This window comes from Bradyrhizobium sp. SZCCHNR1098, from assembly GCF_032489375.1.
GTDB lineage: Bacteria > Pseudomonadota > Alphaproteobacteria > Rhizobiales > Xanthobacteraceae > Bradyrhizobium.
Window position 1 is genome coordinate 56,383 of the sequence record NZ_JAUEXY010000013.1, and the last position, 57,399, is coordinate 113,781.

At 63.9% G+C, this 57,399-nt stretch carries 51 protein-coding genes (2 of these 51 cut by a window edge); 26 read left to right on the forward strand and 25 right to left on the reverse strand.

The window, feature by feature from the left end:
- Positions 1–103, forward strand: partial view of a bifunctional acetate--CoA ligase family protein/GNAT family N-acetyltransferase gene (locus QX135_RS25120; RefSeq protein WP_316180254.1) — the end only. 2,591 nt of this gene lie to the left of the window's left edge; 103 of the gene's 2,694 nt are visible here — the last part of the coding sequence; its start codon lies off the left edge, out of view; it ends in the stop codon at positions 101–103.
- A 43-nt stretch (positions 104–146) separates the two neighbouring features.
- On the opposite strand, the gene QX135_RS25125 is transcribed toward QX135_RS25120, so the two are convergent.
- Positions 147–650, reverse strand: coding sequence for a phage holin family protein (locus tag QX135_RS25125; RefSeq protein ID WP_315739039.1), 504 nt, complete (start codon positions 648–650; stop codon positions 147–149).
- A gap of 431 nt (positions 651–1,081) precedes the next feature.
- Here QX135_RS25125 and QX135_RS25130 point away from each other — a divergent pair, with 431 nt between their 5' ends.
- From QX135_RS25130 to QX135_RS25140, 3 genes are read left to right on the forward strand one after another with little or no spacing between them, the layout of a single operon-like run.
- Positions 1,082–2,218, forward strand: a complete 1,137-nt coding sequence (locus tag QX135_RS25130) for an MlaE family lipid ABC transporter permease subunit (RefSeq protein ID WP_316180257.1) — start codon at positions 1,082–1,084, stop codon at positions 2,216–2,218.
- Positions 2,219–2,220: 2 nt separating this feature from the next.
- Positions 2,221–3,000 (forward strand): ABC transporter ATP-binding protein, encoded by a 780-nt coding sequence (locus QX135_RS25135; RefSeq protein WP_315739035.1) that lies wholly within the window; start codon positions 2,221–2,223, stop codon positions 2,998–3,000.
- A 3-nt stretch (positions 3,001–3,003) separates the two neighbouring features.
- Positions 3,004–4,104 carry an ABC-type transport auxiliary lipoprotein family protein gene (locus tag QX135_RS25140; RefSeq protein WP_315739034.1) on the forward strand — a complete coding sequence of 367 codons (1,101 nt, stop codon included), beginning with the start codon at positions 3,004–3,006 and terminating at the stop codon, positions 4,102–4,104.
- Between the two features lie 10 nt (positions 4,105–4,114).
- Here QX135_RS25140 and QX135_RS25145 read toward each other — a convergent pair whose 3' ends face one another.
- Complete coding sequence (locus tag QX135_RS25145; protein WP_315739033.1) at positions 4,115–4,432, reverse strand: cytochrome c; 318 nt, start codon at positions 4,430–4,432, stop codon at positions 4,115–4,117.
- A gap of 141 nt (positions 4,433–4,573) precedes the next feature.
- On the opposite strand from QX135_RS25145, the gene QX135_RS25150 reads away from it, so the two are divergent.
- Positions 4,574–5,287 carry a helix-turn-helix domain-containing protein gene (locus QX135_RS25150; protein ID WP_315739032.1) on the forward strand — a complete coding sequence of 238 codons (714 nt, stop codon included), beginning with the start codon at positions 4,574–4,576 and terminating at the stop codon, positions 5,285–5,287.
- Positions 5,288–5,858: 571 nt separating this feature from the next.
- Entirely contained in the window at positions 5,859–6,590 is a 732-nt protein-coding gene (locus QX135_RS25155; RefSeq protein ID WP_315739031.1) for a Crp/Fnr family transcriptional regulator, read from the forward strand.
- 29 nt (positions 6,591–6,619) lie between these two features.
- Here the strand turns inward: QX135_RS25155 and QX135_RS25160 are convergent, their stop codons facing one another.
- Genes QX135_RS25160 through QX135_RS25170 form a run of 3 tightly spaced genes read right to left on the reverse strand, consistent with a single transcriptional unit; the run spans position 6,620 to position 8,699 of the window.
- Entirely contained in the window at positions 6,620–6,922 is a 303-nt protein-coding gene (locus tag QX135_RS25160; protein WP_316180260.1) for a hypothetical protein, read from the reverse strand.
- A gap of 36 nt (positions 6,923–6,958) precedes the next feature.
- Positions 6,959–7,957 (reverse strand): TRAP transporter substrate-binding protein, encoded by a 999-nt coding sequence (locus QX135_RS25165; RefSeq protein WP_315796565.1) that lies wholly within the window; start codon positions 7,955–7,957, stop codon positions 6,959–6,961.
- Between the two features lie 55 nt (positions 7,958–8,012).
- Positions 8,013–8,699: a GntR family transcriptional regulator gene (locus tag QX135_RS25170; protein WP_315756124.1), complete on the reverse strand. Its 687-nt coding sequence runs from the start codon at positions 8,697–8,699 to the stop codon at positions 8,013–8,015.
- A 377-nt stretch (positions 8,700–9,076) separates the two neighbouring features.
- Between QX135_RS25170 and QX135_RS25175 the strand changes: the two genes are divergently transcribed.
- Positions 9,077–11,164 carry a molybdopterin oxidoreductase family protein gene (locus QX135_RS25175; RefSeq protein ID WP_316180262.1) on the forward strand — a complete coding sequence of 696 codons (2,088 nt, stop codon included), beginning with the start codon at positions 9,077–9,079 and terminating at the stop codon, positions 11,162–11,164.
- A gap of 16 nt (positions 11,165–11,180) precedes the next feature.
- On the opposite strand, the gene QX135_RS25180 is transcribed toward QX135_RS25175, so the two are convergent.
- On the reverse strand, positions 11,181–11,666 hold the full coding sequence (locus tag QX135_RS25180; RefSeq protein WP_316180264.1) for a hypothetical protein: 486 nt from the start codon (positions 11,664–11,666) through the stop codon (positions 11,181–11,183).
- Positions 11,667–11,892: 226 nt separating this feature from the next.
- On the opposite strand from QX135_RS25180, the gene QX135_RS25185 reads away from it, so the two are divergent.
- The 3 genes from QX135_RS25185 (at position 11,893) to QX135_RS25195 (ending at position 16,907) form a co-directional block, all read left to right on the forward strand.
- The gene (locus QX135_RS25185; protein WP_316180266.1) at positions 11,893–15,318 is read left to right on the forward strand and encodes an acyl-[ACP]--phospholipid O-acyltransferase; all 3,426 of its coding nucleotides are present in this window, start codon (positions 11,893–11,895) and stop codon (positions 15,316–15,318) included.
- Positions 15,318–16,055, forward strand: a complete 738-nt coding sequence (locus tag QX135_RS25190) for an esterase/lipase family protein (RefSeq protein ID WP_315782895.1) — start codon at positions 15,318–15,320, stop codon at positions 16,053–16,055. Before QX135_RS25185 ends, QX135_RS25190 begins: the two co-directional genes overlap by 1 nt.
- 72 nt (positions 16,056–16,127) lie before the next feature.
- Positions 16,128–16,907 carry an enoyl-CoA hydratase/isomerase family protein gene (locus QX135_RS25195; protein WP_315777056.1) on the forward strand — a complete coding sequence of 260 codons (780 nt, stop codon included), beginning with the start codon at positions 16,128–16,130 and terminating at the stop codon, positions 16,905–16,907.
- 97 nt (positions 16,908–17,004) lie between these two features.
- On the opposite strand, the gene QX135_RS25200 is transcribed toward QX135_RS25195, so the two are convergent.
- A complete protein-coding gene (locus QX135_RS25200) occupies positions 17,005–18,213 on the reverse strand; it encodes a TIGR03032 family protein (RefSeq protein ID WP_316180268.1) in 1,209 nt (402 codons plus the stop codon).
- 185 nt (positions 18,214–18,398) lie between these two features.
- Between QX135_RS25200 and QX135_RS25205 the strand changes: the two genes are divergently transcribed.
- Positions 18,399–21,725, forward strand: a complete 3,327-nt coding sequence (locus QX135_RS25205) for an autotransporter domain-containing protein (RefSeq protein ID WP_315777058.1) — start codon at positions 18,399–18,401, stop codon at positions 21,723–21,725.
- Between the two features lie 258 nt (positions 21,726–21,983).
- Positions 21,984–22,859 carry a GNAT family N-acetyltransferase gene (locus QX135_RS25210; protein WP_315777059.1) on the forward strand — a complete coding sequence of 292 codons (876 nt, stop codon included), beginning with the start codon at positions 21,984–21,986 and terminating at the stop codon, positions 22,857–22,859.
- Position 22,860: 1 nt separating this feature from the next.
- On the opposite strand, the gene QX135_RS25215 is transcribed toward QX135_RS25210, so the two are convergent.
- The 5 genes from QX135_RS25215 to QX135_RS25235 form a co-directional block, all read right to left on the reverse strand.
- A complete protein-coding gene (locus QX135_RS25215) occupies positions 22,861–23,223 on the reverse strand; it encodes a VOC family protein (protein ID WP_315756116.1) in 363 nt (120 codons plus the stop codon).
- Between the two features lie 86 nt (positions 23,224–23,309).
- Entirely contained in the window at positions 23,310–24,314 is a 1,005-nt protein-coding gene (locus tag QX135_RS25220; RefSeq protein WP_316180271.1) for an SDR family oxidoreductase, read from the reverse strand.
- A gap of 208 nt (positions 24,315–24,522) precedes the next feature.
- Positions 24,523–24,951: a GlcG/HbpS family heme-binding protein gene (locus QX135_RS25225; RefSeq protein WP_315777060.1), complete on the reverse strand. Its 429-nt coding sequence runs from the start codon at positions 24,949–24,951 to the stop codon at positions 24,523–24,525.
- Between the two features lie 165 nt (positions 24,952–25,116).
- On the reverse strand, positions 25,117–28,071 hold the full coding sequence (locus QX135_RS25230; RefSeq protein ID WP_316180274.1) for an FAD-binding and (Fe-S)-binding domain-containing protein: 2,955 nt from the start codon (positions 28,069–28,071) through the stop codon (positions 25,117–25,119).
- Between the two features lie 113 nt (positions 28,072–28,184).
- Complete coding sequence (locus tag QX135_RS25235) at positions 28,185–28,943, reverse strand: GntR family transcriptional regulator (protein ID WP_315739015.1); 759 nt, start codon at positions 28,941–28,943, stop codon at positions 28,185–28,187.
- Positions 28,944–29,070: 127 nt separating this feature from the next.
- Here QX135_RS25235 and QX135_RS25240 point away from each other — a divergent pair, with 127 nt between their 5' ends.
- From QX135_RS25240 to QX135_RS25265, 6 genes are all read left to right on the forward strand, one after another.
- The gene (locus QX135_RS25240) at positions 29,071–30,276 is read left to right on the forward strand and encodes an alanine--glyoxylate aminotransferase family protein (RefSeq protein WP_316180276.1); all 1,206 of its coding nucleotides are present in this window, start codon (positions 29,071–29,073) and stop codon (positions 30,274–30,276) included.
- Positions 30,277–30,484: 208 nt separating this feature from the next.
- Positions 30,485–31,678, forward strand: coding sequence for a pyridoxal-phosphate-dependent aminotransferase family protein (locus QX135_RS25245; protein ID WP_315739013.1), 1,194 nt, complete (start codon positions 30,485–30,487; stop codon positions 31,676–31,678).
- Entirely contained in the window at positions 31,678–32,475 is a 798-nt protein-coding gene (locus QX135_RS25250; protein ID WP_315739012.1) for an enoyl-CoA hydratase/isomerase family protein, read from the forward strand. Before QX135_RS25245 ends, QX135_RS25250 begins: the two co-directional genes overlap by 1 nt.
- Positions 32,476–32,608: 133 nt before the next feature.
- Positions 32,609–33,595, forward strand: a complete 987-nt coding sequence (locus QX135_RS25255; RefSeq protein WP_315796572.1) for a tripartite tricarboxylate transporter substrate binding protein — start codon at positions 32,609–32,611, stop codon at positions 33,593–33,595.
- A gap of 33 nt (positions 33,596–33,628) precedes the next feature.
- Entirely contained in the window at positions 33,629–34,171 is a 543-nt protein-coding gene (locus QX135_RS25260; RefSeq protein ID WP_315782817.1) for a tripartite tricarboxylate transporter TctB family protein, read from the forward strand.
- A gap of 119 nt (positions 34,172–34,290) precedes the next feature.
- A complete protein-coding gene (locus QX135_RS25265; RefSeq protein WP_315739008.1) occupies positions 34,291–35,811 on the forward strand; it encodes a tripartite tricarboxylate transporter permease in 1,521 nt (506 codons plus the stop codon).
- Between the two features lie 67 nt (positions 35,812–35,878).
- Here QX135_RS25265 and QX135_RS25270 read toward each other — a convergent pair whose 3' ends face one another.
- The 10 genes from QX135_RS25270 to QX135_RS25315 form a co-directional block, all read right to left on the reverse strand.
- Complete coding sequence (locus tag QX135_RS25270; protein ID WP_316180280.1) at positions 35,879–36,283, reverse strand: autotransporter outer membrane beta-barrel domain-containing protein; 405 nt, start codon at positions 36,281–36,283, stop codon at positions 35,879–35,881.
- A gap of 681 nt (positions 36,284–36,964) precedes the next feature.
- Positions 36,965–37,126 carry a hypothetical protein gene (locus QX135_RS25275; protein ID WP_315739007.1) on the reverse strand — a complete coding sequence of 54 codons (162 nt, stop codon included), beginning with the start codon at positions 37,124–37,126 and terminating at the stop codon, positions 36,965–36,967.
- Between the two features lie 169 nt (positions 37,127–37,295).
- A complete protein-coding gene (locus tag QX135_RS25280; protein WP_315777064.1) occupies positions 37,296–38,486 on the reverse strand; it encodes a CoA transferase in 1,191 nt (396 codons plus the stop codon).
- Positions 38,487–38,622: 136 nt separating this feature from the next.
- A complete protein-coding gene (locus QX135_RS25285) occupies positions 38,623–39,843 on the reverse strand; it encodes a phenylacetate--CoA ligase family protein (RefSeq protein WP_315796574.1) in 1,221 nt (406 codons plus the stop codon).
- Between the two features lie 126 nt (positions 39,844–39,969).
- The gene (locus QX135_RS25290; protein ID WP_315759165.1) at positions 39,970–40,809 is read right to left on the reverse strand and encodes an ABC transporter ATP-binding protein; all 840 of its coding nucleotides are present in this window, start codon (positions 40,807–40,809) and stop codon (positions 39,970–39,972) included.
- A 142-nt stretch (positions 40,810–40,951) separates the two neighbouring features.
- The gene (locus tag QX135_RS25295; RefSeq protein WP_315759164.1) at positions 40,952–42,238 is read right to left on the reverse strand and encodes an ABC transporter substrate-binding protein; all 1,287 of its coding nucleotides are present in this window, start codon (positions 42,236–42,238) and stop codon (positions 40,952–40,954) included.
- Between the two features lie 58 nt (positions 42,239–42,296).
- A complete protein-coding gene (locus QX135_RS25300) occupies positions 42,297–43,370 on the reverse strand; it encodes a branched-chain amino acid ABC transporter permease (protein ID WP_316180282.1) in 1,074 nt (357 codons plus the stop codon).
- 109 nt (positions 43,371–43,479) lie between these two features.
- Complete coding sequence (locus tag QX135_RS25305) at positions 43,480–44,373, reverse strand: branched-chain amino acid ABC transporter permease (RefSeq protein ID WP_315777068.1); 894 nt, start codon at positions 44,371–44,373, stop codon at positions 43,480–43,482.
- 121 nt (positions 44,374–44,494) lie between these two features.
- Positions 44,495–46,426, reverse strand: a complete 1,932-nt coding sequence (locus QX135_RS25310; RefSeq protein WP_316234349.1) for a long-chain fatty acid--CoA ligase — start codon at positions 46,424–46,426, stop codon at positions 44,495–44,497.
- Entirely contained in the window at positions 46,423–47,244 is an 822-nt protein-coding gene (locus QX135_RS25315) for an ABC transporter ATP-binding protein (protein WP_316234350.1), read from the reverse strand. Before QX135_RS25315 ends, QX135_RS25310 begins: the two co-directional genes overlap by 4 nt.
- Before the next feature lie 329 nt (positions 47,245–47,573).
- Between QX135_RS25315 and QX135_RS25320 the strand changes: the two genes are divergently transcribed.
- The 3 genes from QX135_RS25320 (at position 47,574) to QX135_RS25330 (ending at position 50,400) form a co-directional block, all read left to right on the forward strand.
- A complete protein-coding gene (locus tag QX135_RS25320; protein WP_315738997.1) occupies positions 47,574–48,248 on the forward strand; it encodes a Crp/Fnr family transcriptional regulator in 675 nt (224 codons plus the stop codon).
- Positions 48,249–48,380: 132 nt separating this feature from the next.
- A complete protein-coding gene (gmd, locus tag QX135_RS25325) occupies positions 48,381–49,463 on the forward strand; it encodes a GDP-mannose 4,6-dehydratase (protein ID WP_316180285.1) in 1,083 nt (360 codons plus the stop codon).
- Positions 49,447–50,400 (forward strand): GDP-L-fucose synthase, encoded by a 954-nt coding sequence (locus QX135_RS25330; RefSeq protein ID WP_316180287.1) that lies wholly within the window; start codon positions 49,447–49,449, stop codon positions 50,398–50,400. The genes gmd and QX135_RS25330 overlap by 17 nt, the downstream gene beginning before the upstream one ends.
- A gap of 80 nt (positions 50,401–50,480) precedes the next feature.
- On the opposite strand, the gene QX135_RS25335 is transcribed toward QX135_RS25330, so the two are convergent.
- Positions 50,481–51,398 (reverse strand): AraC family transcriptional regulator, encoded by a 918-nt coding sequence (locus QX135_RS25335; protein ID WP_315777189.1) that lies wholly within the window; start codon positions 51,396–51,398, stop codon positions 50,481–50,483.
- 138 nt (positions 51,399–51,536) lie between these two features.
- Here QX135_RS25335 and QX135_RS25340 point away from each other — a divergent pair, with 138 nt between their 5' ends.
- A complete protein-coding gene (locus QX135_RS25340) occupies positions 51,537–52,292 on the forward strand; it encodes an SDR family NAD(P)-dependent oxidoreductase (RefSeq protein ID WP_315777073.1) in 756 nt (251 codons plus the stop codon).
- A 25-nt stretch (positions 52,293–52,317) separates the two neighbouring features.
- Positions 52,318–53,112, forward strand: a complete 795-nt coding sequence (locus QX135_RS25345) for an N-acyl homoserine lactonase family protein (protein WP_315796581.1) — start codon at positions 52,318–52,320, stop codon at positions 53,110–53,112.
- 12 nt (positions 53,113–53,124) lie between these two features.
- Here the strand turns inward: QX135_RS25345 and QX135_RS25350 are convergent, their stop codons facing one another.
- On the reverse strand, positions 53,125–53,967 hold the full coding sequence (locus tag QX135_RS25350; RefSeq protein WP_316180289.1) for a uroporphyrinogen-III synthase: 843 nt from the start codon (positions 53,965–53,967) through the stop codon (positions 53,125–53,127).
- Between the two features lie 156 nt (positions 53,968–54,123).
- On the opposite strand from QX135_RS25350, the gene purU reads away from it, so the two are divergent.
- Positions 54,124–54,987, forward strand: coding sequence for a formyltetrahydrofolate deformylase (purU, locus tag QX135_RS25355; RefSeq protein WP_315738990.1), 864 nt, complete (start codon positions 54,124–54,126; stop codon positions 54,985–54,987).
- A gap of 15 nt (positions 54,988–55,002) precedes the next feature.
- Here the strand turns inward: purU and QX135_RS25360 are convergent, their stop codons facing one another.
- Positions 55,003–55,302, reverse strand: a complete 300-nt coding sequence (locus QX135_RS25360; RefSeq protein WP_315782793.1) for a hypothetical protein — start codon at positions 55,300–55,302, stop codon at positions 55,003–55,005.
- 284 nt (positions 55,303–55,586) lie between these two features.
- Between QX135_RS25360 and QX135_RS25365 the strand changes: the two genes are divergently transcribed.
- Together QX135_RS25365 and QX135_RS25370 are read left to right on the forward strand one after the other, a co-directional pair.
- Complete coding sequence (locus QX135_RS25365) at positions 55,587–56,765, forward strand: ABC transporter substrate-binding protein (protein WP_315712906.1); 1,179 nt, start codon at positions 55,587–55,589, stop codon at positions 56,763–56,765.
- A gap of 238 nt (positions 56,766–57,003) precedes the next feature.
- A protein-coding gene (locus QX135_RS25370) for a branched-chain amino acid ABC transporter permease (protein ID WP_315738988.1) crosses the window boundary here: on the forward strand, positions 57,004–57,399 show its beginning. The gene runs 474 nt beyond the window's last position; the window shows 396 of its 870 coding nt (coding positions 1–396); it begins with the start codon at positions 57,004–57,006; its stop codon lies beyond the right edge, outside the window.

The window sequence follows — 57,399 nt, forward strand, 5'->3', positions numbered from 1 at the left end:
GCAGGAGAATGTCGTCATGCTGGAGATGTGCAGGAACCTCGGTTTCGAGGTCAAAACCGATCCGACCGAACGCGACCTCTGCAACGTCAAGCTCAGGCTTTGAGCTCAGGCTTCGATTGCCTCTCACCTGATTCAGCAGGATGGGTTCAAGTCGCACGGCGGTCGTTGGGCGGCGGGCTCGCCGCCTCGCCTTCGGAGCCGCCATGCGAGCGGAGAGTTCTGATGATCATCGTCGCAATGGGAACGATGAGCAGTGGAATGAGGCTGTTGAGCGGATGGTTGACCACGCTCGAGATCTGGGCTTGCAAAGCTCGTGCTTCCAACTGCAGCGAGTCCATGGACGAGGAGTGAATCTCGTTGGCTAGTTCGAGTTCCCTGCCGGACGGTGCACGGGATGCGATGATCAGCAGGATCGCCGCAATCGCGACATTGCAGGCTCCGAGTGCTGCGGCTGCCACCACCGCGGAGGTGATCTGGACCAATGCAAGATAGGCCGCCAGCTCGAACATCAGGAGGCCAAAGACGGCAATCAGCGCCGCAAAGGCCCGGAGGCCGAGCCCGACGAGCAGGTGCCGGAGCCTGATGTCGGCAATGACCCGGTCCGTCCGCCAGAGAAGGCGCAAATGTTTAACGACATTCTCGGTATCCACTTAAGTTCTCCGCAGTAGGAGGCCAACGGCAAGACCGAGGGCGAACGCCGAAGCTGTCGCCACGATCGGACGGTCCCTGATCATCCGCTCTACCTGAACGTCTGTCTCACTTAGACGCATGCCCAGCGCCTCGATCGCTGCAGCGAGCATTCCGGCGGCTGGTTGCGCGTCCGGGTTGTCGCGCGGCGCCCCCGCGCCCCGCAACAGCTGGCTTAGCTCACGCGTCAGGCTGTCCAACTCGGTCCTGAGCGTCGTCGGGTCGATAGCCATGTTTTGTCCTCGCGCCAAAATCACTGTAGAACGCAGTCCGGCGTGATGCTTGATTTCGCTCAACCCGTTGCGCTGACGGCATTGACGTAGATCAAGCGAGGCAGATCGGCCGGATTTAGGAACGGGTGTGCCTCGGCACGCCGACTGAGGGAGACATCCAATTGCGTGCTCATCCGGGACTGACGGCCGCGACGACGGAGGATGTGCTTGAGCTTCGTCCGAGCGGATCATGGGTGTCCCTCAACGTGGCGGAGCTCGAGAGTTTGACCAGCTCTGCCGGCACCAGGGTCAACAGCGCGAAAGCCGTGAAGCTTGATCTCGGTGCCGTGAGCGAGATTGATACCGTCGGTGCCTGGTTGCTCGAGAAGCTCAGCCGCCGTGCCGCCGCTGGCGGTCGTCGGGTCGAGATGACCGGGGTAGCAGAAAACTACATCGGCCTGGTCGAGGAGGTCCGGCAGGTCAATCGACGAGCGGTCGATCCGGCACCGAGACTGAATCCGGTCCTCGCCAAACTCACGGACCTCGGTCGTTCGAGTCTGGGGGCAGCCCAGGACGTCAAAGTGTTCCTGGACATGTTGGCCGCGCTGTCCTTTGCTCTGCTGCGGACGCTACGCCGGCCGCAATCTTTGCGCGTGACCTCCCTCGTCTATCAGATGTACCGCATCGGATGGCAGGCTATTCCAATCGTGGCGTTGATCACTTTCCTGATCGGCGCCATCATCGCCCAGCAGGGGATCTTCCATTTTCGACGTTTTGGTGCCGAATCCTACGTGGTCGATATGGTGGGAATTCTGGTCCTGCGCGAGCTTGGCGTTCTGATCGTCGCGATCATGGTGGCAGGGCGATCGGGAAGCGCCTACACGGCGGAACTTGGATCGATGAAGATGCGCGAGGAGATCGATGCGCTGGTGACGATGGGGCTGGATCCCGTCGAGGTGCTGATCCTGCCTCGCATCGTTGCGTTGATCTTGACCTTGCCAATTCTCGCCTTCATCGGCTCGATGGCTGGCCTGTATGGGGGAGGGCTGGTGGCCCAGCTCTATGGTGGCATGGGACCGGCAATCTTCATCGCCCGGCTACACGATGCCATCTCGGTCACCCATTTCGAAGTGGGAATATTGAAGGCCCCGTTCATGGCCTTGGTGATCGGCATTGTTGCCTGCAGTGAAGGACTTCGTGTGAAAGGTAGTGCCGAATCGCTGGGGCAACAAACCACGACATCCGTGGTGAAATCCATTTTCCTGGTCATCGTGCTCGATGGTCTGTTCGCCGTGTTTTTTGCGTCCATTGGAATGTAGCAATGGATGATCTTGGAGTGTCCAGCGCGATCCGCGTGACCGATCTCGTCGTCGGGTTCGGCCGGCAGCTCGTTCTGAACGATCTTTCGCTCGACGTTCGTCGCGGTGAGATTCTCGGTTTGGTTGGCGCGTCAGGCGGCGGGAAATCCGTCCTGATGCGGACGATCATCGGCCTCATTCCTCGGCGCAGCGGGACCATCGAGGTCATGGGGACACCCCTTGGTGGCGCCGAGGAGCGGACGACGCAGGCTGCGGCGAGGCGCTGGGGAATTCTGTTCCAGCAGGGAGCCCTGTTCTCGTCACTGACGGTCAAACAGAACGTTCAATTTCCGCTGCGCGAGAGCCTGCAGATGTCGCAGGGCTTGATGGATGAGATCGCGATAGCCAAGCTCGAAATGGTCGGCCTTCGCGCAGAGGACGGTGATAAATTCCCAGCCGAACTATCCGGCGGCATGACGAAGCGCGCCGCGCTGGCGCGGGCGCTCGCTCTCGATCCGGCGATCGTATTTCTTGACGAGCCGACCTCCGGCCTCGATCCGATTTCCGCCGGCGATTTCGACGCCCTGATCAAGACGCTCCAACTGACGTTGGGATTGACGGTGTTCATGGTGACGCACGATCTCGCCAGTCTGAACACGGTCTGCGACCGGGTCGCTGCTTTGGCCGACGGCAAGATCGTGGCAATTGGCCCTATGAGCGATCTCCTTCGATCAGAACACCCTTGGGTCAGAGCCTATTTTCACGGCAAGCGATCCCAGATGCTGCAACCAAAAGCGAGTTGAAAGATGGAAACCCGTGCGCCTTTCGCTGTCATCGGCGGCTTCGTGCTGGCGGCCATCGTCGCGATCTTTGGCTTCGTTTACTGGCTCAACAACACCGGAGGACTCGGGCCTCGCACGACCTATCACGTGCAGTTCGAGGGCTCAGTGCCCGGCCTGCTGGTCGGAGCTGCCGTTCTGTTCAACGGAATTCGGGTCGGCGAGGTGACTGAGCTGGGCCTGGCGCCGAACGATCCGCGTCGGGTCAACGCAACGATTTCCGTGGCGTCGACGACTCCCGTGCGCGCCGACACCAAGGTGGGTCTGGAATTCCAGGGGCTGACAGGAGTGCCGGTGATCGCGCTGGAGGGCGGCTCGTCGGCAGGAGCGGCGAGTGCCATATCGACACTGATTGCAGAACCGGGCGCCGGACAAAGCATGACGCAGGCCGCCCGGGACGCCCTGCGGCGCGTCGACGCAGTGCTTGCGGAGAATGCCGGGCCGCTCAAAGACACGATCGCCAACCTCAAGACATTCTCGGACGGCCTTGCGCGGAATACCGGCAAGCTCGATGGAATCGTCTCGGGTCTGGAAAAAATGACGGGAGGCGGCGCTCCAGCACAGAAGGTCACCTATGATCTGAGCGCGCCGCGAGAACTGGGGCCGGTCAACAAGACCATCAAGGGTCAGCTCGCGATTCCTGAGCCCACGGCCGTGGCGATGCTGCAGACTCAACGCATGCTGTTCACGCCGACAAAGGACTACCCGGGGTTCGGTGATTTCCTGTGGGCTGACAGCATCCCCAAGTTATTGCAGTCACGTCTGATAGATGCCTTCGAGAATTACGATGTGGCCCACGCTCCGCTGCGGACATCCGATCTCGGCCAGCCGGATTTTCAGCTGCTGATCGATGTCCGCCGTTTCCGGATCAATGGCGACACCGCCGCGGCGGAGATTGGTCTGTCGGCTCGCCTCGTCGACAAGAACGGCAAGGTCATCGCGTCACGGCTGTTTGACGAAAACCAGCCCGTTGCCCGGCTTGATCCTGCTGGCGCCGTGTCCGCCTTCGACGAGGCCTTCGGCCGGGTTGTCAAATCGATTCTGACCTGGACGATACAGGCGCTCTGAATCGACGGGGCTATTCCAAGCTCTTCAAATACGAGAGCAGATCGTGGATCTGCGGCGGCGCAAGCTGGAATTGGGGCATGGCCGGGTGACCAGTCACGATCCCCTCCGCGAGCGCTTCGCCCAGTGATTCGATCGGGTAGCGGAGATGCAGGTTTCGGAACGGGGGTGCCGGTTCGAAGGGACTCTCTCCCGTTCGACCGATGGCATGACATCGTGCGCAGTGGGCCTTCGCGAAGGCCTGCCCACGTTGCTGCGACGTCGACGCCGCGTAGGAGGGGGGCGCCAACGCTATCGCGGCGAGAAGGTGGCACAGAACAAGCCGCTGCATTCACAATGTCCGTTGGCGCTGGCAATGGCGGCCACGATAGGGCCCGGATTGTTGGTTCGTTTGATTTGAATCAATCGGAACTTCGAGCGTCCGTTAGAATGCAATCATTATATCCTTGCGCTTGGCCCAGCGGAGCCCCGTATGAAGACGTCTCTTGTTGCAGTCGATTTCCATGGGCAGGCCTGTGCCGATTGTGCCGTGCGGGGATTCAGTGTCTGTGCGTCGCTCGACCAGTTCGAAATGCGTGAATTCGAGCAGCTCAGCCGCCGGACCCATTTTGCGACCTGCGAGACGGTTTTCGCGCAAGAAGATACGTCGTCCTGCTTCTACAACTTACTGGATGGAGTCATGAGGCTCTACAAGCTTCTCCCCGACGGACGCAGGCAGATCGTCGGATTTGCGCTGCCTGGCGACTTCGTCGGCATGACGACGGAGGAACGGCATGGATTTTCGGCCGACGCAATCGGTCCCGTCACCGTCTGCCAGTTCGCAAAGGGACCGTTCGGACGCTTTGCCGAGGACAAGCCGAACCTGCTGCGGCGGATGAACGAACTGGCCGTGCAGGAGCTGAATCAGGCGCGTGATCACATGGTACTTCTCGGACGCCGATCAGCCGAGGAGAAGGTCGCGACATTCCTCGTTGGCTGGAGGGACCGGCTGGTGGAGCTTCGGGGACCCTCTAACATGGTACCGTTGCCGATGAGTCGGCAGGATATCGCCGACTATCTCGGGCTCACCATCGAGACCGTCAGTCGAACGTTCACGAAGCTCGAACGGGAGGGCATCATCGCGATCCTGCCCGGGGGCGTCTCGCTTCGAGATTCGGCGCGAGCTGAAGCTATGGCTGCTGCCTGACGTCGCTGGCGAAACCCGCTTTGCATTGATCTGGATCAAGGACTGTCGCGCAGCCGATAGGGAACTGTGTCTCAAACTCGAACAGGGGAGAGAGACATGCCGCTCGACGCTATGATGGTCAGCTTTGCAGTTGTGGGGGTTTTTGTCGGGTTCGCTGCGGTCCTGCTTTGGGCTGATTCACAGACAAGACATCGGGTGTGAGGTACAGGCTGCCCTTGGGCTGCGGCATCTTGCGCTCAGAAGAGTAGCGCTGCTGGTCCGACGGGCGGCTGGACGACTCTCACGCGCTGCACAATGTATGCCGGGCCGCCTCTCGGGGGCGGAAACGCCTCCGGCGTCGATTGGCAGATGGCTTCGCCTTGAGCGTTCGCCGCATTTTCCTGGACAATCCGCCGATCTGCCGTATTCCGAAGTGCAATGAAATCGAGGATCGGTGGTCGCAAGTCCGAGGGATCGTCTTTGCTGGTGGCTGTAGGCGTGTCCATAGTCCCCTGACATCCGCGGGGGCCTTGGCCACCGGCTTTGGACAGCTCCCTTGGGCGGCGGTATTCGGACGCCTGGGAGATGCGGTGTGACTGAGGAAAAGCGGGCGAGCGTCCGACCTACCAACAACGGCAAACTGTCGGTGCTGCGTCAGCATCCGATTTTTCGTGAACTCGAGGCCGATGCGGTCGATCAGCTCTGCCGCTACGCCAAGCCGACATCGCTCAAGCGCGGTTCAACCATCTTCTCAAAAGGCGATCCTGGCTCAAGCTTGTATGCCGTGATCAGTGGCACCGTCAAAATCAGTGTCTCGTCGCCCGACGGCCGCAATGCCATCCTGAACCTGATCAGCGCGGGTGAGATATTCGGCGAAGTCGCCGTGCTCGACGGCCGAGAACGCACAGCCGACGCAACGGCCAATACGAACTGCGAGATTCTGGTCATCGATCGACGCGAATTCCTGCCGTTCGTGAAGAGCCAGCCGGTGCTGGCAATGAAATTCATCGAGCTGCTTTGCGATCGGCTGCGCTGGACCAGCGACCAGGTCGAGCAGGTCATCCTTCAGGATCTCCCCCGCCGCCTTGCCAGTGCGCTGCTCGGCCTGACCGACAAGCGCAAGCTGGATACCGCAAGCCGCACCATCGCCATCACTCAGCAGGAGATCAGCGAAATGGTCGGCATGACGCGGGAGAGCATCAACAAGCAGTTGCGTGCATGGGCCGCGCGGGACTGGGTCCGCCTCGAGCACGGGGCGATCGTGCTTCTGAATCCCGAGCCGTTACGCGGATTGGCGGAGGCCGGTCAAGACGAAGACGAGTAGGGGCGGCGAGGCATTTTCCGACGTCCTACCTAGCCGGTGATGGCCGTATCCCGCCGACGGCGAGCTGGATTTCCCCGGGGGGCGGACATGAACAGCGCGCTGATCGAGATCGTCTCGCCGGCCGCGAGCGCGTGAAGGACGGCGTTTATGGTTTGGTGGCACCAGCACAACAGGACGGCCATCGCTTCGGGTCGGGAAGCCGCGCTGTTCAGGACGTAGCGGGTGAAGACCGCCCAAGTGATGACGGCTGAGATCAGCATGAGCGCCGTTACGCCCACGATGACGCAAGCGGGATACAGCGCATCCATCGCCCGGCGATAGAGTCCGGCCATCGTAAGCCTCTTGATCGTCCGAACCGAGCGTGCGGTCTATGCGATGTCCTGAATGCGCTTGATCATTTCTTGGTACTTCGGACCGTATTTGTCCCAGACCGGCTTCACGGCCTTTTGGAACGGCGCCTTGTTGGCGATTTCGACGATCTCGGAGCCACCGGCCTTGGCCTTCTCAATCGCTTCCCGCTCGTAGGCCTTCCAGAGTTCGCGCTCCTCCATCTGCGCTTCGCGCGCGAACTTCTTGATCAAGGTCTGGTCGTCGGTCGACAGGTTTGCCCAGGACCGCTTCGAGAACACGAGGATTTCCGGAATGACGAGATGCTGGGTGAGCGAATAGTACTTCGCTGCCGTGTAATGATTGCTGAAGACGTAGCTCGGCGGATTGTTTTCGGCCCCGTCGATCACGCCGGTCTGCAGCGCGCTGAAGACCTGATCGTAGCCCATCGCGACGCCGTTGCCGCCAAGCGCGTTCATCATGTCGATGAAGATGGGATTGCCGATCACACGGATCTTCAGCCCCTTGACGTCCTCGACCGTCCTGATGGGCTTCCTGGTGTTGTAGATGCTGCGCGCGCCCGAATTCATCCAGCAGAGTGCGACGAGATTTGCGCTGGCATTGGCGCTGACGCGGTCCAGAAGGTCCTGACCGATCGGACCGTCCATCATCTTTTCAGAATGTTCGATGCTCTTGAACAGGAAGGGCATGTTGACGACGTTGACGTCGTCGACGATCGGGCCGAGCGCGCCGGCGCTGACCCGCAGCATCTGGATCGCCCCGATCTGGGTCTGCTCGATGGTCTCTTTCTCGCCGCCGAGCTGAGCGGAGGGATACATCTGGATCGACAGCCTGCCGTTGGTTGCCGCTGTAAGCTTTTTGCCGAGGTTTTCTGTTGCTGCAACCGTCGGATAACCCGGCGGCTGAACGTCGGATGCCTTGAACACCGCCTTCGATTGCCCAAGGGCGGCCGAGATCGGCGGCAGCGTTGCAACGCCCGCAAAGCCCACGCTCAATCTGATGAAATCGCGTCTTTTCATGGCGTCTCTCCGACGGAATGATCGTGTCGCCGCAAGGTTCGATGCGATCATCTCGTTAGCTTGGTTGATCGAAATACTCTGGATTCTTGGTCTGAATTTCAGAGATGTCGTCGAGCAGGCGTTCCAGATGACTCGCCATGGCAGCCCGGGCACGATCCGGATCGCGCCGCTCGATGGCCTGAAGGATTGGTTCGTGCTCTGCGATCACTTCGGCCATCCGTCCGATCTGCGGCAGGGTCAGTCGACGATAGCGGTCGACGTGAACCTTGACCTGAACGATCAGTTTCCAGATCCCGGGATAGCCCGCGACCTCGGCGATGCCAGCGTGAAACATCTCGTCCGCCTGGTGGAAGGCTTCGCGATCCTTTGCGGCACAGGCCTCGCGCTGACGTTCGAGGGTCGCATGAAGGTTGAGCAACTGGCTCGATGTCGCATGCTCGGCGGCCATCCGAGCGGTGGTCTCTTCGAGAGACTTTCGGATGATGATGGTCTCGGGGAGTGCTGCGACCGGAATGCGCGAGACGAAGATGCCGGACTGCGGAAAGATCTCGACCAACCCTTCATCCGAGAGTTTCAGAATGGCCTCGCGGACCGGTGTCCTGCTGACACCATAGGTCGTCGCAATCTGCGCTTCCGAGATCGGCTCCCCCGGCAGGCGCACGAGCGACACGAGTTCGGACCTGAGATCGGTGTAGATGCGTGACGCTGCTGTCGCGCCGCGGGGCCGACCATTGCGGCGCATGCGGGCAACCACAGGCCGTGGCGCTGGGGCCATTTTCCTCGGGGCTCGACTGGACATGTGCGTTTCCTCAACTGATATATTAATATATGAAGCTGGCTTTGCAATCGAAATTGCCGGTCAGCTGAGGGCTGGGCATGGTGCGCTGCGACGTAGATCGTTCGCAGGAGAGCGCCCCCGAGCGCGCAACAGAAGCCTATCGTCTTTTGATGCAGTCTTCACCTTGCCCCTGGCGGCGGATCGGTTGTTGTCGATGGTGACTTGCCGCGTCCAGAAACAGGCCCAACGTTTGCGGTGGAGCAGACACGCACGAATCTTGTTCATGCGAATGCCTCGCGAATGCTCTCGGCGGACGCATTCTTTGGTGCTACGAATCGGGCATGAACCAGCAGACTCGGGTCGACATCCGCCATTCCACCTGCCCGCACGATTGTCCGTCGGCCTGCGCGCTCGACGTCGAGGTGCTCGATCGAAAGACGATCGGCCGCGTTCGCGGCTCGAAACGGCAGACCTATACGGCTGGCGTGGTTTGCGCCAAGGTCGCGAGATATGCCGAGCGGATTCATCATCCTGAGAGGCTGATGCATCCGATGCGTCGCGTCGGCCCGAAAGGCTCAGGGCAATTTGCACGCATCTCCTGGGACGAGGCGTTGGACGTGATCGCCGAGCGGTTTCTCCAGGTGGAGCGCGACTTTGGCGCTCAGTCGGTCTGGCCATATTATTACGCGGGCACGATGGGTCTCGTGATGCGCGATGGCCTCAACCGTCTCACCCATGTGAAGAAGTACTCGCGGTTCTACTCGACGATCTGCGCCAATGTCGCGCGCATCGGCTTTGCCATCGGCACCGGGAAGATTGCCGGCGTCGATCCGCGGGAGATGGCGCTCTCGGATCTGGTCGTGATCTGGGGCACGAACCCGGTGAACACGCAGGTCAATGTCATGACTCATGCGGCGCGCGCCCGGAAGGAACGAGGCGCCAAGATCGCGGCGATCGATGTCTACGACAATGAGACCATGAAGCAGGCCGACATCAAGGTCATCCTGCGACCTGGGACCGACGGCGCATTTGCCTGCGGCGTGATGCACGTGCTGTTTCGCGATGGCTATGCCGACCGCGCCTATATGGAGAAGTACACGGATTGTCCTGCCGAACTCGAAGCGCATCTGGAGACCCGGACGCCGCAATGGGCATCGCAAATCTCTGGCGTTCCCGTGGCCGAAATCGAGGCGTTCGCCCGTCTGGTCGGAGAGACGAAGCGGACCTTCTTCCGACTGGGTTATGGTTTCACCCGCAGCAGGAACGGCGCGACGCAGATGCATGCGGCATCGTGCATTCCCGCGGTGACCGGCGCCTGGCAGTATGAGGGAGGCGGAGCCTTCTTCAACAACGCGGCGCTGTGGCATTTCGATGAATCGATCATCGAGGGCCATGATGCCGTCGATCATTCCACCCGCTTTCTCGATCAGTCGCAGATTGGGCGTATCCTCACCGGGGATCGAGCAGCGTTGTGCGGCGGTCCGCCGGTCAAGGCGATGCTGATCCAGAACACCAATCCGATGACGGTGGCGCCCGAGCAGGAGCTGGTTCGCAACGGATTTGCGCGCGAGGATCTTTTCGTCGCGGTCCACGAGCAGTTCATGACCGAGACGGCGCAGATGGCGGATATCGTGCTGCCCGCCACGATGTTCATGGAGCATGACGATCTCTATTACGGCGGCGGCCATCAGCACATTTCGATCGGACCGAAGCTGATCGACCCGCCCGGCGAGTGCCGGTCCAATCATGAGGTGCTGCAGGGCCTGGCGCGCCGGCTGCGGGCGGTGCATCCGGGCTTCGAGATGTCGCCGCGCGAGCTGATCGATGCGACGTTGAAGAAGAGCGGCCATGGCGATATCGCCGGGCTCGAGGCCGATGTCTGGCGCGACCTTCAGCCGGACTTCCGCACCTCGCACTATCTCGACGGCTTCGCGCACAGCGACGGGAAATTTCACTTCAAGGCCGACTGGGCTCATCCGCCATTCGGCCGCGTCATGGGCAATCCGGAGCGCATGCCGTCGCTGCCCGACCATTGGGCGGTGACCGAAGAGGTCGATCAACAGCATCCGTTTCGGCTTGCGACCAGCCCCGCGCGCTCGTTCCTCAACACCTCCTTCAACGAGACGCCATCGTCGCAGGCGCGGGAAGGGGGACCCTCCGTCATGATCCATCCGCTCGATGCAGCCCCGCTCGGCATTGTCGACGGCGAAATCGTCACGCTCGGCAATGAGCGTGGCCAGACCTCGCTTGCGGCCCGGCTGTTCGACGGAGTCCGGCGCGGGGTGCTGATCGCCGAATCCATCCATCCCAATCGCGCCCATGTCGGGGGGCGGGGCATCAACGTGCTCACCGCTGCCGACACCGTCGCGCCGATCGGGGGCGCGGCCTTTCACGACAACAAGGTCTGGCTGCGCAAATCGGCCGGGTGACGCCAACCTAGACGGGTCATCGAAAATATTTTTTAGAATCAATGGCTTGATGTCCTGCCTTGGTGTGCTGGCCGCGGCCGGGAAGACTTCGTTTACCCAATCGCTCCGCCTTATCGAATCCTCTTGAGCGCTGCTCATTTTTGCGATATCTATTTTGAGCATTGCTCAAAATGGAAAGAGTGATCCCATGCAGGTTCTCAGCTTTCGCGGTCCGCAGCTTTTTCCCGTCGTCGATCTCCAGCCGTTGCTGAACGGTTTGGCTCGGGCTGCGTCTCACCTTGTGGCGGCACGCGTTGAGCGCATCGCCAACGCCTGTGACGTTGCCGGCCTGCTGGCCGCGCGGCGCGCAAGGCGGGTGCCCGGAGACCGGCTTTTTCGCGCAGCTGTTCGCGAGGGACGCCGGCCTCGCCGCGGCGGCCTGTTCGGCTGCTTCCACTACCTGAGTGAGCTGAGCTGACCACGGCTCAAATCCCCGGATCAAACGCAAGGAAGCGGTCACCATGTCCTCGCGTCCCATAACCTCCGTCCAGCTGCCCTCGGTCTGGATAAGCCTTTTGCACACGACCTTCGGGCTACTCTTCGTGCTGGTCGGCGGCCGACAACAGAACGGCAGACCGCATGACCGCGTCTAACAGGGTGCATCACCGGCACCACCTCATTTCATCACCAACTTTCAAGACTCTTGCCATCCTTGCGGCCGAGCCGCCGCAGCACACCAGGAAACGACCATGATCAAGCAGTTGATGTCGTCGCGCCGTTTTGCCCCGCTGTTCTGGGCGCAATTCTCCTCGGCGCTGAACGACAACGTCCTGAAGAATGCGCTCGTCATCATGCTGCTCTATGGCGCCATGGCCGTGCATGGCGATGCGCTGGTGACCGTGGCCGGTGCGGTGTTCATCTTCCCATTCTTCATTCTTTCGGGACTCGGCGGCGAGTTGGCCGACAGGTACGTCAAGGGCATCGTCGCGCGCAGGCTGAAGTTCGCCGAGATCTTCGCTGCCGGCTTCGCGGCGCTGGGTTTCTTCATGCATTCGATCCCGCTGCTGTTCGTCGCCCTCGGCATGTTCGGTGTCATCGCCGCGCTGTTCGGCCCGGTGAAATACGCCATGCTGCCGGACCAGCTGACGGTCGGCGAGCTCGCCACCGGCAATGCGCTAGTGGAAGGTGCGACCTTCATGGCCATCCTGATTGGCACCATCGCCGGCGGCCAGCTTGTCTCCGGCTCCTCGCACATGGGCTGGGTCGCTCTCGCGGTGATCGGCCTTGCCGTCATCTCCTGGGCCTCCGCCTCGCGCATCCCGCACACGGTGCCGTCCGCGCCGGATCTGCGGATCACGGCCAACCCCTGGACCTCGACCTTGCACCTTCTGAAGTCGTTACATGCCGCGCCCCGGCTGTGGGACGGCATGGTGATCGTGTCCTGGTTCTGGCTGGTGGGTGCCGTCGTGCTGTCGCTGCTGCCGGCCCTGGTCAAGGACGTCGTCGGCGGTACCGAGGGCGTCGTCACCCTGTGTCTCGCCATCTTTGCGGTCGGCATCGCGATCGGCTCGCTGTTCGCCGCGCATCTCAGCCACGTCAGGCCGAACCTCGCGCTGGTGCCGATCGGCGCCATCATCATGGGCGTGCTCGGCCTCGACTTGTCCTGGGCGATCGGCACGACGGAGATCGCGAAGGGAATCACGCCGCTGGGATTCATCGGCTCTTGGTCAGGCTCGCGCATGCTGTTCGATTTCGCCTTGTTCGCCTTCGGCGGTGGCCTCTTCGTGGTTCCTGCGTTCGCCGCTGTGCAGGCTTGGTCGGAGCCGACGGAGCGCGCGCGGGTCATCGCTGCCGGCAACGTGCTGCAGGCCGCTTTCATGGTGGTCGGCTCGCTGGGCGTGGCTGGCCTGCAGGCTGCAGGCGTCTCGATCGCCTGGATCTTCTTCGGTCTGGCCTTGGCGAGCTTCGGCGCCGTCTGGTTCGTGCTCACCAAATGGGGCAGGGAGGGCGTGCGCGACTTCGGCGCGATGCTGTTCCGCGCGCTGTTCCGCACTGAGGTGCGTGGGCTGGAGAACCTGCCGCCGGCCGGCACCCGCATGCTGATCGCGCCGAACCATGTCAGCCTGATCGACGGTCCGCTGCTCCACGCGGTGCTGCCGATCGATGCCACCTTTGCCGTCGACACCGGGATCTCCAAGGCCTGGTGGGCGAAGGTCTTCCTGAAACTTGTGAGCCACATCACGATCGACCCGACCAAGCCGCTCGGTGCTCGCGATCTGATCAAGCTGGTCGCCAGCCAGGAACCGGTGGTGATCTTCCCGGAGGGCCGCATCACGGTGTCGGGCTCGCTGATGAAGGTCTATGACGGCACCGCGATGATCGCCGACAAGGCCGACGCCGTCGTGGTGCCGGTCCGCATCGAGGGCGCGCAGCGCTCGCATCTCAGCTATCTCAAGGATGGCCAGATCAAGCGCTCGTGGTTTCCCAAGGTGACGGTGACGATCCTGCCGCCGGTGAAGCTCACCATCGATGCGGCTCTCAAGGGCAAGACCCGCCGCAATGCAGCTGGCGCTGCGCTGCAGGACGTGATGATCGAAGCCATGGTCAAGAACGCCATGCTGGATCGAACGCTGTTCGAGGCGCTCGCCCATGCCCATCGCGACCAAGACACCGGCAAGGTGATGATCGAGGACCCACTCGGCACCAAGCTGACCTATCGCAAGCTGCTGCTTGGCTCGCAGGTGCTCAGCCGTAAGCTCGAGCAGGGGACGATGGTGGGCGAGAACATCGGCCTGTTGCTGCCGAACTCCGCCGGCGTCGCCGTCGTCTTCATGGCGCTGCAGTCGATCGGCCGCGTGCCGGCAATGCTGAACTTCTCCGCCGGCCCGGTGAACGTGCTGGCGGCGATGAAGGCGGCGCAGGTCACGACCGTTCTGACGTCGCGGGCCTTCATCGAGAAGGGCAAGCTCGACAAGCTGATCGCAGCGATCGAGGGGCAGGCCCGTCTGGTCTATCTCGAGGACGTCAAGGCCTCGGTCAGCCTGGCCAACAAGATCAAGGGGATGATCGACGGCACCAAGCCGCGCGTCGCCCGCAATGCCGACCACCCGGCCGTGATTCTGTTCACGTCCGGCTCGGAAGGCACGCCGAAGGGCGTTGTCCTGTCCCATCGCAACATTCTGGCGAATGCTGCGCAGGCATTGGCGAGGGTTGACGCCAACGCTAACGATCTTGTGTTCAATGTTTTGCCGGTGTTCCACTCCTTCGGCCTCACCGGCGGCATGATGATGCCCATGTTGGCGGGCATCCCCATCTATATGTACCCGTCGCCGCTGCACTACCGGATCGTGCCCGAACTGATCTACCAGACCGGTGCCACCATCCTGTTCGGCACCGACACCTTCCTGACTGGTTACGCGCGCTCCGCCCATGCCTATGATTTCCGCACCCTGCGGCTGGTCATCGCCGGCGCCGAGCCGGTCAAGGACCGGACACGGCAGATCTACATGGAGCGTTATGGCATCCGCGTTCTCGAAGGCTATGGCGTCACGGAGACCGCGCCGGTGCTGGCGATGAACACGCCGATGGCCAACCGTGTCGGCACCGTTGGCCGCCTGTCGCCGCTGATGGAGTACCGGCTCGACAAGGTGCCGGGCATCGAGGAGGGCGGACGCCTCTCGGTCCGCGGCCCCAACGTCATGCTCGGCTATGTCAGAGCCGAAAATCCGGGTGTGCTGGAGGCACTGCCGGAGGGCTGGCACGACACCGGCGACATCGTCACCATCGACGCGCAAGGCTTCATCACGATCAAGGGCCGCGCCAAGCGCTTTGCCAAGATCGCCGGCGAGATGGTGTCGCTGACGGTGGTTGAGCAGATTGCCGCGACGCTATGGCCGCAAGCGGCATCGGTCGCGGTCTCGATTCCCGACCAGCGCAAGGGCGAGCGCATCGTGCTGATCACGACGCAGAAGGATGCCGAGCGCTCCGCGATGCAGCGCCAGGCCAAGGCGCAAGGCGCGCCGGAGCTGGCGGTGCCGGCCGTCGTGATGGTGGTCGACAAGATCCCGCTGCTCGGTTCTGGCAAGACCGACTATGTCGGCGCCAAGGCGCTCGCCGAGGCGAGTGCGGCAACAGCCACGGTCGAGCGTGAGCCGGAAGAGCGGGAAGTCGCGTGATTGCATCGCTGCGCCGGCGTTCTCAGCACATTGGCCCCCGCGACGCGGGGGTCGTCCTGCTGCATGGAATCGCCGGCCGATCATTGATGCTGCGTCCGCTGGAAAAGCGGCTGCAGCGAGCTGGTTTTGCGACGTTGAACCTCGACTATGAAAGCCGCAAGAAGCCGCTCGAGTTTCTTGCCGAGGACATCCGTCCGGCGATCGCCGATTTTGCCGCCGGGATCGACGGCCCGATCCACTTCGTCACCCATTCGATGGGCGGCCTGCTGGCACGGGTCGCGATCGCGAAGCATCGGCCGGCGCGGCTCGGCCGTGTCGTCATGCTGGGAACGCCCAATGGCGGCAGCGAGCTCGCCGACCGGCTGCAGAATGTCGGGCTCTATCGCACCTATTTCGGTCCGGCCGGCCTGCAGCTGGTGACGGCGAAAGACGTCACGCTCGCCTCTCTGCCGCCCGCCGATTACGAGATTGGTGTGATCGCCGGAAACCGTTTCCTCGATCCGATCGCCGGCCTGTTCCTGCTGCCATGGCCGAACGACGGCCGTGTCTCGGTCGAGAGCTGCAAGCTCGCCGAGATGACGGACTACACCGTGATCAAGGCCTCGCATATGGGCCTGCTGGTGCATCCGACGTCGTTCCGGCAGACCATCGCTTTCCTGCACACCGGACAGTTCGATCCAGCGCGTCCGCGGCTGCACGGTGTCATCGCCGAGATCGGCCGCCGCGCGGCCAGCTGACGCAAGTTTTCCTTGCCCGCGGCGGCTATCCCGCGCCAATCTCGCATCCAACATCAAGCAACGGGCAAGGCGATGACCGACGACAGCGTGATTCTCGACAAGCGCGGGCAGGCCCTCTGGATCACCATCAATCGTCCAGAGAAGCGCAACGCGCTGAATGGTGACGTCATCGCCGGGATCTCGCGCGGCTATCGCAAGGCGCATGACGATCCGCAGGTTCGCGTGATCGTGCTGACCGGCGCGGGAGACAAGGCATTCTGTGCGGGCGCCGACCTGCAGAACTCGGGCGCGGCCTTTGCGATGGATTTCTCCCGCCCCAATGTCGACTACGCCGATCTGCTCAGGCTGTCGCAGAATGCCACCAAGCCCGCGATCGCGCGCGTCGGCGGCGTCTGCATGGCCGGTGGCATGGGGCTGTTGTGCATGACCGACATGGCGGTTGCGGCCGATCACGTCATCTTCGGCCTGCCGGAGGTCAAGGTCGGCGTGTTCCCGATGCAGGTGCTGAGCCTGTTGCAGAGCATCGCGCCACCGCGACTCGTCAACGAATGGGCGCTGACGGGCGAGCCGTTCGATGCCAAGGCTGCACAGGCTGCGGGGTTGCTCAACCATGTCGTTCCCGCCGCCGAGCTCGATGCCAAGATCGAGTGGCTGATCGGCCGCATCGTCGACAAGTCGCCGACCGCCATCCGCCGCGGCAAATACGCCATGCGCGCCATCGCGTCGATGTCGTTCGACGAGGCGATCGCCTATCTCGAAAGCCAGATCGCGCTCTTGGCGATGACCGAGGACGCCAAGGAAGGCCTGAAGGCGTTCGCCGAGAAGCGCAAGCCGGTGTGGCCGGGGAAGTAGCGCGCGGCAGGTGGATCGCTTGACGGCGGCTCTGTTGTTCCAGCTGTCATGCTCCGCGAAGGCGGAGCATCGCTCGTTCCTCGGCTAGCGCGCAGCTTTACGCGCGCCTCGGGGACCCAATTCCCGGCGCTCGTTCATGCACAGGCCAAGCGCTCTGAGCGGGATCCATCGGATCGTGGGTGACGAGATCAAGGATCTCGTTGTTGGCGAAGCCGATCGCCATTGGTCGTATCACGTCTGGCACCACGCCCAGATCGTAGAATTCGGCTACCGCCCCATCAATCCGAAACCAGTTTTCGCAGGCACCGGTGTCGAGATTGATCAATTGGATTCCGCACCACGGTTCAGAATCGGTTTCGGCCAACCTGCGATCCAGTGCGAGACCCTCGAAACGCTCATAGCGAGGTTTCGACAAGCCAACGAAGGCATAGTTGCCGAAAAACGCGAGCCCGCGCACGAAGCCGGGACAGAATGCCAGAACGTGGAACGTCGCGCCGGCTGCTGAACGCTCGATCCATCCGATCTCCCCCGTGCCCGAGTTGAGCACCCACAATCTCCCGCGATAGAGCCGGGGGGAATGAGGCATCGAGAGACCATCGATCACTATCTCATTGGAGTGCACGTCGATGACGATGCCGCCATCGGAACGACGGTCGCGCCAGCCGTCGACGGTGTCCGATCTGCTGATCGCCGTAACGTAGCGCGGGGCGCCGTCTTCGATGGCAAGTCCGTTCAGATGACATCGGTCCTCCTTGACGATCTTCGAAATGAAGGAAGGCTTCCACAGCGGCGTGAAGCTGTGCCGTTCCGATGTGGAGGCAAGACAATTGTAAAGCGTGTTGACGAAGACGATGCGGCCGTCGCTCAGCATCCCCACGTCATGAACATCGAGCTCGCCAGTGGTGAAGATCTGGCGCGGGACATAACAGGCATCGTGCAGATCGTTGATCCGCTGCCCGGGCGCAAGTACGTTCCTGAATCTCAAGATCTGGAACATCGTGGCGAGCAGGAGCGTATCGCTGTCCACGACGCAGATTCCCATGGCCTTGTGAAAGAGGCGCTCGTGGACCAAGAGCCCGCCGTCGGCATTCTGACCCAGGAAATAGAATTTGCCGGATTGATAGGACGAACCCGCGATGGCGATGCGCTGAGAACCAAGAAAGCCGGGCAGTCCGGGTGACATGGAATACCGAACCGCTTCACTGCCGGCCTGGCCAACCTGTTCCGCGGGAAGGCGTACGCAAGTTCGATCGGCTGGCAGAATCTCGTTTGATTCGAATGTCGGTACGTCGTCACGACGGCCCATGGATGCTTCTCCAAACGGCGGTGAACCCGACAAGAGGCAGGCCTCTTCAGCGCGGCCTAGGAGAGTGCCTCGAAAGACGGGAACGGCTTAAGACTTTTTGGTCGATGTGCCATCATCTTCTGGTTGTCCAGTAATTCTTGACATATAAAGGTTGAGTTTCCCAGCCCAAAGGAGGAGGGCGGCGCTTGTCCGACAGGTTTCCATGCCGGCAGTTGGTGCTGTCGTCTTCGATGCTGGTGGGCGCAGTTTTCGGCTATAGCCGCCGGGTCTACGCTGCTTGCGCCAATGTGGGCGGTTCCAATTGGGAATGCTCGGCGGCCAGCACCGCCCAGACGATTTCGGGCGCCAACGCTCACGTGACTGCGCTATCGGGATTCCGCATTACGACCGTCTCCTCGAATGCTCTGACGATCACCGGCGCCGGCAACCTTTCATACACCGATACGAACTTCTCTCCGTTTACTGCGACCGCCGGCAACGGACTCAATATGACGACGACAGCCGGCGTTCCGGGCAGCATCACAGTGAATACCAACGGTGATATCACCGCCCTCAACTACGGCATTCGGGGCCGCAACCAGGGCACCGGCGCGCTCAGCATCACGACCAACGGCGATGTCGTAAGCACGGGCACAACCTCGGTATCGCGGGGAATCGTGGCGATCAATTTCGGCACTGATCTGACCGTGACAACCGGCGCAGGCTCCAACGTCCGCGGCGCGCGCTACGGAATTCTGAGCCGCAACTACGGCACTGGATCGACGACCGTGACGGTCAACGGTGACGTCACGGCCGCCGGCACGACCGGCAGCGATTTCGCTCTTCTCGCGAGAGGGAACGCAGATGTCACGGTGACCACAGCCGCCGGAACTACCGTGAGCGGCCAGGAGAGCGGCATCTTCGCGCGGAGCGATGGCAATGGCGCGGTAAAGATCGCCGTCGCTGGCGACGTCACAGGAACCAATACGACGGGCATATATGCGAGAAGCGGAACGAGCGGATCAATTGCGATTACGATCGGCGCCGGAAGCCACGTGACCTCGAATGGTACGGGAGCGGATGGTTTCGCCATTGATACATCGAGCTTCGTCGTCAGCCCTACCACTCTCACTGTGGCCGGTACGCTAGATGGCGGTGCGGGCGGCGCCGTTCGGTTTCATGGTTCGGCGAACCGGCTTGAGCTCTATCCAACCGCTGCGATCAACGGCAACGTTTTCGGCGGCGGCAGCGACACCCTTGCACTGGGCGGCACTGGTACAGCGAGCTTCAACGTCGCAACGATCGGTGCCGGCCTGCAATACCAGGGCTTCGGGACGTTTCTCAAGGAGGGCAGCAGCCACTGGACGCTTACTGGCACCACTCCGCTCATCTCCAGCTTTACCGTGAATGGCGGCCTGCTTGAGGTCGACGGAAACATGCCAAACACCTCAGTCACAGTGAATAGCGGCGCACTGCAACTCGGGAATGGCGGCAGCGCCGGCTCGATCGGCGGCAACGTCACTGACAACGGCATCTTTGCGATCAATCGTTCCGACAGCTACACGTTCGGCGGCATCATTTCGGGCACCGGGACATTCCAACAGCTTGGCTCCGGCACCACCATCTTCTCCGGTGCGAACACTTATACCGGCGGCACCATCGTCAGCGCGGGCACACTGCAACTCGGCAATGGCGGTACCAGCGGCTCGATCGTCGGCGACGTGATCGACAACGGAATCTTGGCCTTCAATCATTCCGACGGTTACACCTTCGGTGGAACGATCTCAGGCTCTGGTGCCCTCGAGCAAAACGGCAGTGGCACGCTCGTCCTGAGCGGGCACAGTAGCTACACAGGCCCGACGTTCATCAACAGCGGGATACTAGACGTCACAGGGGAGCTCGCATCGACCGTGTTCGTCAACTCCGGGGCCCGGCTCATGGGCAATGGCACGATCGGCGGCCTCGCTGTCGCGAGCAGGGGAGTCGTTTCTCCAGGCAATGCGATCGGGACGCTTAATGTCTCTGGCGACGTATCCTTTGCCTCTGGCTCCACCTACGAAGTCGAGACCAACGCGTCCGGGGCGGCAGACCGGATCGTGGCGACCGGCACGGCAAGACTCAATGGCAATGTCGTCGTCCTGCCGCAGAACGGTGCCTATGCCTTCCGTACCACCTACAATATCCTCAATGCCGCCGATGGCATTAGTGGTGCCTTCTCTGGGGTGAGCAGCAACTCTGCGTTCCTGTTTCCCAGCCTGAGTTATGATGCCAACAACGTGTTCCTCTCGTTGACCCAGTCGACGTTCTTTCCGAGCGTCGCGCGGACGGCAAACCAGCTGGCCGTAGCCACCGCTCTCCAGGAAAGCTCGCCGGATAGCCGGCTCTTCGGCAGCGTGATCTTCCAGACAGCGCCCGGCGCGCAACAGGCGTTCGACGCGCTGTCGGGCGAACTTCATGCCAGCGCACGGACGTCCCTCGTCGAAGACGGTCATTTCGCCCGGGACGCCGTCCTCGGACGCTTGCGTCAAACTTCCTTTGAGGACCGTTTTGGGCCGTTTGCGAGTTTCGGCTCCGGTGGTCCAGCCGTGATCTACGGCGATGTCGATCTATCCTCGCCGAAGCATCTGGCCTACGCCGCCGATACGGACAGGCGCATTCTCCGCACCGGCAGCATTCCGTCGTCGGCCAACGCGTCCACATCGCGGGATATTGGCTGGTGGGCTCAGGGAGTGGGGGCTTGGGGCACGGCTCATGGTGACGGCAGTGCTGCTGGTATGAGCCGACGCCTGAGCGGTTTCTTCAGCGGAGTAGATGGGCGGCTGGGCGACAACTGGCGGGCAGGCGTCGCGGTCGGCTACACCAATTCGAGGACGAGCATCGATGCCCGTGCGAGCTCGGCCGATATCGATAGCGCATATCTAGCCGTCTATACTGGCTTTGACGTGGGTGCCTGGAACGTCCGCTCGGGGGCACTTCTGAGCTTCAGCACCATTGGGAGCGCTCGCTCGATCAGCTATCCGGGTTTTCTCGAACGGGCGACCGGGCGTTATGGCGCGTTCGGCTCACAAATATTTGGTGAGATTGGGTATGATCTGAACCTCGCGGATGCTCTTGTGGAGCCATTTGCAGGTTGGTCCTGGATCCATCTCCATACCAATGGCTTCGATGAGGCCGGTGACGTCGCCGCACTTTCCGGCTCATCGCGCGAGGAGGACGTAGGTTATACGGCGATCGGGGCGCGCGCATCGGCGCTGATTGCACTATCGGACGGAATGGCGCTCAAGCCGTCAGCATCGCTCGCTTGGCAACACGGTTTCGGCCAGCTCAAGCCGGAAGACCACCTGCTTTTCAGAAGCACCGGCGCTGCATTTGACATTGCAGGGCTGCCGCTCGCTCGGGATGCCGCCCTGGTGCAGACCGCCCTGGATCTGCGCACAAGCGCCAATACTGTCATGGGAGTGTCCTATCGCGGCAATCTTTCGAGGAGCAGCCAGGATCACTCGATCGAGGGGCACATCAAAGTTCAATTCTAGCTCTATCTGGGGAAAGATATCCGGACAGCGGATGCGCGAGGCGATCAGCGTCTCATCGAGACCTGCCTATCATTTGGCTGCGAATGCGCAGCGCACATTTGAGTGCCGCCTGGCTTGTCCTTGCAGCAGATGAACAGCGTGCTTGGACGATCATCATTCGAGACTGAAACCTCACAGCAGTATTGGCCGCGTAGGTTGCCCTGAGGTTCGCGCGGCGTCATAATTGACGGATGGTGCGGCATTCGGATCGAGGGGAACATGACACGATCCGCCGGACATCCCGACGCTGATGGCCTGCACATCCGGCCGATGCGGCCGGACGAGATCGGGCTCGCGATCGACTGGGCGGCAGCCGAGGGGTGGAATCCCGGGTTGTCCGATGCGACGTGCTTCGCAGAGGTCGACCCCGACGGCTTCCTCGTCGCCGAGCGCGACGGCGTGCCGGTCGCGACCGTGTCCTGCGTGAACTATGACGACCGGTTCGCCTTTCTCGGATTCTACATGGTGCGTCCCGAGCTGCGCGGGCGCGGCTACGGCTTGCGGCTCTGGCAGGCGGCGATGGCGCATGCGGGATCGCGCATTGTCGGACTCGATGGCGTGGTCGCGCAGCAGGACAACTATCGGAAATCCGGCTTCAGCTACGCGTATGCCAATATCCGCTACGGGGGACGATCCGCCGCCTTGCTGCAATCGGCGGATCGATCAGGTATCGTCGCTCTTGCCGATGTGCCGCTTTCCGACATCGAAGCGTCAGATGCGACCGTATTTCCCGCCCCGCGCCGGGCATTCCTGCGGGCCTGGATCGACACGCCCGGTCATGTCGGCCGGGCGCTGATCCGCGACGGTACGCTAGCCGCCTGGGGTGTGATCCGTCCGTGCCGTGCGGGCTACAAAATCGGTCCGCTGATTGCGGAAAAGCGTGCCGATGCCGAGGCCGTGGTGTCGGCGCTGCTGAGCGCAGCCGGCGACTCCGAGGTGTTCCTCGACGTGCCCGCGATCAATCCGGAGGCGGTGGCGCTCGCCGAGAGCCTCGGCCTGAAGCCGGTGTTCGAGACCGCGCGCATGTACACCGGGCCGATCCCGCCGCTCCGGATCGACCGGGTGTTCGGTGTCACCACCTTCGAACTCGGCTAACTCACCGTCCGAGCGGCCGCGCGAAGCTCAGTTCGTGGCCGTCGGGATCGGTGAGGTGGAAATAGCGCTCGCCCCATTCGGCATTGCAGGGCGTGGTCGAGGGGGCAAAGCCAGCGGCCAGCGCCTTGGCGTAGACGGCGTCGACATCGGCGACGTGGAAGATGATGCGGCCCCACCAGCTCCACTGCTTCTCCCTGGACATGGCGATCAGGTTGAGGAAGCCGGAGCCCACACGGAAGCTCGTGAACGACGTGTGGGCGCCGCCATGGGCGATGTCGTCGAAGCCGAGCGCGCGATAGAACGCGACCGCGCGCGTCATGTCGTGGGTGGCAATCGTAATCGCGCTGATGCTCTCGATGGTCATGGAGGCGCTCCTCGCCGTGTGGAAGCCGCGCCATAGAGAAGCTCAGATCACAGTTGGCACGCAAGGGCGGCCGGGTCGTGACGAATTCAGCGCCAGCGCCGCCGGCTCATCACAGCGCCCAGCGCGAAGAACACCGCCGCGCCGAGCGCAATGGTCGCCGCGCGCGCGACATCCCCCGGCACGAGCATCGCCCGCTGCGCCGCGCCCTGGCTGAAGGAGCCGCGGGTGCGGTGTAGGCGCGTCACGGGACGGTCGAGATTGTCGGTGCGATCGGGCACCAGTGGTACGTCGGTCTGTTGCCCGGCGATCGCCTTGGCAGCGAGGTAGCGGTCGAGCAAAGCGGGCGCGACGGCGTTACCGAGGATCGTGAGCAGTGTCGGCCAGCCGATCCAATATTCGCGGAAGCCGCCGTCGGCGACGCGATAGACGGCGTCCGCGATCACCTCGGGCTCCACCGGCCGGCCCATTGGTCGTGGCGTATGCGCAAGGTGCGCGCGAGCCCAGTCGAATTGCGGTGTGTTCACCGCGGGCAGGTCGACGATGCTGAGCGTGATGCCTGAGCGCTCGTGCATCAGCTCGGCCCGCAGCGAGTCGGTGAAGCCCCGGATCGCATGTTTGGCGCCGCAATAGGCCGCCTGCAGCGGAATGCCACGATAGGCGAGCGCCGAGCCGATCTGAATGATGCGGCCTTCGCCGTGCCGGCGCATCGAGCGCAGCGCCGCCATCGTGCCGTGCACGAAGCCGAGATAGGTGACCTCGGTGACGCGGCGGAACTCCTCCGGCGTGATGTCGGCCACGGTCGAGAACACCGTCTCCATGGCGTCATTGATCCAGATGTCGACCGGACCCAGGCGCTGCTCGAGCCGTTCGGCGGCCTCGAACAGCGCCTGCGCGTCGGCGACATCGACCGCCTCGTATTCGGCATGGGCAAACCGCGCCTGCAGCTCGCGCTGGACGTCGCGCAGCGCATCCTCGTCACGCGCGATCAGGCCGACGCGGTCGCCGGCCGCGCCGAAGCGTTTTGCGATGGCGCGGCCGACGCCGGCGGAGGCGCCCGTGATGATGATGGTGCGAGCTGGTCTGCGAGGCATGTCCGGTTCTCCACGCGCCCCGTCGTACAAACGTGCTGCGGCCGGCAATGTTTCGGGCCGGTCAAGCCGGCCGAATGAATTCTCCGTCAGCCGTTATCGGAGCCGTGGACTTCGACGCGCGATCCATCAGGCTCCGAGAGGGCAGGCCAGCCCCCCCGGAGATTGTGGGACAGAAAAGCTCGCTGAGCCTTGCCGGTGCGACCGGAGCTCAGCCCGGATTGGCCTTGAGGCCGGCGGCTTCGATGCCGGCGACGGCGCAGATCTCGTCATTGTCCGAAGTGTCGCCGGAGACGCCGACGGCGCCGACGAGCGTCGTGCCGTCCATGATCAGCACGCCGCCGGGCACCGGGACCATGCGGCCCTGGGCCAGCGTGTTCACGGCGTCGATGAAATAGGCCTGCTCCTGGGCGCGCTGGAACAGGGCGCGGGAGCCGAGGCCGAGGGCGAGTGCGCCGTAGGCCTTGCCGTGCGCGACCTCGGCCCGCATCAGGCTGGTGCCGTCCTGCGCGGCGGCGGCCTTCAGGCAGCCGCGCGCGTCGAGCACCATCACAGCGAGCGGCTTGAACTTCTTCTCGATGCCCTTCGCGAGCGTGGCGTCGAGGATCTTGCGGGCGGTGTCGAGCGAGAGATCGGCCATGTCGGTGTCCTTGTGCTTTGTGATGCCAAGTTGGCTAGGTCATCCGTCATTGCGAGCGAAGCGAAGCAATCCAGGGTGAAAGAAAAGGTCTGGATTGCTTCGTCGCTTCGCTCCTCGCAATGACGAACATTGAGATCATGCTCCGCGGCGTTCCGACCTCGTGAATCAAGAACGCATCTGCGTCCGCTCCAGGCTCATCGCCAGGAGCTGCGCAGCGTGCACGGCGCCGCGACCGGCGCCGTCTTGGATCTGGTGGCGGCAGGAGGTGCCGTTGGCGACGATGAAGGTCGAAGCTTCTGCCTTGCGTACCGCAGGCAGCAGCGACGCCTCCGCCATCTGCAGCGAGACCTCGTAGGTCTCCGCGCCATAGCCGAACGCGCCGGCCATACCGCAGCAGGAGGATTCGATGGTCTCGACCGTGAGCTCCGGAATGAGTCGCAGCACCTGCTCGACAGGCTTGAAGGCGGCGAAGGATTTCTGATGGCAATGGCCGTGCAGCAGCGCCTTGCCGGGCAGGGGGGCGAGCGGCAGCGCGAGCCGTCCGGCCTCTGCCTCGCGCGCCAGAAACTCTTCCAGCAGCAGCGCGTGCGCGCTGATCGTCTTCGCGGCGGTATCGTCGCGTAGCGACAGCAGCTCGTCGCGCAGCGTCAGCAGGCAGCTTGGCTCCAGGCCAATGATCGGCACGCCGCGCGCTGCGAACGGCGCGTAGGTCTCGACCAGGCGCTGCAGCTCGGACTTGGCTTCGTCGACCAGACCGGCGGACAGGAACGTCCGGCCGCAGCACAGCGCCCGGCCGCCATCGGCGGGCTTGGGAACGTAGACGCGGTAGCCGCCCGCGATCAGCACGCGCAGCGCGGCGTCGAGATTTTCGCGCTCATAGACGCGGTTGAAGGTGTCGCCGAACAGCACGACCTCACGGCCATCAGCCGGACCGAACGCGTCGGCCTCGACGCGGAAGGTGTCGGTGCGGAAGGCCGGCAGCTTGCGCTTGGCGCTGATGCCCGCAACGCGCTCCATCAGCACGCGCAGGGGCGCAACATGATTGCGCAGGTTCACGAGCGGCGCGACGCGGGCGACGAGATCGGCGTAGCGCGGCAGGTAGGCGACGAGCCGGTCACGCAGCGTAAGACCATGCGTCGTTGCCCGCGCTGCCAGCACCTCGATCTTCATCTTGGCCATGTCGACGCCGGTCGGACACTCGCGGCGACAGGCCTTGCAGGACACGCACAGCTTCAGCGTCTCCATCATCTCGTCAGACGACAGCGCGCCGGGACCGAGCTGGCCGGAGATCGCCAGCCGCAGCGTATTGGCACGGCCGCGCGTGACATCCTTCTCGTCGCGGGTGGCGCGATAGGACGGACACATCACGCCGCCGTCGAGCTTGCGGCAGGCGCCGTTGTTGTTGCACATCTCGACCGCGCCCTGGAAACCGCCGGCGGCGCCGGGATAGGCCGACCAGTCGAGCACGGTCTTGAGATCATCGATGCGATAGTCCGGCGGATAGCGGAACAGCGAGCGGTCGTCCATCTTGGGCGGATCGACGATGCGGCCGGGATTGAGCACATTGCCGGGGTCGAAGCGCTGCTTGACCTCCTTGAAGTCGGCGACGATGCGGCTGCCGAACATCTGTTCGTGGAATTCCGAGCGCACGATGCCGTCGCCGTGCTCGCCGGAATGCGATCCCTTGTACTCGCGCACCATGGCGAAGGCTTCCTCGGCGATGGCCCGCATCGCCTTGACGTCCTTCTCCAGCTTCAGGTTCAGCACCGGGCGGACGTGCAGGCAGCCTTCGGAGGCATGCGCATACATCGTGCCGCGCGTGCCATGCCTGGCGAAGACCTCGTTGAGCCGCGCGGTGTAGTCAGCGAGATGCGGCAGCGGCACCGCGCAGTCCTCGACGAACGACACCGGCTTGCCGGCCTCCTTCATCGACATCATCACGTTGAGGCCGGCGGCGCGGAAGTCGGCGACCGCGGTCTGCAGGGCAGGGTCGGTGATCTCGACCACGCCGCCCCATTTGCGCGGCTCGTTGCTCCAGGCGAAGCCGAGGTCGCCCATCAACTCGGAGAGCTGCTTCAGCTTGGCGAGGTTCTCGTCCGTTGTCTCCTCGGCGAACTCCACCACCAGGATGGCGTCGGGGTCGCCGCGCACGGCGGCGGCGATCACTGGCTGGAACATCGCGATGTCGCGTCCAAGCCCGATCATGGTGCGGTCCACCAGTTCGACCGCGATCGGCTTCAGCTTCACAAGGTGCTGAGCCGCGTCCATGGCCGCGTAGAAGCTGCCGAAATGGCAGATGCCGAGCACCTTGGTGCGGATCAGGGGCCACAGCTTGAGCTCGATGCGGGTGGAGAAGGCGAGGGTGCCTTCGGAGCCGACGAGCAGATGGGCCAGGTTGTTGGCGGCGTTGCGCGGCGTCAGCGCATCCAGATTGTAGCCGCCGACGCGGCGCTGCACCTTGGGAAACTTGTCGGCGATCTCCGCGGCCTCGCGCTCGCCCAGCGCAAGCATGTCGCGAAACAGCGCGTGAGCGCTGTCCGGCGCGCTGACGTCACGAAGGTCTCGCGGCACCTCGCCAAAATGCGCCAACGTGCCGTCGGCGAGCGCCGCGTCGATCGCGATGGTGTTGTCGCGCATCGTGCCGTAGCGCAGCGAGCGGCCGCCGCAGGAATTGTTGCCGGCCATGCCGCCGATCGTGGCACGCGACGCCGTCGAGACGTCGACGGGAAACCACAGGCCGTGCTGCTTGAGTTGGCGATTGAGGTCGTCGAGCACGATGCCCGGCTCGACCACGCAGGTCCGGGCCTCGACGTCGAGAGAGACGATGCGGTTCAGGTGCTTGGAGAAGTCGACGACGATCCCCTCGTTGACGGTCTGGCCGCATTGCGAGGTGCCGCCGCCGCGCGGGGTGACGATGCGGCCGTCGTCGCGGGCGAGGGCGAGCGTACGCAGTGCCTCGTCCATCGTGCGCGGCACGACCACGCCGGCCGGGATGACCTGGTAGAACGAGGCGTCGGTGGCGTAGCGGCCACGGCTGAAGCGGTCGAAGAAGACGCCGCCTGCAATCTCGGCGCGGAGCTTCTGTTCGAGCCTGGACGGACCGGCTTTGGCGTTCGGCATGGTGATCCCTGGTCGGGCCCGGCTGTCGTCTGGCGGGCCCTCTTGAGCCCCGTGTCATTCATTTCTGCAAATGCGTCAATCTGATTGCATGCAAATTTGCGCAATCCTGGGCGTCATTCGACCTTGTCCGGCTTACTTCCCGCCGTTGGCGGTTGACTCTCGCCGAAGTAGGCGATCGCGGCCGCGCCCTTGTTGCGCAGATGTTGAAACAGAATGTCGGACAGCTCGCTTCCGGCGCGCCGGCGCAGGGCGTCGAGGATCATCTCATGCTCGCGCATGGCCTCGCTCCAGCGTTCGCGCTTGCGGGCGAAATTGGCCGAGAAGCGCACCCGCCGGATGCGGCCCGCCAGGCTCTCATAGGTCGCATGAAGGGTGGCGTTGGCGGCGGCATCCACGATCGCGCGGTGGATGAGCTGGTTCATGCGGAAATAGCCCTGCATGTCCTGCCGCATGTAAAACCCGTACATATCATGATGAAACTGCTCGATTTTTTCGATCGCTTCATCCGAAATCTTCTCGCAGGCGAGGCGGCCGGCGAGCCCTTCCAGGCCTCCCATCAGGTCGAATAATTCGTGGATGTCGGCGGCGCTGAGCGGGCGCACCCGAGCGCCGCGATTGGGCAGCAGCTCGACCAGGCCTTCGGCCGCGAGCACCTTGAGCGCTTCGCGCAAGGGAGTGCGGGACACCCCCAGCATTTCGCAAAGCTGGCGCTCGGACAGGCGGCCGCCGTCGGCGACGTGGCCCTCGACGATGTAGTCGCGCAGCCGTGCCAGGATCTCGTCATGCAGCGAGGTCTCGTCCCGCGCAGGCGCAGGTCGACCACTTGGATCTGCCAATGGTGGCGTCTCGATATCGGGAATCGTGGAATTCATTTCACCCATTGTAGCGATAGTTACAGATGTGGTCGACCTTGTGTGTGAATACGTTTAATCTCTTGCATGCTGAATAATTGAATGCAATCATTGGTGCCAGAATGCCGTCGTCGCCCGGAGCTCTGTCGTGACCCGTCCCCAAGGCCGTCATTTCTTGCATATTCCGGGCCCAAGTCCGGTGCCCGAGCGGGTGCTGCGGGCGATGGACATGCCGGTGATCGATCACCGCAGCGCCGAGTTCGCCGAACTCGGCAAGGCCGTGCTCGGTGGCTCGCAGGCGATCTTCAAGGCCACGAGCCCGGTAGTCATCTATCCGTCCTCGGGCACCGGCGCCTGGGAGGCCGCCATCGTCAACACGCTGTCGCCGGGCGACAAGGTGCTGATGGTCGAGACCGGCCACTTCGCCACGCTGTGGCGGCAGATGGCGGCGCGGTGGGGAATCGAGGTCGATTTCATTCCCGGCGACTGGCGCCGTGGCGTCGATCCTGCCGTCATCGAGGAGAAGCTGGTTGCCGACGCCGGTCATCGGCTCAAGGCGGTGATGGTCGTGCACAACGAAACCTCGACCGGCGCGACCAGCCGGATCGGCGAGGTGCGCGCCGCGATCGACCGCGCCAAGCATCCGGCGCTGCTGATGGTCGACACGATTTCTGGTCTCGCCTCGGCCGACTTCCGATTCGACGAGTGGAAGGTCGACGTCGCCGTGTCGTGCTCCCAGAAGGGCTTCATGCTGCCGCCGGGGCTCGGCTTCAACGCCATCTCGGACAAGGCGCGCCTTGTTGCCAAGGCCAACAAGATGCCGCGCTCGTTCTGGGACTGGGAAGACATGCTGAAGCTGAACGCGAACGGCTTCTTCCCCTACACGCCGGCGACGAACCTGCTCTACGGTCTGCGTGAAGCGATTGCGATGCTGCTCGAGGAGGGTCTCGATCAGGTGTTCGCGCGCCACCTCAGGCTTGCGGCCGCGACCCGCGCCGCCGTCGAGCATTGGGGCCTGGAGGTGCTGTGCCAGGAGCCGAAGGATTTCTCTCCGGTGCTGACCGCCGTGCTGATGCCGCCGGGCCATGACGCGGATCAGTTCCGTCAGGTCGTGCTCGACAACTACAACATGTCGCTCGGTTCGGGCCTGTCCAAGGTCGCGGGCAAGGTGTTCCGCATCGGCCATCTCGGCGAGTGCAACGCGCTGACCCTGGTGGCTGCGCTGAGCGGTGTCGAGATGGGGCTGCGTGCGGCCGGCGTGCCGCATCGTGCCGGCGGCGTCGATGCCGCGATGGCGCTGCTTGAAGAGCCATTGGAGGGCAATGCGCCGCGCCATCTGGCTGCGGTGAAATGAGGCCAAATCGCGTGCAGCAAGCTGGGACGTCCCGCTATGCCGCACTGCACAGGAGAAGGGGATTCGTGTGCATCTGAGGGATGTCAGCCCGAAGCGATCGGTGCTTGCGTCTTCTTTGTTGACGCCAGCGGTCTGGCGGGAGAAAAGCGCGGCCAGCGCGTGGGATGCCACGCCCGCGCACCAACCAAATGACCGGGGACGGACGCCAATGACTGTGCACACAGGACGGCATTTTCTTCAGATTCCGGGGCCGACCAACGTGCCCGACCGCGTGCTGCGCGCGATGGATATGCCGACGCTGGACCATCGCGGTCCCGAGTTCGCCGAGCTCGGCTTCGCCGTGCTGACTGCATCGCAGCGAATCTTCCGCACCAAGCAGCCGGTGATCATCTATCCGTCGTCGGGCACCGGCGCGTGGGAAGCCGCGATCGTCAACACGCTCGCGCCTGGCGACAAGGTGCTGATGGCCGAGACCGGCCAGTTCGCGGTGCTGTGGCGTGGCATCGCCGACAAGTTCAAGCTCGACGTCGACTTCATCCCCGGCGACTGGCGCCATGGCGCCGACATTGCGGCGATCGAGCAGCGTCTGGTCGATGACAAGGCGCACAAGATCAAGGCCGTCTGCGTCGTGCACAACGAGACCTCGACCGGCTGCCTGACGCCGCCGCTCGAGGTGCGCAAGGCGCTCGACCGGGCCGGCCACCCGGCGCTCCTGATGGTCGACACCATCTCTGGCCTCGGCTCGATGGAGTATGAGCACGACGCGTGGGGCGTCGACGTCTCCGTCGCTGGCTCGCAGAAGGGCCTGATGCTGCCGCCGGGCCTCGGCTTCAACGCCGTCTCGGAGAAGGCGCTCGCCGCCGCCAAGGCCAATCCCGGCATGCGCTCCTATTGGGACTGGCAGGAGATCATCACCTTCAACAAGCTTGGTACCTTCCCCTATACGCCGGCGTGCAATCTGCTGATGGGCCTCAACGAGGCGCTGAAGATGCTGGAGGAGGAAGGCCACGACAACGTGTTTGCGCGTCATCGCCGCCACAGCCTTGCGACGCGGGCTGCTGTCAAGGCCTGGGGCCTGGATACGCAGTGTCAGGATCCGCAGGCGCATTCGCCGGCGCTGACCGGCGTGGTCATGCCCGAGGGCCATGACGCCGATCAGTTCCGCAAGACGGTGCTGGAAAACTTCGACATGTCGCTCGGCACCGGCCTCAACAAGATCAAGGGCAAGGTCTTCCGCATCGGTCATATCGGTCACTTCAACGACTTGATGCTGATGGGCACGCTTGCAGGCGTCGAGATGGGCCTTGCGCTCGCTGGCGTGCCGCATCGTGCAGGTGGCGTGCTCGCGGCGATGGATGTCCTGAAGGCGCGCGAGGCAGCGCCGATTCCGAAGGTGGCCTGATGAACGCACCTGTGACCGGCTCCGACGATCTGATCTATGCCGTCGACGACGGCATCGCCAAGATCACCTTCAACCGGCCGCAGGCGCGCAACGCGATGACGTTCGCAATGTACGACCGGATGGCCTCGATCTGCGAGGCCATCAACGCCGATCGGTCGATCAAGGCGCTGATCCTGACTGGCGCGGGCGACAAGGCCTTCGCCTCCGGCACCGACATCTCCCAGTTTCGTGCCTTCAAGACCGCGCAGGATGCGCTCGACTACGAGGCGCGGATCGACCGCGTGCTCGGCACGCTCGAACTGTGCCGTGTGCCGGTGATTGCGGCGATCGCGGGCGCCTGCACCGGCGGCGGTGCCGGCATTGCCGCCTGCTGCGACATTCGCATCGGCACCGAGACGACACGTATCGGTTTTCCGATCGCGCGCACGCTCGGCAACTGCCTGTCGATGTCGAACATCTCGCGCGTGGTCTCCCTGATCGGACCGGCGCGCACCAAGGACCTGATCTTCAAGGCCCGGCTGGTCGAGGCGCCGGAGGCGCTCGCGCTCGGTCTGCTCAACGAGATCGTGCCTGACGTCGAGACGCTGCAGACACGCGCGCTGGAGACCGCGAGGCTCGTCGCCTCGCACGCGCCGATCACCCTCGAGGTCACCAAGGAGGCCGTGCGCCGCATCCGCCGGACCCTGTCGCGGGACGAGGGCGAGGATTTGATCCTGCGCGCCTATATGAGCGAGGATTTCCGCGAAGGCATGGAGGCGTTCCTCAACAAGCGTACGCCGAACTGGAAAGGCAAGTAGTCCGATGCCGTGCTTGCGACCTTATGCCGAGGAACATGAGGTCGCATCATGCTTGTGTTCTTGAACTGACCACAATAAGCCAGCAGTATCCTGGTAGGATGCAAGCTGGGGCTTCGAACGGGGAAGAAAGCACGTGCGCAAACTCATCAAGATCGCGGCCGCGACGGCGGCCTTTTTCGCAACTGCGCCGGCCTTTGCCGGCTGGGAGCCGACCAAGCCGGTCGAGATTGTCGTCGCCGCGGGCGCCGGCGGTGCATCCGACCAGATGGCGCGGATGATGCAGGCTGCCATTCAGAAGAACAATCTGCTGAAGCAGCCGGTGGTCGTGTCGCTGAAGGGCGGCGCGTCCGGGGCCGAGGCGCTGATGTACATGAAGTCCAGCGACGGCGATCCGAACAAGGTCCTGATCGCCTATTCGCTGATCTACATGCTGCCGCTGTCGGCCAAGCTGCCGTTCGACTGGCGCGAACTGTCGCCGGTCGCGGTAATCGCACTCGATCAGTTCGTGCTGTGGGACAACGTCAACGGCCCGAAGACGGTGAAGGAGTTCGTCGAAGCCGCCAAGGCATCGAGTTCTCCGTTCAAGTTGGGCGGCACCGGTTCCAAGCGGGAGGATCACGTGCTCACGGTCTTCATGGAGAAGAAGACCGGCGCCAAGTTCTCCTATCTGCCCTACAAGTCGGGGGGCGAGGCCGCGACCCAACTGGTTGGCGGGCACACCGAAGCGAACGTCAACAATCCTTCCGAGAATCTCGAAGTCTGGCGCGCCGGCCAGGTGCGTCCGCTCTGCGTGTTCGACAAGGAGCGCATCTCCTACACGACCAAGGTCACGGAGACGCAGTCCTGGAACGACATTCCGACCTGCAAGGAGCAGGGGCTGGACGTGCAATACCTGATGCTGCGCGGCATGTTCCTGCCGGGCAAGGTGACCCAGGAGCAGCAGGAGTTCTACATCGACCTGTTCAGCAAGCTGGTGCAGACGCCGGAATACAAGGACTACATGGAGAAGCAGGCGCTGAAGCCGATCTTCCTCACCGGCAAGGACATGCTGCAGTTTCTCGAAGAGGACGGCTCGCTCAACAAGCAGCTGATGACGGAAGCCGGCTTCGTCGCCAAGTGAGGCTGGGGCGAGGCGAGGGGATGAGGAGGATCGATGTCCAACGCTGAGCTCGAGATCGCCGTCGACGATCCGACCGCGCCGGAGGAGGATTCTCCGGCCGTCACCTCCACCCGGACCGTCGACGTCGCGGTGTCGCTGCTGCTGCTCGCGCTCGCGGTCGTGCTCGCCTGGGACAATTGGCGGACCGGCGCGTCCTGGGACTCGACCGGTCCGGAGCCCGGCTACTTCCCGTTCTATCTGTCGGTGATCCTCGGCGGCGCCAGCCTCTACGGCATCGGCGCCGCCTTCGTGTCGAGAAAGGAAGCGGTCGAGACCTTCGTGACGCGCGCGCAACTGCGGCGCGTGATGGCGGTATTCGTGCCGACGCTGCTGTTCTGCATCGCGATGCAGTTTCTCGGCATCTACGTCGCGAGCTTCCTGCTGATCGCCGGGTTCATGCGCCTCGTCGGCAAGATCGCGATCTGGAAATCGCTGCTCACGGCGTTCCTGTTCAGCGCCGTGATGTTCGTGACTTTCGACGTCGTGTTCGACGTGATCATGCCGAAGGGCCCGCTCGAAGCGGCGTTCGGGTACTGACACCGGTCTCTCCCCCGTCATTGCGAGGAACAACGCGACGACGCAATCCAGGGCTGCGCACTCGACTCTGGATTGCTTTGCTGCGCGCGCAATGACGAGGAAACAGTTGGAATGAAATCATGGAAGCCTTGGGTCTGTTGCTGCACGGGTTCGCGGTCCTCCTGACCTGGAAGACGCTGCTGCTGATGATGGTTGGGCTCGTGCTCGGCGTCTTCGTCGGCGTGCTGCCCGGGCTGGGGGGGCCCAACGGCGTCGCCATCCTGCTGCCGCTGACCTTCTCAATGGACCCGACCTCGGCCATCGTGATGCTGTCCTGCATCTACTGGGGCGCGCTGTTCGGCGGCGCCATCACCTCGATCTTGTTCAACATTCCCGGCGAGGCGTGGTCGGTGGCGACCACTTTCGACGGCTATCCGATGGCGCAGCAGGGCAAGGCGGCGGAGGCGCTGACAGCCGCCTTCACCTCGTCGTTCATCGGCTCGCTGGTCGCGGTGATGCTGATCACCTTCCTGGCGCCCTGGATCTCGTCCTTCGCGCTGAGGTTCGGTCCGCCCGAGTTCTTCGCGGTCTATCTGCTGACCTTCTGCTCGTTCGTCGGGCTGGGGCGTGAGGACAAGCACAAGACTGTCATCGCGATGGCGCTCGGCCTGCTGCTCGCTGGCGTCGGCATGGACACCGTGTCCGGTCAGTTGCGGATGACCTTCGGCTCGACCGATCTGTTGCGCGGCATCAACTTTCTGGTCGCGGTCATCGGCCTGTTCGGCATCAGCGAGATCCTGCTGACGATGGAGGAGCGCCTGGCGCTGCGCGGCCACGCCGCCTCGATCTCGCTGCGCACCGTACTCGCGGTGTGGAAGGACCTGCCGAAGTATTGGATGACCCTGCTGCGCTCCTCGGTGATCGGCTGCTGGCTCGGCATCACGCCGGGCGGCGCGATTGCCGCCTCCTTCATGGGCTACAACCTCGCCAAGCGCTTCTCGAAGGATCCGGACAGTTTTGGCAAGGGCCGCATCGAGGGCGTGTTCGCGCCTGAGACGGCGGCGCATGCCTCGGGCACCGCGGCGCTGCTGCCGATGCTGGCGCTCGGCATCCCCGGCTCCGGCACCGCGGCGATCCTGCTCGGCGGCCTGATGGTGTGGGGCCTCAATCCCGGCCCGCTGCTGTTCGTGGAGCACAAGGATTTCGTCTGGGGCCTGATCGCCTCGATGTATCTCGGCAATGTCGTCGGCCTCGTGCTCGTGCTTTCCACCGTGCCGATCTTCGCCTCGATCCTGCGCGTGCCGTTCGCGGCCGTGGCGCCGATGATCGTGGTGTCCTGCGCGATCGGCGCCTACGCGATCCAGAATGCGATGTTCGACGTCTGGCTGATGCTCGGCTTCGGTGTCGTCGGCTATGTCTTCAAGAAGATCAAGATCCCGCTGGCGCCGTTCACCTTGGCGCTGGTGCTCGGCAGCCGTGCCGAGGACGCGTTCCGGCAGTCGATGATCATCTCCGGCGGCAACATGAAGGTGTTCTGGGCGAACGGGCTGGTGGGCACCATAACGACGCTGGCGATCGTGCTGCTGTTCTGGCCGCTGATCGATCGTGTGATCGCGAGCTTCAGCAAGTCGGGAGCGCCGGCCGCGAAGGCCGAGGCTTAGTACGGTTTGTCGCTGATCACCCGTGCCCTGCCAGCTGGACGCCTGCGCTCGATCGGCTACGCCGCTCCTACCACGTGTAGCGCACGCTGCCCTTGCCGGCATAGGAACGGGTGACGCTCGAGAACTCGCCTTCGAACGTCGCCAAGGCGCTCCAGCCGTTCTGCCAGCTCATCTCGACCGAGGTCGTCGTCAGCGCGGAGTCGCGCGCCTGCGCGGCGCCGTTGACGACGAAGCTTGCGCCCGGCACCGTCTGGAACGTGGCGGTCACGGAACGATCCGGATCGAAGTCGTGCGCCCGGGCGAGGCGGCCGCGCAGGGTGAGGGCGCCGTCAGGCAGCGCATAGGATCTGTCGGTGCACTGGCCAGCTCGGCGCGCGTGTTGGTGACCGTTTTTCCCGCGTAGCTCAAGGCTGAGCGTCATCCGGCCGCTGCCGGTCTTGGTGAAGCCGCCAACGCCGTAACTCGACGCCATTGTCGCTGGGAATGTCCCGGCTCTCCGGCGCCGACGCCGCCTCGGCCGCCCAGGGCATGACCGCCGTTGTCCTTTCCACCATCGCCGCCGTTGACACCTGCACCGTCACCGCCGCCCTCGATGACAGGGACCCCAGCCCCCGATGCCGCCATCGGTCGTCGCGGAGCTGATGCCGCCATTGCTGTTCGTGCCGTCGTTGCGCCGGTCGAGGGCCAGGCCAGCAACGAGAGCATGCAGAACTGCGGGATAGGGGAATTGTGACTCTTTGGGTGCACTGGGCGTTGGCGCTGTTCGCAATCGGACTGTGGCACCGCAGCCACGTCCTCAGCGCTTCGATTGCATCGACGGACCGTTGTTCGAATCGTTTCCGCGCTTCTCCAGAGGTTGTGTCTTTGCGATGACAGCATTTTAGGCAGAGCGGTGGTAGGCTTCATTCATGGGCAGTTCTGAACTGCTCACGCGCGGTGCCTGATCTCTGGTCATCGCGCCCTGATGTTTCCTCCCGAGACGATCCCTTGCCCGGCGCTTGCGTCGGGCTTTTTTTGCGTTCGGTGGATCAGAGTTCGCAGCTCATCCCGGTTGCGCCTCGAAATGAAAAAGCCTCCGTCCGGCTTCTCGGAAGGAGGCTTTGGGCAAAGGCGATGTAGGAAAGAGAGCGCGCGAACCCGAGGAAGGTCAGCTTCAGTTGGCCTTCTCGGCCACCGGCATGTGGTACCAGTCGGACTCGTTGTCGAGCATCGTCTCGTCGAACGGCAGAGCGCCGGGGTGATTCAAAGCGGCTCCGTTGACGTCGCGCACGATGTTCATCGCCGTCAGAAACTCGTTCAACTCGGATGCGCTCATGATCCGCTACTCCTCACACGCACGGGCCCCGAGGGGGTCCGCGATCAACTGATGCGAAGAGATTAACCCGATCTTGCCTTGGCCTCAATCCGGCCAAGTCTGAAGTTCCAACGTGGTGACATCTGGGCCACAGCGGCGGGATGCCGCAGCTTGGACATATTGCACCTGCTCACACGACGCGATGCAGTCGGAGATCGGCGATCTCGCCGTCGGTGAAGCCGAATTCGGACAGGATCTCCTCGGTCTGCTCGCCGAATTCCGGCGGCCGCGCCGCCATCCGGCTGGGCGTGCGCGACAGGGTGAAGGGCTGCGCCACCAGCGTGATGTGGCGGCCGTCGTCGTTCGGCACCGGCTGCGCCATGCCGAGATGCTTGACCTGCGGGTCCTCGAACATCTGATCGATGGCGTAGATCGGCCCGCACGGCACGCCCGCGGCATTCAGCTCGGCGACCCATTGCTCGCTCGTCTTGGCGAGCGTGCGTGCGTTGATCTCGGCATTGAGCGCGTCGCGGTTCTTCGAACGCGCCGGTGCCGTCGCGTAGTCCGGATTGTCGATCCATTGGGAGGCACCGAGCGTCTGGCACAGCCGCTCCCAGATTCGGCCGCCGGTCGCGGCGATATTGATGTAGCCGTCGGAGGTCTTGAACACGCCGGTCGGGATGCTGGTCGGATGATTGTTGCCGGCCTGCGGCGCGACCTCCTTCTCCATCAGCCAGCGGGCGGCCTGGAAGTCGAGCATGAAGATCTGCGCCTGCAGCAGCGAGGTCTGGACCCACTGGCCCTCGCCGGAGACCTCGCGCTCGAGCAGCGCCGTGAGGATACCCATCGCGCAAGAGAGCCCTGCCGAGAGATCTGCGATCGGGATGCCCGCGCGCATCGGACCCTCGCCAGGTGCCCCGGTGATCGACATCAGCCCGCCCATGCCCTGCGCGATCTGGTCGAAACCGGGCCGCTTGGCATAGGGACCATCCTGGCCGAAGCCGGAGATGCTGCCATAGACGATGCGCGGATTGACCTTGCGCACCGCCTCATAGTCGATGCCGAGCTTGGTCTTGACGTCGGGCCGGTAGTTCTCGATCACGACGTCGGCTTTTTCGGCGAGCCGCATGAACACGTCGACGCCCTTCGGATCCTTCAGATTGAGCGTCATCGCGCGCTTGTTGCGATGCAGGTTCTGGAAGTCGGCGCCGCGGCGCGGGCCGCCAAGCGCTTCGCCGCCATCCTCCATCATGGCGTCGATCTTGATGACGTTGGCGCCCCAATCGGCGAACTGCCGCGCGCAGGTCGGGCCGGCGCGCACCCGCGTCAAATCGAGGACAGTGAAGCGGGACAGGGCTTTGGATGCGCGCGGGAAGGCCATGCGGACGAACTCCGAGAGAGGCGACATGGCTGTATAGGAGAGCGCGCGCAGCGCGACAATTGCGCGGACAGCGGTGCGTGCCGCGCTGCTCATGCCGCTGGTGCAGGGCTTCTACTTGAGCGGAACTTGCGCGCGCTCACCGCTCGTCGGCGATCACCTTGCCATCGTTGGGCAGCGTGCCCGGCGCGACCAGCTCGACTTGGCCGCTGAGCTTGGTGACGCTGCGCAGGCTGGCGGCCAGCGCCTCTTGCAGGTCGGCTGCGGGCGCCGCGCACTCGGCCTTCAAGGTCATCGCGTCGGTCTCGCCGGCACGGGTTACGACCAGGCGGAGGCGGCCGAGCTCCGGGTGGCGCTTGCCGATCTCGGCGACCTGCTCGGGGCGCACGAACATGCCCTTGATCTTGGTGGTCTGGTCGGCGCGCCCCATCCAGCCCTTGATCCGCATGTTGGTGCGGCCACACGGACTGAGACCCGGGAGAGCGGCGGTGAGATCGCCGAGTGCCAGGCGAATCCAAGGATGGTGGGGATCGAGCGAGGTGACGACGATCTCGCCGACATCGCCCTCTTGGACCGGATCGCCGGTGCCGGGCCGGACGATCTCGAAGATCAGGTCCTCGTTGACCACCATGCCCTCGCGCGCGGCGGTCTCGTAGGCGACGATGCCAAGATCGGCGGTGCCGAACGCCTGATAGGCGTCGATGCCGCGGCCCTTGATCTCGGCCTGCAGCGATGGCGGGAACGCCGCGCCCGACACCAGCGCGCGCTTGATCGAGGAGACGTCGCGACCGGCGCTGGCGGCGCCGTCGAGCAGGATCTTCAAGAAGTCCGGCGTGCCGCTGTAGCCGATCGGCCGGTAGGCCTCGATCAGCTCGAACTGCGCCTCGGTGTTCCCAGGCCCCGCCGGGATCACCGCGCAGCCGAGCGCGCGCGCCGAGGCGTCGAAGATGAAGCCTCCGGGCGTGAGGTGATAGCTGAAGGTGTTCAGCACGACGTCGCCGGGACGGAAGCCGGAGGCAAACAGCGCGCGGGCGCCGCGCCAGGGATCGTTGTGCGCCGCCTCCGGTTCGAAGATCGGCCCGGGCGACGTGAACAGGCGCGAGAACGCGCCGGGCGCCTGCGCGACGAAGCCGCCGAATGGCGGGGCCGCCTTGTGCAGGGCAGGCAGCTCGGATTTGCGCAGCACCGGCAGTTGCGCGAGCGCAGCGCGCGTCGTGATGTCCTGGGGATCGATGCCCTGCAGCAGCGCGGCATAGGCCGGCGCCTTCATCGCCGCGTGCAGCACGTCGGGCAGGCGGCCGAACAGATCCTGCTCGCGGGCTGCGGGATCACGGGTTTCGAGGGCGTCGTAGTGGGTCATCGTACCCAGTCCTTGAATCTTGCGGTCGTCATGGCCGGGCTTGTCCCGGGCATCCACGTCGTTCGTCGTTGCGGCTCGCGCGTGGATGGCCGGGTCAAGCCCGGCCATGACGAGGAGAGAGTTCGGCTACAGCCACCGCTTCCGCCGCTTGAAGCTCTTCAGGTTCTTGAAGCTCTTGCGCTGGTCGCCGGCGCCGCCGAGGTAGAACTCCTTGACGTCCTCATTGTCGCGCAAGGCATCCGCGGTGCCGTCGAGCACCACCTTGCCCTGTTCCATGATGTAGCCGTGGCTGGCGACCGACAGCGCCGCGCGCGCGTTCTGTTCGACCAGCAGGATGGTGACGCCGAGATCGCGGTTGATCTCCTTGATGATCGCGAACACCTCCTTGACCAGCAGCGGCGACAGGCCCATCGACGGCTCGTCCATCAGGATCATCTTCGGCCGCGCCATCAGCGCGCGCCCGATCGCCAGCATCTGCTGCTCGCCGCCGGAGAGATAGCCCGCGAGGCCGGTGCGCTCCTTCAGCCGCGGGAAATAGTTGAACACCATCTCGATGTCGCTGTTGACCTCGCGATCGCTGCGCGTGAAGGCGCCGAGCTTGAGGTTCTCCAGCGAGGTCATGTCGGAGACGATGCGGCGTCCTTCCATCACCTGGAAGATGCCGCGACGGACGATCTTCTCCGGATCGATGCCGTCGATGCGCGCGCCGTCGAACATGATCTCGCCGCGCGTCACCTCGCCGTCCTCGGTCTTCAAGAGGCCGGAGATCGCCTTCAACGTCGTCGACTTGCCGGCGCCGTTGGCGCCGAGCAGCGCGACGATCGCGCCCTTGGGCACATCGAGGCTGAGCCCGCGCAGCACCAGGATGACGTCGTCATAGACGACCTCGATGTTGCGGACGGAGAGCAGGGGGGCGGGTGCCCCAGCAGTTGCGGCCGTCCGCAGATTTTCCAGTGTATCGGTCATGGCGACACTCTATCCGTCGTCATGCCCGGGCTTGACCCGGGCATCCACGCCTATCAGCGTGTGAAGCAAGACGTGGATGGCCGGGGGATTGTGCAAAGACGCGCTTCGCGCTTCTGCCCGGCCATGACGCTGGTGTAAGGAACTACCACCCAGCCCATTCGGCTTTGCGCGGCAGCTCGATGGTCTTCACCTTCTCGAGCTTGATCACGCCCTTGGCCATGAGCTCGTTGAGGTCGCCATCCGTCGGACCCGTCACGCGCGCGCGATAGAGGTCGACTTTCATGGTGCCGCGATGATCCTTGTCGGTCCAGGTCGAGGGGCTGCAGACGCCTTCCATGCCGGCCGGCACCCAGTCCTTCTTCTGGTAGAAGCCCTTGGCGACGTTCTCGCCGGTGGCGCCGCCGTTCTTCGCAGCCCACTCGATCGCCTCCTTCATGTAGAGCGACGAGCAGACTGCGGCGACGTAGTGCACCGGGCGGTAGACCTTGCCGGTCGGGTCGGACATCTTCGAGATTTCCTGCACCGTCTTCATGCCCGGCGCATCGCCGCCCCAGGCCACCGAGGTGCGCAGCGGAAAGACGACGCCGTTGGCGGCATCGCCCGCGGTCTTGGCGGCGTTCTCGTCCATGCCCCAGACGTTGGACAGGAACTGCACCTCGACGCCGGCATTCTTGCAGGCCTTCATCACCGAGATGTTGGACGCCGCGGTGTTGCCCAGATAGGCGTAGTTCGCGCCCGAGCTCTTCAGGCTCAGGCACTGCGCGCTGTAGTCGCCGGGCGCGAGCGCGAACACCAGCGGCGGCAGCACCTCGAAGCCGAGCTCGGTGGCGAGCGCTTCGCCCGCAGCCTTCGGCGCGTTGGGATAGGGGTGGTTGGCGCCCATGTGGACGAATTTCGGCTTGCCCGGCTTGCCCTTGGCCTTCCAGTCCTCGGCCGCCCAGGTCAGCTCGGCGCGCAGCGCGTCCGAGTAGCTCGGGCCGTAGAAAAAGTTATACGGGGCGGGCTTGGCCTTGCCGCTGGTGCCTTCGGGGTCGGTCAGCGCGGCGGCGTAGGAGCCCGACATGTCAGGGATCTTGTCGTTGGCGAGGAAGCCGGTCAGCGCCTCGGTGTCCGCGGTGCCCCAGCCCATGATCGCCGCGACCTTGTTGTCCGGCGCCGACCACTTCTTGTACAGTGCGATCGCGCGCGGCACCTGGTAGCCATAGTCGTTGCTATCGACCGCGAGCTGCTTGCCGCCGATGCCGCCGTTCTTGTTGACCCAGGCGAAGCTGTCGACGACGGCCTGGCCATAGGGTGTACCGACGTCGGACGTGCCGCCCGACAGATCCTGCAGATGGCCGATCGCGATCTGCTGCGCCTGCGCCGTTGAAGCGAAGGCGCCTGCGAGCAGCGCGAGAGCCGCCGAGCCCAGCAATGATTTCATCGTCATAGTGCTTCCTCCTGTGGTGCGTTCGGGCCGGATTGTCGCCGGTCCCTGTTGGTTGAGTTCAATGTGAGAACGGATAAAGCTTCCAGTATGTCTTGATCTGTCGCCAGCGATGCGCCAGCCCGTCCGGCTCGAACATCAGGAAGGCGATGATGATCAGGCCGATTGCGATCTCGCGCAAAAAAGTGATGTTGTTGTTGAGCGCGAGCGCCTTGTCGATGGCACTGCCCTTCAGATTGTGGCTGAGCCACTCCATCGATTCCGGCAGCAGCACGACGAACGCGGTCCCCATCAATGTGCCCATGACCGATCCGGTGCCGCCGATGATGATCATGGCCAGGAAGAGGATCGAGCGCTCGATGCCGAAACCCTCCTGCGAGATCACGAGCTGGTAATGCGCGTAGAGCGCGCCCGCGATGCCGGCGAAGAAGGCGGCGAGGCCGAACGAGAGCGTGCGATATTTGGTCAGGTTGATGCCCATGATCTCGGCGGAGAGATAATGGTCGCGGATCGCGATCAGTGCGCGGCCGTCGCGGGTGCGCATCAGGTTGGTGACCAGGAGGTAGCAGACCACGACATAGGCCAGCACGACATAGAAATATTGCCGGTCGCCGCGCAGCGTGTAGCCTAGAATCGAGAACGGATTGGCCGAGGCCGGCACCGAGCCGCCGGAGAACCATTCGGCGCGGGAGAAGAAGTCGAGCAGGATATATTGCGCAGCGAGGGTGGCGATGACGAGATAGAGCCCCTTCAGCCGCGCTGCCGGAAGGCCGAAGATCAGACCAACGAGGGCCGTGATCACGCCCGCGAGCGGGATCGCGAAGAACACCGGGATGGCATAGGTGTTGTTGATGTAGGCCGAGGTGAAGGCGCCGAGCAGGAAGAAGCCGGCCTGGCCGATCGAGATCTGGCCGGTGAAGCCGACCAGGATGTTGAGGCCAAGCGCCGCGATCGCGAAGATGCCGATCTGGATCGAGACCGACAGCCAGTATTCGGAGAACACAAGCGGCGCGAAGCACAACAGGATCACGCCCGCAATCGCGAAATTGCGGCTGGTTCTGGTCGGGAAGATCGTGGTGTCGGCCGCGTAGGAGGTGCGGAAGTCACCGGCGGGGATGGTGGAACGTGCGACCATGGCGGGCTCTATCTCGCCTGAGGCTTGAATTGCGTCATGGGCTCGCCCTTCTTTTTTGTTTGAGCATGATCGTTCCCGAAAACCGGCCTCCACTTTTCGGCGATCATGCTCATATCCGCTCGATGTCTTTGGTGCCGAACAGGCCATAGGGCTTGATCATCAGGATGATGATCAGGACGTAGAACGGCGCGATCTCGTAGAGATTGCCCCAGTGCAGATACTGGCTGTCGACATATTGCGCGATGTTCTCCAAGAGGCCGATGATGATGCCGCCGAGCACGGCGCCGCCGACGGAGTCGAGGCCGCCAAGGATCGCCGCCGGAAACACCTTGATGCCGTAGGCCGACAGGCCGGAGGAGACGCCGTTGACCACGGCGACGACGACGCCGGCCACGGCGGAGACAGTCGCCGAGATCGCCCAGGCCATCGCGAACACGTTCTTCACGGAGATGCCGAGCGACTGCGCGACCTGCTGGTTGAAGGCGGTGGCCCGCATCGCAAGGCCGTATTTGGAAGCCTTGAAGAACCACGCCATGCCAAGCATCATCAGGACCGACACCACGAGGCTCATGACGTAGACCGTTTGGATTTGCAGTCCGAACAGGTCGACGGACGTGCTGGCGAACACCGGCGGGAACGGCTGCGGGTTGACGCCGAACATCCATTTCAGCGCCGCCTGGAACACGGTCGACAGACCGATCGTGACCATGATGACGGAGATGATGGGCTCGCCGATCATCGGCCGGAGGATCACGACCTGGATCGCGATGCCGAACGCGAACATGAAGACCAGCGTGAGTGGCATGCCCACCCAGAACGGCACTTGATATTTCGTCAGCAATGCCCAGCACACCCAGGCGCCGATCAGGAGCAGCTCGCCTTGCGCGAAATTGACGACCTGCGTCGCCTTGTAGATCAGCACAAACGACATCGCGACCACGCCGTAGAGCGTGCCGACCACGAGGCCGTTGACGAGGAGTTGGAGGAGGAAGGCGGTGTTCATGATCGGTCTCACTCGTCATCGCCGGGCTTGACCCGGCGATCCATCGCATCAGAGATTTTCGCAATAGGATGGATGCGCGGGTCGAGCCCGCGCATGACGATCTCATGTGACGGAAGACTCATCACTCCGCGGCCTCCGCCATGGGTCCATGGCCGCCGAGGTCGACGACCTTCAGCGTGGTGCGGATGCGCTGGGTGGTGCCGTCCTGGAAGCGGATGACGGTGTCCACCGGGATGTCCGGCTTGCCGCCATAGATCCCGTCGATGATGCCGGCGTATTTCTCGTTGATGACGCTGCGGCGGACTTTGCGGGTGCGGGTCAGCTCGCCGTCGTCGGCGTCGAGCTCCTTGTAGAGCAGGAGGAAGCGAGCGATGCGCTGCGCCGGGGGCAAGGTCGCGTTGACCGTTTCCACTTCCCGCTGCAGCAGCGCATAGACCTCGTTGCGCGAGGCGAGATCGGAGTAGGTGGTGAACGCGATGCGGTTCTTCTCCGCCCATTTCGAGATGATCGAGTAGCGTATGCAGATCATCGCCGCCAGATGCTCGCGGCCGGCACCGAGCACGACGGCTTCCGCAATGTAGGGCGAGAATTTCAGCTTGTTCTCGATATATTGCGGCGAGAAGCGTTCGCCGCGTGCGGTCTCGGCGAGATCCTTGATGCGGTCGATGACGACGAGCTGCTTCTCTCGGTTGAAATAGCCGGCATCGCCCGAGTGCATCCAACCGTCCTTGAGGTCGGCGGTCGAGGCCTCCGGGTTCTTGTAGTAGCCCAAGAACATGTTCGGGTGGCGCACCAGGATCTCGCCGATGCCCTGGCTGTCGGGCTGGTCGATCTTGATCTCGATGTCCTGGGACATCGGCACGCCGGTTGTGTCGGGATCGACCTTGTCGTCGGGGTGCAGCGTGTAGGCCCCGAGCAGCTCGGTCTGGCCGTAGAGCGTGCGCAGGGGCACGCCCATGGCGCGGAAGAACTTGAACGTGTCGGGCCCGAGCGCGGCGCCGCCGGTGGCGGCCGAGCGTAGCCGGGTGAAGCCGAGCCGGTCGCGCAGCGCACGGAACAGCAGCAGATCGGCAAAGCTCGAATGCTGACCCTTCTCCAGCGCGGCGAGGCCGGTCGACATGCCCAGATGATAGAGCCGCTGCTTCAGCGGCGAGGCGTCCATGACGGCGGCACGAACGTCGGCCGCGATCTGCTCCCACACCCTTGGTGCGAACAGCACGAAGGTCGGCGCGATCTCGCGGAAGTCGTTCATCATCGTATCCGGCTCTTCGACGAAGTTGACCTTCATCCGGCAGAGCAGACCTTTGCCGAGCACATAGACCTGTTCCATGATCCAGGGCAGCGGCAGCACCGAGACGTATTCATCGTTGGGGCCTTTGGGATCGAAGCTGAGATAGGTGGCGCAGTGTTTCAGCACGCGCGCCGCCGAGAGCATCGCGAGCTTGGGATGCGATGTCGTGCCCGAGGTGGTGCAGAGGATCGCGACGTCATCGCCGTTTGTCGCATCGACCATGTGGTCGTAGAGGCCGGGCTCGCGCGCCGCTCTGTTGCGGCCGAGCTCGGCGAGCTTGTCGGCCGGCAGCAGCCGGGGATCGTCATATTTGCGCATGCCGCGCGGATCGGAATAGACGATGTGCTTGAGCGCCGGCACGCGGTCGGCGAGGTTCAAGAGCTTGTCGACCTGCTCCTCGTCCTCGGCGAAGACCAGCCGCGCCTCGCCATAGTTCAAGAGATAGGCCGCCTCGTCATCGAGCACGTCGCGATAGAGACCCAGGCTCAAGGCCCGGATCGCGTGGGTCGCGATTTCGGCAGCGACCCAGTCCGGCCGGTTGTCGCCGATGATTCCGATCACATCGTCCTTGCCGAGGCCGAGCTCCATCACGCCGAGCGCGAAATCGCGCACCCGCGCCTGGTAGTCGGCCCAGGTGAAGGTGCGCCACAGCCCGAGATTCTTCTCGCGCAGCGCAATCTCCTTGCCGTGCTCGCTTGCATTGAGGCGCAGCAGCTTCGGATAGGTGTCGGCCTGCCGGACGCGCCCTGCATAGTCCATCATGCCGCGTTCTCCGCGATGGACGGCGCCTCGTCGGGATCGACCAGCAGCTCGTCCTCCTCGCCGAGATAGGCGCGCTTGACGTGGGGATCGGCGAGCACGGCGGCCGGGTCGCCTTCGGCGATCTTGCGGCCGAAATCGAGCACCATGACGCGATGGGAGATGTCCATGACCACGCCCATGTCGTGCTCGATCATCACGACCGTCATGCCGAATTCCTCGTTGAGGTCGACGATGTAGCGCGCCATGTCCTCCTTCTCCTCGAAGTTCATGCCGGCCATCGGCTCGTCGAGAAGGATGAGATGCGGCTCGAGCGCCATCGCGCGCGCCAACTCGACGCGCTTGCGCAAACCGTAGGAGAGGGTGCCGGCGGGCGCCTTGCGCACCGACTGCAGGTCGAGGAAGTCGATGATCTGCTCGACCTTCTCCCGATGCTTCAACTCCTCCCGCCGTGCGCCGGTGAGCCAGTAGAGCGAGCCGGTGAGGAAGTTGTTCTTCAAGAGGTGATGCCGCCCGACCATGATGTTGTCGAGCACGCTCATGTGGTGGAACAGCGCGAGGTTCTGGAAGGTGCGGCCGATGCCGATGTTGGCGCGCGCGCTCGGCGGCAGGCCGGTGATGTCGCGGCCGCGATGGAACAGGCGGCCCTCGGTCGGCTTGTAGCGGCCGGAGATGCAGTTGACGATCGAGGTCTTGCCGGCGCCGTTGGGGCCGATGATCGAGAACAGCTCGCCTTCGCGCACGCCGAAGCTGACGTCGGTCAGGGCTCTCACCCCACCGAAACGCAGCGAGACTCCGCGCGCTTCCAACGTATAGTCCAAGTCGTCCTCCCGAACTGTCTTCGGCGCTTGGCGCGCTCTTCAGGCATCGTGTCGTGCGACGTTAGGCTCGTCGCATCGCTTGCAATCCTATCCCGGGCATGAGTTCCGCGCCATCCGACGAATGACGGGCCACCCGGGCGGGTGCATTTTGCCGCATCTCAGGCGCGCGTCATCCCGTCCAGGATGCGCGAGTCGAAGGCGGTGGTCCTCGATAGGGGAAAGCGCTATCAGGAACTGTCTTGCGCCTGACATTTCCCAGGCAAATTTCACCGCAGGATTGTTGCGATGCAATATGGTCGCCGCGAGCTTCCACGAGACGAGATGACGGCTTGATCTCTTCCGATACCCTTCTGCGCATCGCGCCATGGTCCTGCCATTTGAAGCCCGAGGAAATCGACACCGCCTCGTCCGGCATCGTCGAGCGTTCCTATGCGGCCAACGAGCACATCTTCGTTCGCGGCGACCCGTTCGAATACTGGACCGGTATCGTCACCGGTCTGGCCCGCATGAGCACGGTGTCACGCGGCGGCAAGGCCACCACCTTCGCCGGCATGTCGGCGGGCGCCTGGTTCGGCGAGGGCAGCGTGCTGAAGAACGAGCCGCGCCGCTATGATGTCGTGGCACTGCGCGATACGCGCGTCGCGCTGATGGAGCGGCCGACCTTCATGTGGCTGTTCGAGAACAGCGTCGGCTTCAACCGCTTCCTCGTCACCCAGCTCAACGAGCGGCTCGGCCAGTTCATCGGCCTGGTCGAAGTCGGCCGCACCTTGGATGCGACGGCGCGGCTCGCCCGCAGCATCGCTTCGCTGTTCAACCCGATCCTCTACCCGAATACGACCCGTCACCTGGAGATCACCCAGGAGGAGATTGGCGCGCTCTCGGGCCTGTCGCGGCAGAATGCCAATCAATGCCTGAAGACGCTGGAGCGCGAAGGCCTGCTGCGCGTGGAATATGGCGGAGTGACGGTCATCGATCTCGACAGCCTGCGCTGTTACGGGGATTAGATTCCGCTTTTCGCAGGCCCCTTCAGGGTCTATCCGGCGCTGGTTCGTCGTTGAGCTTGACCCGCGGCCTCGGCTGTGGACTGCTCACCGGGAACTCCGGCCTTGAAGGGCCGAGACGGTGTTGGAGTGAGTATGGCGGGGCAGGATTGCAGCGGTCGCGTGGCGCTGATTACGGGCGTCACCGGCCAGGATGGCGCTTATTTGGCCGAATATCTGCTCGGCCTCGGCTACACCGTGCACGGCATCAAGCGGCGGTCGTCATCCTTCAATACCGCGCGGGTCGATCATCTTTACCAGGATCCGCACGAAGGCAACGTGCCGTTCCTGCTGCATTACGGCGACATGACCGATTCCACCAACCTGATCCGGCTGGTGCAGCAGATCCGCCCCGACGAGATCTACAATCTCGCCGCCCAGAGCCATGTCGGTGTCAGCTTCGAGAGCCCGGAATACACGGCCAATGCCGATGCGCTCGGGGTTCTGCGCTTGTTGGAAGCCATTCGCATTCTCGGCATGGAGAAGCAGACGCGCTTCTACCAGGCCTCGACCTCGGAGCTGTACGGTCTGGTGCAGGAGATCCCGCAGCGGGAGACCACGCCGTTCTATCCGCGCTCGCCCTACGGCTGCGCCAAGCTCTATGGCTACTGGATCACCGTGAACTATCGCGAGGCCTATGGGATGTTCGCCTGCAACGGCATCCTGTTCAACCATGAGAGCCCGATCCGTGGCGAGACCTTCGTGACCCGCAAGATCACCCGCGGCGTCGCCCGCATCGAGATCGGCCTGGAGGAGACGATCTATCTCGGCAATCTCGAGGCCAAGCGCGACTGGGGCCATGCCCGCGATTATGTCGAGGGCATGCATCGCATCCTGCAGGCCGATACGCCCGACGATTTCGTGCTGGCGACCGGTGAGGCCCATTCGGTGCGCGAGCTGGTCGAGCTCGCCTTCGCCGAGGTCGATCGCCGCATCGAATGGCGCGGGGAGGGCGTCGAGGAGACCGGGATCGACGCTAAGTCCGGCAAGGCGGTGGTGCGGATCGACCCGACCTATTTCCGCCCGACCGAGGTCGACCTCTTGATCGGCGATTGCAGCAAGGCGCGCGACAAGCTCGGATGGAAACCGAGGACGAGCTTCGCCGAGCTGGTCAAGGAAATGGTCGCCAGCGATCTATGCGCCGCGCGGCGGGAGGCGAGCATTGGCAACGCCGTTTGATCTCGGCGGCAAGCGTGTCTTCGTCGCGGGCCATCGCGGCATGGTCGGCAGCGCGCTGGTGCGGCGGCTGGCGAGCGAAGGCGTCGAGCTGCTGACGGTGCCGCGCAGCGAGGTCGATCTGCGCGACCAGGCGGCGGTGTTCGCATGGTTCGCGCGCGCCAGGCCGCAGGTCGTGTTCCTCGCTGCGGCGAAGGTCGGCGGCATCGTCGCCAACAACACGCTGCGCGCCGAGTTCATTTACGACAACATCGCGATTGCTGCCAATGTCATTCACGCCGCGCATGTGAACGGCGCCGAGAAGCTGATGTTTCTCGGCTCGTCCTGCATCTATCCCAAGCTCGCCCCCCAGCCGTTGCGCGAGGACGCCATGCTGACCGGGCCGTTGGAGCCGACCAACGAGCCCTATGCGATAGCCAAGATCGCCGGCATCAAGATGGTCGAGGCCTATCGCAGCCAGTACGGCGCCGACTTCATCAACGTGATGCCGACCAATCTCTATGGTCCTGGCGACAACTACCATCCTGAATACAGCCACGTCGTCGCGGCGCTGATCCGCCGTTTCCACGAGGCCAGGCTCGCCGATGCGCCCGAGGTGGTCGTCTGGGGCACGGGAACGCCGCGGCGCGAATTCCTCTATGTCGACGACATGGCGGATGCCTGCGTGCATCTGATGAAGACCTATTCGGATTCGGAGCTGGTCAACATCGGCACCGGCGAGGACATCACGATCGCCGATTTCGCGCGCGTCGTTGCAGCGGCCGTCGGCTACACAGGAGCCATCGGCTTCGATACCTCAAGGCCCGACGGCACGCCGCGCAAGCTGCTCGACGTGTCACGGCTCGCGAAGCTGGGCTGGCGCGCCACGACCTCGCTTCAGGACGGCCTCGCGCGTGCGTATCAGTCGTTCCTCAAGGAGACGGGGCATGGCGCAGAGTAACGTCCGTCCTTGCGAGCCGCGGCAGCGTCGAAGCCGTCCAGGACCGAACGTGAGACGCTGACTTGCTCCGCGACCCCCTGTCATTCGGCCGCGCGTCCCTCGGCGGCTCCTTGCACAGCCCCTATCTTGCTGCGCACCGCCTTGATCTCGCGCACCGGCGACGAGCCGAACATCCGGCCGTATTCGCGCGTGAACTGCGGCACACTCTCATAGCCGACGGCAAAGGCCGCGCTGCCTGCGGTCATGCCCTCCGCCAGCATAAGCCGTCGCGCCTCGATCAGCCGAAGCTGCTTCTGGAACTGGAGCGGCGACAGTGAGGTGAGGCTGCGGAAGTGCTGGTGGAATGACGACGGGCTCATGCCCGCGACGGCCGCCAATTGCTCGACCCGCAAGGGCCGTGCAAACTCGGTGCGCAGCACGGCCACTGCGCGTGCGATACGCTGCGCGTGGCCATCCGGCCAGCCGAGACGACGGATCGCCGTTCCATGCCGGCCGGTCAACAGCCAGTAGTGCATCTCGCGCAACAACTGTCCCCGCAGCACCGGTATCGATTCCGGACGATCGAGCAAGCGCATCAGACGTAGTGCAGCGTCGGCCACCTCGCGATCGGTCGGGTCGACTCGGACCGGCGTTTGGTCGTCTCCGCCGGCGTCATCCATCTGTGCCGAGAGATCGGTGAGAATCGCCGGATCGAGCTCGAGCACGAGCGAGAGATAGGGCGCCGCGATGCTTGCGCGCGTGATCTGGCTGACGGTCGGCACGTCGGCCGTGATCAACAGCGAATCCCCAGCGGAAAAGCCGAAGCCCTGGCCGCCCATCGTGACATGCTTGCTCCCCTGCACGACGAGGCAGACCAGCGGCCGCGAGATCGCGTAGAGGAGGCCGCTGGGCGCGGTCGCCCGTACGGTCATCAGGCCCGGGATTGGTGTTTGGCCAATACCGGCACCGTCGGCATGGGCTTCGGCGTGGCGGCCCACGGCGTGAAGGAGCGTGCTCATCATGGTCCGAGCCTAACCGGTCGACGCCGGCGATGCACCGCATTTTGGAGGATTAGGCAAGAAGCGGCGAGCTTCCGGCAACAAAGGCGCGCGCGCCTGGTCGATATCGGGGTGGTCAAGACCGCAGGAGTTCAGACCATGACCAAGATTGCTCTCGTGACCGGTTCGAGCCGAGGCCTCGGCCGCAACGCCGCGCTCAACATCGCCCGCCGCGGTGGCGACGTCGTCCTCACCTACCAGTCCAGAGTGGACGACGCTCACGCGGTCATGGCGGAGATCGCTGCGCTGGGCCGCAAGGCTGTCGCCTTGCAACTGGACACCGGTGACGTCGCAGGTTTCATGTCGTTTGCCGAGCGGCTGCGGACCGCGTTGCGCGAGACCTGGGGCCGAGAGACGTTTGACCATCTCGTCAACAATGCCGGCCATGGCGACTATGCCTTGATCGGCCAGACCACTGAGGCGCAATTCGATCGCCTGGTCGACGTCCATTTCAAGGGCGTCTATTTCCTGACGCAGACATTGCTGCCATTGCTCGCCGATGGCGGCCGCATCGTCAACCTGTCCTCCGGCCTGACCCGTACGTCGTTTCCCGGTTACGCCGCCTATGCGGCGGTCAAAGGCGCGGTCGAGGTGCTGACCCGTTACATGGCGAAGGAATTGGGGGGCCGCAGGATCGCGGTCAACACGGTGGCGCCCGGCGCGATCGAGACCGATTTCGGCGGCGGGGTAGTTCGCGACAATCCCGAGATCAACAAGGTGTTTGCGGACATCACCGCGCTCGGCCGCGCCGGCCTGCCCGACGACATCGGGCCGATGATCGCGAGCCTGCTGTCGGAGGACAATCGCTGGGTCAACGCGCAGCGGATCGAAGTCTCGGGTGGACAAGGCATCTGAGACGAGCAAATCCGGGAGATCTCCCATGTCAGTTTCAGCAGGACCCGCCGGCACCATCGATCGGCTCTACGTGCTGGATGCCGGGCTCGCGGTCGCGCCTGATCGATCGGTTTATACGCCGGGACAGTGGGAGGGCGAACAGGTCACGTTGAGCTGCAATGCCTACCTGATCCATCGTGGCGGCGCCTGGATCATGTGGGATACCGGCATCGAGGATACGATCGCAGAGGAGGCCGGCGGCCGGATCATCGCCCACGGCATCAGGGGCGTCGTTGCGCGCCCGATCGTCAGCCAACTCGCCGATATCGGACTTGTGCCCGAGGATGTGGCGACGGTCATTCTGTCTCATGCGCATTTCGACCATGTCGGCAATGCGCGGCTGTTCGCGCATGCCACGTGGCACATCCAGCGGGACGAGCATCGGGCGATGTTCGGTCCCGACTATCGACAGCATGGCTATGTGCCTTTGCTTTATGAATGCCTGAGGCAGGCAAAGGTCGAACTGATGGACGGAGACCATGACATGTTCGGTGATGGTTCGATCCGTGTGATCGCGACCTCAGGACATACGCCAGGGCACAGTTCGCTGCTGGTCCGGCTCGCGAACACCGGGCCGATCCTGCTGTCAGGCGACGTTGCGCATGACCGCTACAACATGGAGCATCGCTGCGTGCCGACCATGAACGCCGATGCGGAGCAGTCGCAACGATCGATGGCGCGCGTCGATGCCGTCGTTCGGGCCGAGGGGGCGCAGCTCTGGATCAACCACGATATCGTGCAGAATGCGACGATCGCACACGCGCCGTTCTACTTCGATTGAGTTCCGGGCCGTTCAGCTCGTCGCCGTCCGCGGTGGCTTTCCACTGAGCGCCGTCGCCATGGCCGAGATCAGCGGTTTCATGAAATAGGCCTCGCCCGCGGGCGTGATCGTCGGCGCAACGCCATGGGCATGCAGCTCCTCGGTGACCACAGGCCCCACGGAGGCGATCGGCGTGCGCGCCAGTCCCTGGCGCAGGCGGTCTTCGACGCCATGTGCCTTGGCGACGTCGAACAGCCGCCGCGGCTGACCCGAACTCGTCAGCGCGATCGCATCGACATGGCCGGCGATCATCTCGTCGATCGCGATGAGGATATTCGCATCCGCGGCCTTGGCGTCGTAGACGTAGGGCAGCACCGGATCGACCTCGGCGCCCGCGGCCGCGATGGCGCCGATCAGCGCCGCATGATCCTTGTCGGGATAGAGCTGCAGGCCGAGCCGGTGGCCTTTGAGGTCGAAGCGCGCCAACAATTCGGCGACGCCTTCCGACGTCGGCTTCTCGGTCGTGACCTGCGGCTCGAGCCCGAGCTCGCGCAAGGCGCGGCCCGGCTTGGGGCCGCGGGTGAACTTGCGGGCCTTGCGAAGCGCCGCGATGAATTCGGTCTCGAGCCCGATTCTCCGCACCACCGTCATCAACCGCCGCAGGCCTTCTCCGGTCATCAGCACGAGATCATCCAACGGCCGTTCGATGCAGCGGCGGATCCAGGCCTCGATCGGCGCGGGGTCCGGCGCATCCTGGATCGTGAACATCGGACATTGCAGCACGTCGGCGCCTTGCTCGGCGAGCAGCCGCGAGAACTGCGCCTCCTCGCGGGTTTCCAGGATCAGGATGCGGTTGCCGGTCAGCCTGTCAGCCATGGCGATGCTCGAAGTTTGAGAGTTGATGTTTTGTTCATCCTGCCCCCGCGCCGAGCGTTGGCGCAAGGGCGTGGAGGGTGATAGAGCAGGGCCCGAACGGGCGCCAAGCCTGCCGCATCATTCATCCTCACATCATCCGCCCGGTACGTCATCGCCATGTCCGACCACCAGTATGTCCTGACCCTGTCCTGCCCGGATCGTCCCGGGATCGTCTCGGCCGTCTCGACCTTCCTCGCCCACAATGGCCAGAACATCCTCGATGCCCAGCAGTTCGGCGACTTCGAGACGGGTCACTTCTTCATGCGGGTGGTGTTCACGGCCGCCGATCTCGCCGTCAACCTGCCGGCGCTGCAGACCGGCTTCGCCGCGATCGCCGAGCGCTTTGCGATGGACTGGCAGATGCGCGACCGCGCCGGGCAGCGCCGGGTGATGCTGCTGGTGTCGAAGTTCGACCATTGTCTGGTCGACATCCTCTATCGCTGGCGCACCCGCGACCTCGCGATGATTCCGACCGCCATCGTCTCCAACCATCCGCGCGAGACCTATGCCGGGCTCGATTTCGGCGACATCCCGTTCCACCACATGCCGGTGACCAAGGACACCAAGCGCGACCAGGAGCAGGCGATCCTGAAGCTGGTCGATGAGACGAAGACCGATCTCGTCGTGCTGGCGCGCTACATGCAGATCCTGTCGGACGAGATGTCGGCGAGCCTGTCGGGCCGCTGCATCAACATCCATCATTCGTTCCTGCCGGGCTTCAAGGGCGCAAAACCCTATCACCAGGCCTATGAGCGCGGCGTCAAGCTGATCGGCGCCACAGCTCACTACGTGACCCGGGATCTCGATGAGGGTCCGATCATCGACCAGGATGTCGAGCGCATCAGCCATCGCGACACGCCGGAGGACCTCGTGCGCAAGGGCCGCGACATCGAGCGGCGCGTGCTGGCGCGGGCGATCCGCTATCACCTCGAGGATCGCGTCATCCTCAACGGCCGCAAGACCGTCGTCTTCATGGATTGATGTCGCGACCGCGCGTCAGCGGCCGGGGACGGTCGCCTGCGCGTTGGCGTTCGACTGCGTCTCCTTGTCGCGTTCGGCGGCCGGCATCTGCCGCTGCCGCTCGCGCTCCTGCATGAAACGGTCGTATTCCGGGGTTCCTGGACGGGGCGGAGCACCGGCCGGCAGGCCGCCGGCCCATTGCGGCATCAGATCGCCCATCCCCGCGCCGACCTTCTCATTGATCGACGAGCAGCCGGCAAGGACCGGCCCGGCCACGGCCAGAAGCATTATCGCGGCCGGAAAAAGCCTGGTCCGGGTTCGGCATCTGGCCGGCATTGACAGGTGACCTTTCGTGCTGCGGGCGACCCGCGGCCCGGACCCTAACGATTTGCCATCAATTGGTAAAATTTGGCCGTTCGATGATATCGGTATTAATATACCAATCACGGATTGGTGGTCCGTTGCGGAAACCTACCGTTCACGAAGCCTCCCATGATCGCCATTGACAATGGGGTCCCGAGTCCGCAGCGATGCGCCCGCGATATCGTGAACGAGATCGCACGGTTAAGACAACAATGGCCGGGGGCTGCGGTCCTGATCCGACCAGGGAGGTAGTTTCAATGTTCGTGCGAAGCAAGACACTGACGCTCGCCAGTGCGGCTCTTGCCGCGGCTGCGCTCGCGTCCGGTGCGGCGCGGGCCGAAGACGCATTCAAGATCGGCTTGATCGTGCCGATGACCGGCGGCCAGGCGTCGACCGGCAAGCAGATCGACAATGCCATCAAGCTCTACATGCAGCAGAACGGCGACACCGTCGCCGGCAAGAAGATCCAGGTCATCCTCAAGGACGACGCCGCGCTGCCCGACAACACCAAGCGTCTGGCGCAGGAGCTGATCGTCAACGACAAGGTCAACGTGATCGCCGGCTTCGGCGTGACGCCGGCGGCCTTCGCCGCCGCGCCGCTTGCCACCCAGGGCAAGATTCCGGAAGTCGTCATGGCCGCCGGCACCTCCATCATCACCGAGAAGTCGCCGTACATCGTCCGCACCAGCTTCACCCTGCCGCAGTCCTCCACCATCATCGGCGACTGGGCGGTCAAGAACGGCATCAAGAAGGTCGCCACCCTGACCTCGGACTACGCGCCGGGCAACGACGCGCTGGCCTCGTTCAAGGAGCATTTCACCGCCGGCGGCGGCGAGATCGTCGAGGAAATCAAGGTTCCGCTGGCGAACCCCGACTTCGCTCCCTTCCTGCAGCGCATGAAGGACGCCAAGCCGGACGCCATGTTCGTGTTCGTGCCGGCCGGCCAGGGCGGCAACTTCATGAAGCAATATGCCGAGCGCGGCCTCGACAAGAGCGGCATCAAGGTGATCGGACCGGGTGACGTCACCGACGACGACCTGCTCAACGACATGGGCGACGCCGTGCTCGGCGCCGTCACCGCGCACATCTATTCGGCGGCGCATCCGTCGGCGAAGAACAAGGAGTTCGTCGCGGCCTACAAGAAGGCGTTCAACAGCCGTCCAGGCTTCATGGCGGTCGGTGGCTACGACGGCATCCATCTGATCTACGAGGCGCTGAAGAAGACCGGTGGCAAGACCGACGGCGATTCCCTGATTGCTGCGATGAAGGGCATGGCCTGGGAGAGCCCGCGCGGTCCCATCTCGATCGATCCGGAGACGCGCGACATCGTTCAGAACGTCTACATCCGCAAGGTCGAGAAGGTCGACGGCGAGCTCTACAACGTCGAGTTCCAGACCTTCGACGCCGTCAAGGACCCGGGCAAGGCCAAGAAGTGACGCGATAGGCGTCATCTCAAGCGCACACGGACCGTGCGCTCCCTCCCCCGCCTGCGGGGGAGGGCTGGGGTGGGGGCACCCCACGGCACACGCGTCGTGTGGAGAGATTTCCCCCACCCGGATCACATCGTTCCGATGCGATCCGACCTCCCCCGCAAGCGGGAGAGGCGCAGACCGAGCAAGCGTTGTATGCATGCCCTTCGGATGAAGGGATGACCGGGGACTGAAACTAGACTCCATGACCGCCATCCTCACCAACCTGTTCGACGGCGTCGCTTACGGCATGCTGCTGTTCGTGCTGGCCTGCGGGCTCGCCGTGACGCTCGGCCTGATGAACTTCGTCAACCTCGCCCACGGCGCCTTCGCCATGGCCGGCGGCTATGTCTGCGCCGTGCTCGTCAACCGAATGGGATGGCCGTTCTTCGCAGCGCTGCCGCTGGCCTTCGTCGCGAGCGCCATGATCGGCGCGCTGCTGGAGCGGACACTCTATCAGCATCTCTATGCGCGCAGCCATCTCGACCAGGTGCTGTTCTCGATCGGACTCGTCTTCATGACGGTGGCCGCTGTCGACTACATCATGGGCTCCTCGCGAATCTTCATCAAGCTGCCGGACGTGCTGCAGGGCCAGTTCGAC

What these genes read in the sequence shown, in the direction of transcription:
- QX135_RS25150 (WP_315739032.1), top strand. Translation starts at nt 4,574, where the DNA reads ATGAAGACGTCTCTTGTTGCAGTCGATTTCCATGGGCAGGCCTGTGCC.
- QX135_RS25140 (WP_315739034.1), top strand. Translation starts at nt 3,004, where the DNA reads ATGGAAACCCGTGCGCCTTTCGCTGTCATCGGCGGCTTCGTGCTGGCG.
- QX135_RS25145 (WP_315739033.1), bottom strand. Translation starts at nt 4,432, where the DNA reads ATGCAGCGGCTTGTTCTGTGCCACCTTCTCGCCGCGATAGCGTTGGCG.
- QX135_RS25200 (WP_316180268.1), bottom strand. Translation starts at nt 18,213, where the DNA reads ATGGGCCGTCGTGACGACGTACCGACATTCGAATCAAACGAGATTCTG.
- QX135_RS25170 (WP_315756124.1), bottom strand. Translation starts at nt 8,699, where the DNA reads ATGCGCCGCAATGGTCGGCCCCGCGGCGCGACAGCAGCGTCACGCATC.
- QX135_RS25210 (WP_315777059.1), top strand. Translation starts at nt 21,984, where the DNA reads ATGACACGATCCGCCGGACATCCCGACGCTGATGGCCTGCACATCCGG.
- QX135_RS25295 (WP_315759164.1), bottom strand. Translation starts at nt 42,238, where the DNA reads ATGACGATGAAATCATTGCTGGGCTCGGCGGCTCTCGCGCTGCTCGCA.
- QX135_RS25230 (WP_316180274.1), bottom strand. Translation starts at nt 28,071, where the DNA reads ATGCCGAACGCCAAAGCCGGTCCGTCCAGGCTCGAACAGAAGCTCCGC.
- QX135_RS25135 (WP_315739035.1), top strand. Translation starts at nt 2,221, where the DNA reads ATGGATGATCTTGGAGTGTCCAGCGCGATCCGCGTGACCGATCTCGTC.
- QX135_RS25185 (WP_316180266.1), top strand. Translation starts at nt 11,893, where the DNA reads ATGATCAAGCAGTTGATGTCGTCGCGCCGTTTTGCCCCGCTGTTCTGG.
- QX135_RS25195 (WP_315777056.1), top strand. Translation starts at nt 16,128, where the DNA reads ATGACCGACGACAGCGTGATTCTCGACAAGCGCGGGCAGGCCCTCTGG.
- QX135_RS25340 (WP_315777073.1), top strand. Translation starts at nt 51,537, where the DNA reads ATGACCAAGATTGCTCTCGTGACCGGTTCGAGCCGAGGCCTCGGCCGC.
- QX135_RS25180 (WP_316180264.1), bottom strand. Translation starts at nt 11,666, where the DNA reads ATGGTGACCGCTTCCTTGCGTTTGATCCGGGGATTTGAGCCGTGGTCA.
- QX135_RS25245 (WP_315739013.1), top strand. Translation starts at nt 30,485, where the DNA reads ATGACTGTGCACACAGGACGGCATTTTCTTCAGATTCCGGGGCCGACC.
- QX135_RS25265 (WP_315739008.1), top strand. Translation starts at nt 34,291, where the DNA reads ATGGAAGCCTTGGGTCTGTTGCTGCACGGGTTCGCGGTCCTCCTGACC.
- QX135_RS25280 (WP_315777064.1), bottom strand. Translation starts at nt 38,486, where the DNA reads ATGGCCTTCCCGCGCGCATCCAAAGCCCTGTCCCGCTTCACTGTCCTC.
- QX135_RS25220 (WP_316180271.1), bottom strand. Translation starts at nt 24,314, where the DNA reads ATGCCTCGCAGACCAGCTCGCACCATCATCATCACGGGCGCCTCCGCC.
- QX135_RS25165 (WP_315796565.1), bottom strand. Translation starts at nt 7,957, where the DNA reads ATGAAAAGACGCGATTTCATCAGATTGAGCGTGGGCTTTGCGGGCGTT.
- purU (WP_315738990.1), top strand. Translation starts at nt 54,124, where the DNA reads ATGTCCGACCACCAGTATGTCCTGACCCTGTCCTGCCCGGATCGTCCC.
- QX135_RS25225 (WP_315777060.1), bottom strand. Translation starts at nt 24,951, where the DNA reads ATGGCCGATCTCTCGCTCGACACCGCCCGCAAGATCCTCGACGCCACG.
- gmd (WP_316180285.1), top strand. Translation starts at nt 48,381, where the DNA reads ATGGCGGGGCAGGATTGCAGCGGTCGCGTGGCGCTGATTACGGGCGTC.
- QX135_RS25290 (WP_315759165.1), bottom strand. Translation starts at nt 40,809, where the DNA reads ATGACCGATACACTGGAAAATCTGCGGACGGCCGCAACTGCTGGGGCA.
- QX135_RS25160 (WP_316180260.1), bottom strand. Translation starts at nt 6,922, where the DNA reads ATGGCCGGACTCTATCGCCGGGCGATGGATGCGCTGTATCCCGCTTGC.
- QX135_RS25360 (WP_315782793.1), bottom strand. Translation starts at nt 55,302, where the DNA reads ATGCCGGCCAGATGCCGAACCCGGACCAGGCTTTTTCCGGCCGCGATA.
- QX135_RS25335 (WP_315777189.1), bottom strand. Translation starts at nt 51,398, where the DNA reads ATGAGCACGCTCCTTCACGCCGTGGGCCGCCACGCCGAAGCCCATGCC.
- QX135_RS25215 (WP_315756116.1), bottom strand. Translation starts at nt 23,223, where the DNA reads ATGACCATCGAGAGCATCAGCGCGATTACGATTGCCACCCACGACATG.
- QX135_RS25350 (WP_316180289.1), bottom strand. Translation starts at nt 53,967, where the DNA reads ATGGCTGACAGGCTGACCGGCAACCGCATCCTGATCCTGGAAACCCGC.
- QX135_RS25270 (WP_316180280.1), bottom strand. Translation starts at nt 36,283, where the DNA reads ATGGCGTCGAGTTACGGCGTTGGCGGCTTCACCAAGACCGGCAGCGGC.
- QX135_RS25305 (WP_315777068.1), bottom strand. Translation starts at nt 44,373, where the DNA reads ATGAACACCGCCTTCCTCCTCCAACTCCTCGTCAACGGCCTCGTGGTC.
- QX135_RS25235 (WP_315739015.1), bottom strand. Translation starts at nt 28,943, where the DNA reads ATGAATTCCACGATTCCCGATATCGAGACGCCACCATTGGCAGATCCA.
- QX135_RS25300 (WP_316180282.1), bottom strand. Translation starts at nt 43,370, where the DNA reads ATGGTCGCACGTTCCACCATCCCCGCCGGTGACTTCCGCACCTCCTAC.
- QX135_RS25285 (WP_315796574.1), bottom strand. Translation starts at nt 39,843, where the DNA reads ATGACCCACTACGACGCCCTCGAAACCCGTGATCCCGCAGCCCGCGAG.
- QX135_RS25175 (WP_316180262.1), top strand. Translation starts at nt 9,077, where the DNA reads ATGAACCAGCAGACTCGGGTCGACATCCGCCATTCCACCTGCCCGCAC.
- QX135_RS25310 (WP_316234349.1), bottom strand. Translation starts at nt 46,426, where the DNA reads ATGATGGACTATGCAGGGCGCGTCCGGCAGGCCGACACCTATCCGAAG.
- QX135_RS25250 (WP_315739012.1), top strand. Translation starts at nt 31,678, where the DNA reads ATGAACGCACCTGTGACCGGCTCCGACGATCTGATCTATGCCGTCGAC.
- QX135_RS25345 (WP_315796581.1), top strand. Translation starts at nt 52,318, where the DNA reads ATGTCAGTTTCAGCAGGACCCGCCGGCACCATCGATCGGCTCTACGTG.
- QX135_RS25260 (WP_315782817.1), top strand. Translation starts at nt 33,629, where the DNA reads ATGTCCAACGCTGAGCTCGAGATCGCCGTCGACGATCCGACCGCGCCG.
- QX135_RS25275 (WP_315739007.1), bottom strand. Translation starts at nt 37,126, where the DNA reads ATGAGCGCATCCGAGTTGAACGAGTTTCTGACGGCGATGAACATCGTG.
- QX135_RS25365 (WP_315712906.1), top strand. Translation starts at nt 55,587, where the DNA reads ATGTTCGTGCGAAGCAAGACACTGACGCTCGCCAGTGCGGCTCTTGCC.